The 57,671-nt window shown below is 31.3% G+C and carries 59 protein-coding genes and 2 pseudogenes (1 of these 61 cut by a window edge); 14 read left to right on the top strand and 47 right to left on the bottom strand.

Features of this window, described 5'->3' with window-relative positions; genetic code table 11:
• The 6 genes from HMPREF9943_RS05580 to HMPREF9943_RS10360 form a co-directional block, all read right to left on the bottom strand.
• On the bottom strand, positions 1-332 hold the start of the coding sequence (locus tag HMPREF9943_RS05580; RefSeq protein WP_004802915.1) for an acyl-CoA thioester hydrolase/BAAT C-terminal domain-containing protein. Its footprint begins 529 nt before the window's first position; 332 of the gene's 861 nt are visible here — the first part of the coding sequence; the start codon lies at positions 330-332; the stop codon falls past the left edge of the window.
• A gap of 662 nt (positions 333-994) precedes the next feature.
• Positions 995-1,219, bottom strand: a complete 225-nt coding sequence (locus HMPREF9943_RS10185) for a GNAT family N-acetyltransferase (protein WP_004802913.1) — start codon at positions 1,217-1,219, stop codon at positions 995-997.
• 269 nt (positions 1,220-1,488) lie between these two features.
• Positions 1,489-1,710: a DUF3784 domain-containing protein gene (locus tag HMPREF9943_RS05570; RefSeq protein ID WP_004802912.1), complete on the bottom strand. Its 222-nt coding sequence runs from the start codon at positions 1,708-1,710 to the stop codon at positions 1,489-1,491.
• 237 nt (positions 1,711-1,947) lie between these two features.
• Complete coding sequence (locus HMPREF9943_RS05565; protein WP_004802910.1) at positions 1,948-2,454, bottom strand: DUF2004 domain-containing protein; 507 nt, start codon at positions 2,452-2,454, stop codon at positions 1,948-1,950.
• Positions 2,455-2,469: 15 nt separating this feature from the next.
• Entirely contained in the window at positions 2,470-2,934 is a 465-nt protein-coding gene (locus HMPREF9943_RS05560; protein ID WP_004802909.1) for a hypothetical protein, read from the bottom strand.
• Between the two features lie 36 nt (positions 2,935-2,970).
• Positions 2,971-3,102 (bottom strand): hypothetical protein, encoded by a 132-nt coding sequence (locus HMPREF9943_RS10360; RefSeq protein WP_004802907.1) that lies wholly within the window; start codon positions 3,100-3,102, stop codon positions 2,971-2,973.
• A gap of 503 nt (positions 3,103-3,605) precedes the next feature.
• On the opposite strand from HMPREF9943_RS10360, the gene HMPREF9943_RS05550 reads away from it, so the two are divergent.
• Positions 3,606-5,672 carry an elongation factor G gene (locus HMPREF9943_RS05550; RefSeq protein ID WP_004802906.1) on the top strand — a complete coding sequence of 689 codons (2,067 nt, stop codon included), beginning with the start codon at positions 3,606-3,608 and terminating at the stop codon, positions 5,670-5,672.
• 32 nt (positions 5,673-5,704) lie between these two features.
• Here the strand turns inward: HMPREF9943_RS05550 and HMPREF9943_RS05545 are convergent, their stop codons facing one another.
• From HMPREF9943_RS05545 to HMPREF9943_RS05535, 3 genes are all read right to left on the bottom strand, one after another.
• Positions 5,705-6,772, bottom strand: coding sequence for an acyltransferase (locus HMPREF9943_RS05545; protein ID WP_004802904.1), 1,068 nt, complete (start codon positions 6,770-6,772; stop codon positions 5,705-5,707).
• 77 nt (positions 6,773-6,849) lie between these two features.
• Positions 6,850-7,503 carry an HAD family hydrolase gene (locus HMPREF9943_RS05540; RefSeq protein WP_004802902.1) on the bottom strand — a complete coding sequence of 218 codons (654 nt, stop codon included), beginning with the start codon at positions 7,501-7,503 and terminating at the stop codon, positions 6,850-6,852.
• On the bottom strand, positions 7,500-8,207 hold the full coding sequence (locus HMPREF9943_RS05535) for an acyl-[acyl-carrier-protein] thioesterase (protein ID WP_004802899.1): 708 nt from the start codon (positions 8,205-8,207) through the stop codon (positions 7,500-7,502). The genes HMPREF9943_RS05540 and HMPREF9943_RS05535 overlap by 4 nt, the downstream gene beginning before the upstream one ends.
• A gap of 60 nt (positions 8,208-8,267) precedes the next feature.
• Here HMPREF9943_RS05535 and HMPREF9943_RS05530 point away from each other — a divergent pair, with 60 nt between their 5' ends.
• Complete coding sequence (locus HMPREF9943_RS05530; protein WP_004802897.1) at positions 8,268-9,422, top strand: CapA family protein; 1,155 nt, start codon at positions 8,268-8,270, stop codon at positions 9,420-9,422.
• Positions 9,423-9,473: 51 nt separating this feature from the next.
• The gene (locus HMPREF9943_RS05525; RefSeq protein ID WP_004802895.1) at positions 9,474-9,968 is read left to right on the top strand and encodes a hypothetical protein; all 495 of its coding nucleotides are present in this window, start codon (positions 9,474-9,476) and stop codon (positions 9,966-9,968) included.
• Between the two features lie 46 nt (positions 9,969-10,014).
• Here the strand turns inward: HMPREF9943_RS05525 and HMPREF9943_RS05520 are convergent, their stop codons facing one another.
• From HMPREF9943_RS05520 to HMPREF9943_RS05440, 19 genes and pseudogenes are all read right to left on the bottom strand, one after another.
• Complete coding sequence (locus HMPREF9943_RS05520; protein ID WP_026624068.1) at positions 10,015-10,287, bottom strand: hypothetical protein; 273 nt, start codon at positions 10,285-10,287, stop codon at positions 10,015-10,017.
• Positions 10,288-10,557: 270 nt separating this feature from the next.
• Complete coding sequence (locus tag HMPREF9943_RS09705; protein ID WP_004802891.1) at positions 10,558-11,154, bottom strand: NUDIX hydrolase; 597 nt, start codon at positions 11,152-11,154, stop codon at positions 10,558-10,560.
• Between the two features lie 163 nt (positions 11,155-11,317).
• Positions 11,318-13,003: a phospho-sugar mutase gene (locus HMPREF9943_RS05510; protein WP_004802889.1), complete on the bottom strand. Its 1,686-nt coding sequence runs from the start codon at positions 13,001-13,003 to the stop codon at positions 11,318-11,320.
• An 82-nt stretch (positions 13,004-13,085) separates the two neighbouring features.
• On the bottom strand, positions 13,086-13,232 hold the full coding sequence (locus tag HMPREF9943_RS10290) for a hypothetical protein (protein ID WP_004802888.1): 147 nt from the start codon (positions 13,230-13,232) through the stop codon (positions 13,086-13,088).
• A 204-nt stretch (positions 13,233-13,436) separates the two neighbouring features.
• The gene (locus HMPREF9943_RS10285) at positions 13,437-13,625 is read right to left on the bottom strand and encodes a hypothetical protein (protein ID WP_004802885.1); all 189 of its coding nucleotides are present in this window, start codon (positions 13,623-13,625) and stop codon (positions 13,437-13,439) included.
• Positions 13,626-13,690: 65 nt separating this feature from the next.
• Positions 13,691-14,182 carry a Cys-tRNA(Pro) deacylase gene (gene ybaK, locus HMPREF9943_RS05500; protein WP_004802881.1) on the bottom strand — a complete coding sequence of 164 codons (492 nt, stop codon included), beginning with the start codon at positions 14,180-14,182 and terminating at the stop codon, positions 13,691-13,693.
• Positions 14,183-14,230: 48 nt separating this feature from the next.
• On the bottom strand, positions 14,231-14,497 hold the full coding sequence (locus tag HMPREF9943_RS05495; RefSeq protein WP_004802879.1) for a phosphocarrier protein HPr: 267 nt from the start codon (positions 14,495-14,497) through the stop codon (positions 14,231-14,233).
• A gap of 133 nt (positions 14,498-14,630) precedes the next feature.
• Positions 14,631-15,680, bottom strand: coding sequence for a class I SAM-dependent methyltransferase (locus HMPREF9943_RS05490; RefSeq protein ID WP_004802878.1), 1,050 nt, complete (start codon positions 15,678-15,680; stop codon positions 14,631-14,633).
• An 11-nt stretch (positions 15,681-15,691) separates the two neighbouring features.
• Entirely contained in the window at positions 15,692-18,958 is a 3,267-nt protein-coding gene (locus HMPREF9943_RS05485; protein ID WP_004802876.1) for an Ig-like domain-containing protein, read from the bottom strand.
• Positions 18,959-19,056: 98 nt separating this feature from the next.
• Complete coding sequence (locus HMPREF9943_RS10500) at positions 19,057-19,140, bottom strand: hypothetical protein (protein WP_482156156.1); 84 nt, start codon at positions 19,138-19,140, stop codon at positions 19,057-19,059.
• 168 nt (positions 19,141-19,308) lie between these two features.
• A complete protein-coding gene (locus HMPREF9943_RS05480) occupies positions 19,309-19,926 on the bottom strand; it encodes a DNA alkylation repair protein (protein WP_004802874.1) in 618 nt (205 codons plus the stop codon).
• 31 nt (positions 19,927-19,957) lie between these two features.
• On the bottom strand, positions 19,958-20,503 hold the full coding sequence (locus tag HMPREF9943_RS05475) for a hypothetical protein (protein WP_004802872.1): 546 nt from the start codon (positions 20,501-20,503) through the stop codon (positions 19,958-19,960).
• Between the two features lie 288 nt (positions 20,504-20,791).
• Positions 20,792-21,280, bottom strand: a complete 489-nt coding sequence (locus HMPREF9943_RS05465; RefSeq protein WP_004802869.1) for a hypothetical protein — start codon at positions 21,278-21,280, stop codon at positions 20,792-20,794.
• Between the two features lie 144 nt (positions 21,281-21,424).
• Positions 21,425-21,532 (bottom strand): annotated as a pseudogene (locus HMPREF9943_RS10495) (recombinase family protein); the annotation flags it as partial.
• Positions 21,533-21,630: 98 nt separating this feature from the next.
• Entirely contained in the window at positions 21,631-21,870 is a 240-nt protein-coding gene (locus HMPREF9943_RS05460) for a DUF6465 family protein (protein ID WP_423901112.1), read from the bottom strand.
• Between the two features lie 44 nt (positions 21,871-21,914).
• A complete protein-coding gene (locus HMPREF9943_RS05455) occupies positions 21,915-22,784 on the bottom strand; it encodes a hypothetical protein (RefSeq protein ID WP_004802866.1) in 870 nt (289 codons plus the stop codon).
• A gap of 30 nt (positions 22,785-22,814) precedes the next feature.
• Complete coding sequence (gene typA, locus HMPREF9943_RS05450) at positions 22,815-24,638, bottom strand: translational GTPase TypA (protein WP_004802864.1); 1,824 nt, start codon at positions 24,636-24,638, stop codon at positions 22,815-22,817.
• 347 nt (positions 24,639-24,985) lie between these two features.
• The gene (locus HMPREF9943_RS05445) at positions 24,986-25,705 is read right to left on the bottom strand and encodes a copper homeostasis protein CutC (RefSeq protein WP_004802863.1); all 720 of its coding nucleotides are present in this window, start codon (positions 25,703-25,705) and stop codon (positions 24,986-24,988) included.
• A 114-nt stretch (positions 25,706-25,819) separates the two neighbouring features.
• Positions 25,820-26,653: a DegV family protein gene (locus tag HMPREF9943_RS05440; RefSeq protein ID WP_004802861.1), complete on the bottom strand. Its 834-nt coding sequence runs from the start codon at positions 26,651-26,653 to the stop codon at positions 25,820-25,822.
• Positions 26,654-26,777: 124 nt separating this feature from the next.
• On the opposite strand from HMPREF9943_RS05440, the gene HMPREF9943_RS05435 reads away from it, so the two are divergent.
• Entirely contained in the window at positions 26,778-27,287 is a 510-nt protein-coding gene (locus tag HMPREF9943_RS05435; RefSeq protein ID WP_004802859.1) for a DUF1836 domain-containing protein, read from the top strand.
• Positions 27,288-27,444: 157 nt separating this feature from the next.
• On the opposite strand, the pseudogene HMPREF9943_RS09915 reads toward HMPREF9943_RS05435, so the two are convergent.
• The 11 genes and pseudogenes from HMPREF9943_RS09915 to HMPREF9943_RS05390 form a co-directional block, all read right to left on the bottom strand.
• A pseudogene (locus tag HMPREF9943_RS09915) lies at positions 27,445-27,606 on the bottom strand (family 1 glycosylhydrolase); the annotation flags it as partial.
• A 220-nt stretch (positions 27,607-27,826) separates the two neighbouring features.
• A complete protein-coding gene (locus tag HMPREF9943_RS05425) occupies positions 27,827-28,522 on the bottom strand; it encodes an N-acetylmannosamine-6-phosphate 2-epimerase (protein ID WP_004802855.1) in 696 nt (231 codons plus the stop codon).
• 466 nt (positions 28,523-28,988) lie between these two features.
• The gene (locus HMPREF9943_RS05420; protein ID WP_004802853.1) at positions 28,989-29,801 is read right to left on the bottom strand and encodes a hypothetical protein; all 813 of its coding nucleotides are present in this window, start codon (positions 29,799-29,801) and stop codon (positions 28,989-28,991) included.
• 10 nt (positions 29,802-29,811) lie between these two features.
• Positions 29,812-30,024, bottom strand: coding sequence for a hypothetical protein (locus HMPREF9943_RS05415; protein ID WP_144017199.1), 213 nt, complete (start codon positions 30,022-30,024; stop codon positions 29,812-29,814).
• A 74-nt stretch (positions 30,025-30,098) separates the two neighbouring features.
• The gene (locus tag HMPREF9943_RS10075) at positions 30,099-30,278 is read right to left on the bottom strand and encodes a hypothetical protein (RefSeq protein ID WP_004802849.1); all 180 of its coding nucleotides are present in this window, start codon (positions 30,276-30,278) and stop codon (positions 30,099-30,101) included.
• Positions 30,279-30,429: 151 nt separating this feature from the next.
• Complete coding sequence (locus HMPREF9943_RS10490; RefSeq protein ID WP_241431585.1) at positions 30,430-30,612, bottom strand: hypothetical protein; 183 nt, start codon at positions 30,610-30,612, stop codon at positions 30,430-30,432.
• Positions 30,613-30,982: 370 nt separating this feature from the next.
• Positions 30,983-31,453, bottom strand: a complete 471-nt coding sequence (locus HMPREF9943_RS05405; RefSeq protein WP_004802847.1) for a hypothetical protein — start codon at positions 31,451-31,453, stop codon at positions 30,983-30,985.
• A 197-nt stretch (positions 31,454-31,650) separates the two neighbouring features.
• Positions 31,651-31,767 (bottom strand): hypothetical protein, encoded by a 117-nt coding sequence (locus HMPREF9943_RS10470; RefSeq protein ID WP_081602234.1) that lies wholly within the window; start codon positions 31,765-31,767, stop codon positions 31,651-31,653.
• Positions 31,768-32,244: 477 nt separating this feature from the next.
• Positions 32,245-33,276, bottom strand: a complete 1,032-nt coding sequence (locus tag HMPREF9943_RS05400; protein WP_004802844.1) for a Gfo/Idh/MocA family oxidoreductase — start codon at positions 33,274-33,276, stop codon at positions 32,245-32,247.
• Positions 33,263-34,243 carry a Gfo/Idh/MocA family protein gene (locus HMPREF9943_RS05395; protein WP_004802842.1) on the bottom strand — a complete coding sequence of 327 codons (981 nt, stop codon included), beginning with the start codon at positions 34,241-34,243 and terminating at the stop codon, positions 33,263-33,265. The genes HMPREF9943_RS05400 and HMPREF9943_RS05395 overlap by 14 nt, the downstream gene beginning before the upstream one ends.
• Positions 34,240-34,632 (bottom strand): heme-binding protein, encoded by a 393-nt coding sequence (locus HMPREF9943_RS05390; protein ID WP_004802840.1) that lies wholly within the window; start codon positions 34,630-34,632, stop codon positions 34,240-34,242. Before HMPREF9943_RS05390 ends, HMPREF9943_RS05395 begins: the two co-directional genes overlap by 4 nt.
• 1,259 nt (positions 34,633-35,891) lie before the next feature.
• Here HMPREF9943_RS05390 and HMPREF9943_RS05385 point away from each other — a divergent pair.
• Positions 35,892-37,433: an L-lactate permease gene (locus HMPREF9943_RS05385; RefSeq protein WP_004802838.1), complete on the top strand. Its 1,542-nt coding sequence runs from the start codon at positions 35,892-35,894 to the stop codon at positions 37,431-37,433.
• Positions 37,434-37,458: 25 nt separating this feature from the next.
• Here HMPREF9943_RS05385 and HMPREF9943_RS05380 read toward each other — a convergent pair whose 3' ends face one another.
• The 3 genes from HMPREF9943_RS05380 to HMPREF9943_RS05370 all read right to left on the bottom strand — a co-directional run bounded on the left by HMPREF9943_RS05380 (position 37,459) and on the right by HMPREF9943_RS05370 (position 40,261).
• The gene (locus tag HMPREF9943_RS05380) at positions 37,459-38,391 is read right to left on the bottom strand and encodes a DUF1848 domain-containing protein (RefSeq protein WP_004802836.1); all 933 of its coding nucleotides are present in this window, start codon (positions 38,389-38,391) and stop codon (positions 37,459-37,461) included.
• A gap of 29 nt (positions 38,392-38,420) precedes the next feature.
• Positions 38,421-39,362 (bottom strand): NAD(P)H-binding protein, encoded by a 942-nt coding sequence (locus HMPREF9943_RS05375; RefSeq protein WP_004802834.1) that lies wholly within the window; start codon positions 39,360-39,362, stop codon positions 38,421-38,423.
• 401 nt (positions 39,363-39,763) lie between these two features.
• Entirely contained in the window at positions 39,764-40,261 is a 498-nt protein-coding gene (locus HMPREF9943_RS05370) for a methyltransferase family protein (protein WP_004802833.1), read from the bottom strand.
• Positions 40,262-40,573: 312 nt separating this feature from the next.
• Here HMPREF9943_RS05370 and HMPREF9943_RS05365 point away from each other — a divergent pair, with 312 nt between their 5' ends.
• The 7 genes from HMPREF9943_RS05365 to HMPREF9943_RS05335 all read left to right on the top strand — a co-directional run bounded on the left by HMPREF9943_RS05365 (position 40,574) and on the right by HMPREF9943_RS05335 (position 47,103).
• Positions 40,574-42,877, top strand: a complete 2,304-nt coding sequence (locus tag HMPREF9943_RS05365; protein ID WP_004802832.1) for a vWA domain-containing protein — start codon at positions 40,574-40,576, stop codon at positions 42,875-42,877.
• On the top strand, positions 42,870-43,082 hold the full coding sequence (locus HMPREF9943_RS05360) for a hypothetical protein (RefSeq protein ID WP_004802830.1): 213 nt from the start codon (positions 42,870-42,872) through the stop codon (positions 43,080-43,082). The genes HMPREF9943_RS05365 and HMPREF9943_RS05360 overlap by 8 nt, the downstream gene beginning before the upstream one ends.
• Position 43,083: 1 nt before the next feature.
• The gene (gene lepB / locus HMPREF9943_RS05355; protein ID WP_004802828.1) at positions 43,084-43,641 is read left to right on the top strand and encodes a signal peptidase I; all 558 of its coding nucleotides are present in this window, start codon (positions 43,084-43,086) and stop codon (positions 43,639-43,641) included.
• 19 nt (positions 43,642-43,660) lie between these two features.
• Complete coding sequence (locus HMPREF9943_RS05350) at positions 43,661-44,644, top strand: DUF7601 domain-containing protein (protein ID WP_004802825.1); 984 nt, start codon at positions 43,661-43,663, stop codon at positions 44,642-44,644.
• Between the two features lie 8 nt (positions 44,645-44,652).
• Positions 44,653-45,378 (top strand): class B sortase, encoded by a 726-nt coding sequence (gene srtB, locus HMPREF9943_RS05345; RefSeq protein ID WP_004802823.1) that lies wholly within the window; start codon positions 44,653-44,655, stop codon positions 45,376-45,378.
• Between the two features lie 9 nt (positions 45,379-45,387).
• Positions 45,388-46,005: a Spy0128 family protein gene (locus HMPREF9943_RS05340; RefSeq protein ID WP_004802820.1), complete on the top strand. Its 618-nt coding sequence runs from the start codon at positions 45,388-45,390 to the stop codon at positions 46,003-46,005.
• Positions 46,006-46,083: 78 nt separating this feature from the next.
• Positions 46,084-47,103, top strand: coding sequence for a LacI family DNA-binding transcriptional regulator (locus tag HMPREF9943_RS05335; protein WP_276324482.1), 1,020 nt, complete (start codon positions 46,084-46,086; stop codon positions 47,101-47,103).
• A gap of 187 nt (positions 47,104-47,290) precedes the next feature.
• Here HMPREF9943_RS05335 and HMPREF9943_RS05330 read toward each other — a convergent pair whose 3' ends face one another.
• From HMPREF9943_RS05330 to HMPREF9943_RS05310, 5 genes are read right to left on the bottom strand one after another with little or no spacing between them, the layout of a single operon-like run.
• Positions 47,291-49,162 carry a PTS sucrose transporter subunit IIABC gene (locus HMPREF9943_RS05330; RefSeq protein ID WP_004802815.1) on the bottom strand — a complete coding sequence of 624 codons (1,872 nt, stop codon included), beginning with the start codon at positions 49,160-49,162 and terminating at the stop codon, positions 47,291-47,293.
• Positions 49,143-50,000 carry a Cof-type HAD-IIB family hydrolase gene (locus tag HMPREF9943_RS05325; RefSeq protein ID WP_004802813.1) on the bottom strand — a complete coding sequence of 286 codons (858 nt, stop codon included), beginning with the start codon at positions 49,998-50,000 and terminating at the stop codon, positions 49,143-49,145. Before HMPREF9943_RS05325 ends, HMPREF9943_RS05330 begins: the two co-directional genes overlap by 20 nt.
• On the bottom strand, positions 49,993-51,855 hold the full coding sequence (locus tag HMPREF9943_RS05320) for an alpha-amylase family protein (RefSeq protein ID WP_004802811.1): 1,863 nt from the start codon (positions 51,853-51,855) through the stop codon (positions 49,993-49,995). The genes HMPREF9943_RS05325 and HMPREF9943_RS05320 overlap by 8 nt, the downstream gene beginning before the upstream one ends.
• Entirely contained in the window at positions 51,855-52,829 is a 975-nt protein-coding gene (locus HMPREF9943_RS05315) for a PfkB family carbohydrate kinase (RefSeq protein ID WP_004802808.1), read from the bottom strand. The genes HMPREF9943_RS05320 and HMPREF9943_RS05315 overlap by 1 nt, the downstream gene beginning before the upstream one ends.
• 10 nt (positions 52,830-52,839) lie before the next feature.
• Positions 52,840-53,361, bottom strand: a complete 522-nt coding sequence (locus tag HMPREF9943_RS05310; RefSeq protein ID WP_004802806.1) for a hypothetical protein — start codon at positions 53,359-53,361, stop codon at positions 52,840-52,842.
• 178 nt (positions 53,362-53,539) lie between these two features.
• Between HMPREF9943_RS05310 and HMPREF9943_RS05305 the strand changes: the two genes are divergently transcribed.
• Together HMPREF9943_RS05305 and HMPREF9943_RS05300 are read left to right on the top strand one after the other, a co-directional pair.
• Positions 53,540-54,877, top strand: coding sequence for an MATE family efflux transporter (locus tag HMPREF9943_RS05305; protein WP_004802804.1), 1,338 nt, complete (start codon positions 53,540-53,542; stop codon positions 54,875-54,877).
• A 74-nt stretch (positions 54,878-54,951) separates the two neighbouring features.
• Positions 54,952-57,618, top strand: coding sequence for a DEAD/DEAH box helicase family protein (locus HMPREF9943_RS05300; protein WP_004802801.1), 2,667 nt, complete (start codon positions 54,952-54,954; stop codon positions 57,616-57,618).
• Positions 57,619-57,671: the final 53 nt, after the last annotated feature.

Genomic DNA, 57,671 nt, shown 5'->3' with positions numbered 1-57,671 from the left:
GAAAACATGGATGCTGCCACCAATGCTATTTCACTTCCTTTTGATGTACCGTCAATTCCGATTTTCTTATAGCCTTTCTTCTTAAGCCACTCTATAGCATTTTCTATATATTCAACAGGAACTCTATCTAAAAAAGGCTGTGTCCCTTTTGTACCAAACAAAGCAAGTGCCAGTGCCGGAATTCCGTTCTGATTATAAAATGCTGCACATTGCCTTGTAATCTTCATTCCCCCATTAGAACCTGACATCACTATCAGCGCTTTATTCTTACTCCCATTTCCGGGAAACAGTATTCCTTCAAACCTGTCATCTTTTACACATGTTTTTATCATTAAACAACAACATCCCTTAATAAATAAAATATATCAATTAATTTTTAAATACAATAGAATTGTCTTTTCCATCTATCATATTTTACATTAACCCTCTTTTCTTTGTAAGTATAATCGGTGTTATTATAGCACAATTATTAAATTCAATCATTATCTGCCATAATTTTATTTTCTCTTGCTGGTATTAAAAGAAGCAGATCCTCACTCCGCTTCTTTTAATCATTCATATCTAATTTAATTTCTTCTGATTATACGGCACTCGTCATACAATTTTATAAACTATATCCGGATTCATACTGATTCTTCAAAATCTTCTCCATCTTTCAATTGATTTTCTATAGACATTTGATATTCTTGCCATATATCGTCTCCTTTGGCTTTGGATTATATTATTTTGCATCTGTCTAACAATTTTTTTCCTCTCTAAAGCCGGAAAACCGTTTATAAAGCAATTTTATATTACAAAACCATTTCCTTTAATATGATGCAGACTGCTTCTCATTGACTTCCATGATCCCCGGTAAAGCTTGTTTCATTTTATTCAGCCAAGAACTAACAAATAATTACCGAATAAAATAAGATCGGATATTCTGAAATAAATTCAAAAGCGATCTGGTCACCAAGTGAAAATCCCACTAAAAGTGCTTTTTCACCAAGGGCTTTTATAAAATCACTTCCATTTGTATTTCTTTCACAATCATACTCATTTTCTCATAAAATGCTTTGGCTCTCTCATTGCCTTTCCATACATTAAGCATAACATCATAACAGCCTTTTTCTTTCGCAAATGTAAGCACATGCTTATAAATTTTTGTTCCGATCTGCCGTCTCCGGACATTCTGATCAACACAAAGATCATCTATGAATAGTGTGCTAAATTGATACATATTAGTACTAAATGGCTATTCTAAAAAAGCACAGAAAACATATCCTATGACATCATCATTATCATCTACAGCAACAAAAACCGGTTTTGTATCATCATTAAATTTTTCTATCAGCTGATCACTTGTGTACTTTGTTGTTCCGGAAATATCCGGACAAATCCGGGAATGAATATCAAGAACCTCACTTAAGAGTTTCAGTACTTTTCCCGTATTTTTTCTTTACCCGTCTAATATTCATAATAATTTTCCTTTTTGCAGGAAGACTCTTATCAGTCGAATATTACCAAGGCCATTCCTGCAATCAAGATTGAAATACCTAAAACAAACTCTATAATCCCCACACGTCTTGCATAATTCTCATCTTTTCTTCCTGACTTAAAATCCTCCTCAAAGCCATTTATTAATGAATACTTTTTTTGAAAGAAAATAAGATAGCCAAATACTGAAGAAGTCAATCCAAGTCCAACAGCAAGTATTTTTAATAGCATCATCCTTTTACCTCCATAAATTCTAATCATCATTCAATAAGCTGAAAACTGTGCAGCCACTTGCCGGCTTCCGGCATTATCAACATATCACTAAATAATATCCCGACTATGATATTTTTTTAACATCTATATATGTATAAATAACAGTATTATATACTATCTGTCCTTTAATAAAGCATCTTATAACAGATAGCATATTCATGTTTTCTCTCCTACAAGTTAGGTATTGTTTTATTTAAATCAGCTTTCATGTGCTATAGCAGTTATCTGCTTCTCTAAATCGAAATAAATAACCATCAGTTCATCTGTCAGCTCCGGATTAAAACTTAAATCCATAACAAAAATCTGCCGCTGTGATTCACTGTCAACAAGACTGCCAAAACGTCTGATTTGTAAGAAATCCGCCATTTCTATAAATGAAATAGCAGATGGCTTGTCTATATCAAATAATCTTACTGCAATATCAGATTCTATTCCATCTCTATGAAACTCCATAAAATATAAAACAGTCTCGTAATATTTATTTTTCTTGTCTGCCAGTATCTTTTTTAAACAGTCTTTAGCTGTTTTTAATAATATATCTATTTCATCTATCATTGAAGCTACAATCCCCATCGCCTTATCATCTGAAGTCAGTTCTTCTTCAACATCAAAATAGAAAGACCAATTTGTCTCCTCCGGAGATAAGAAAATCTCTTCACCCTTCTCATATTTAATGGCCGGATATTTATGACTATTCAGATACACTTTAGTTTTCCTCTCTTATAAGCCTTTTTTGAAGAATTTCTTAAATTCTGAAACTTCAGAACCGGATTGAGTAATAGCTACCGAATATTTCGCTCCTTTAGCTATACCGGGCTCATACGTGACCGGTACAAACTGAAATGAAATTTCCGAGTTACCTGCCATACAATATCCCAGTGAAGATTTAATAGAACTTCCATTCTCTTTATTAAATATAAATGCCTCACCATATCCCGTTAAATCCGAATCAACAGGAATAACCACAACTTCCCCTTCTTTGTACCCTACAATAAAATTACTATGTTTTGTAATCTTAACAACAACAGCATTAGTAAAGTTTTCCATATGACAATAAATCAATTTATATTCATCACCATTAGGAACACAGTTATTAAATATTTCTCTCATTCTTGCTTTATTCTTTCTGTTTTCCTCATCAGTAGCTCCCAAAAAAGCTTTTTTAGCTAAATCCATAAGTCCCATTTCTATATTCTCCTTTATTTTTAATCTATATAAATTTTAATCATTGAACTGATATTTGTCCATATCAAAAAATAAGACATTAATATCTATAATATGCTTTTTTCTTTCATCGGTTAAATTCTCAATAAATATATACCATTCATAGGGATATCCGCCAACAAATCCCATTTTTTCTATCCTGCCTGATAGAGACTTTTAATCCATAAATACAGTTTATTATTACCTCAAAGCCTCATTAGGCCAGAACCTGATTTTTATATATAATATCTATATTTTTCATTTACAGTCACCTGAATAAACTATATTATTATTCATCTGATTCTCCTACATAAAAATGATAATAACTCAAAGTCTATTATATTTTTTAATAATTTATCGCTGATATTAGAGCCATCTATTTTAACTTAATTCTATTATTATCTATTTACCATTTAATTAATCAAAAAAGAAACTTATTTTAAGATTCTACTTTAAAGAATGCTGATATAATCCGTTATTCTTTCCTGCAGCAGCTGCTTTTTTATTATTATTTTATAAAATATTTCTTTATCAGAATATTATTATTAAGTTTCCATAAATGATATTAAATTTTAATGGTAGCGTTTTCTTTTGTTTTAATATGTGATAAAATAGCATCATGAAGTCTTTTTTAAATAAAGGAGCGTGATTATATGAGAGACTATCACTCTACTGAATTAGGCAATGTCGCAGTCCTCGGACACTCTGGAAGCGGGAAAACCAGCGTCATTGAAGCTATGGCTTATCGCTGTGGAAGGATAAGCCGTGTAGGAAATGTTAAGGACGGAAATACTATTTCCGACTATGATGATGAAGAAATCAGGAGACAATCTTCCATTTCTCTTACTGTTATTCCTCTAGAATGGAATAATATTAAGATAAATCTTCTGGATACACCCGGCGCATTTGATTTTCAGGGTGAAACAGAAGCTGCTTTGCATGTTTCTGAAAGTGCCGTCATTGTTGTTCCGGCTACAAAAGGATTAACAACCGGAACAAAACAAGCTATGTATAAAGCACATGATAAAGCACGGATAATCTATATTAACAATATTGATTATCCAAATAATAGCTATCATGAAAAACTGAAAGAACTGCAAGAAACTTATGGTCGTGTCATTGCACCTATTCAGGTGCCGATGATGGAAGGCACAAAAATGATTGGCTATGTTAATGTGGCTAAAATGGAAGGACGTTTATTTAAGGATGGTATGACTCATCCATGTCCTATTCCTGAAGATATGATGAATGAAATTAAACCTGTAAAGGATATGATTGATGAAGCTGTAGCCAATACAAGTGATGAGTTATTAGAAAAATATTTAGCTGAAGAGCCTTTTACTAAAGAAGAAATATCACTGGCATTAAGACAAGGTGTTATGAGTCATTCTTTAATTCCTGTTTTATGTGGTACAGATACAATAGGTATTAGTATTTTATTAAATTCTATTGTTTCTTTCTTCCCGGCTGCCGGTGATACTTATAATTCTTATATTGCTTATAATACTCAAAGCGGTGATGAAGATATTATTGGCTTTAATGAAGATCTTCCTGCAAGCCTGTTTGTCTTTAAGACAATTGCTGACCCTTTTGTAGGTCATATATCTATCTTTAAAGTATTAACAGGTCATTTATCAGCTAATATGTCTTTAATAAATCGCCGTAATGGACGTGAAGAGCATCCAAGTAAGCTTTATACTATATTTGGTAAATCATTGGATGAAGTGTCCGTTTTACATGCCGGTGATATTGGAGCAGTCATGAAACTTGATGATACACGTACAAATGATGTCTTATCTGTTCCTAATTATCCAATAACTATTGATCCGATTAAGTTTAGTCAGTCTTATTATGGACAGGCTATTAAGCCGGTTGGAAAAGCTAATGAAGAGAAAATTTCAGAAGCTTTGGGACGTTTATTAGAAGAGGATCCAACATTAAGATTTGAAACAAATGCTGAAACAGGACAGCAATGTTTATATGGTATCGGTGATATTCATTTATCTTCTGTAGTATCCAGATTAAAGAATAAGTTTAAAATTGATGTTGCCTTAGAAGAAATCATTATTCCTTATCGTGAAACTATTCAGGGAGAAGTCACTCATAGAACAAAATATAAGAAACAATCAGGCGGTCATGGACAATATGGAGATGTAGAGATTAAATTTGAACCATCTCATGATTATTCAAAGCCTTATATCTTTGAAGAACAGGTTTTTGGAGGCGCAGTTCCTAAAAGCTATTTCCCGGCTGTAGAAAAAGGATTAATCGAAGCTACAAAACATGGTGTTTTGGCTTCATACCCTGTACTGGGATTAAAAGCGACTCTTTTAGATGGAAGCTATCATTCAGTAGATTCGAGCGAACAAGCTTTTAAAACAGCTACTATTATGTGTTTCAAAGAAGCACTTGTAAAAGCTAAGCCTGTATTATTAGAACCATATGTTACTATTCATACATACTGTGAAGAAACTTATTTAGGTGATATCATGAGTTATTTCAATAAGCATCGTTCACGTGTTATCGGACAGGAAATACTTAATGACGGATTAATGAAAATAACTGCTGAAGCACCTCAGGTAGAAATTATGAAATATGCGGTCGATTTACGTTCTATTACTCAAGGACAGGGCTATTATGATCAAAAATTCTTGGATTATGAATATATGGATAAAACTTTAGAAAAGAGAGTCATTGAAGCTCATAAAAAAGAAGATTAAGAGGAGGGACAAATTGTCCCTCCTCTTTTTTATTATAGTGCTGTTAATTTTGAAAGCACCGATACTTTATTTACAATCCATGTCATCATCAGACAAAAAATAATAGTTATGCCATAAATAATAAAACGATGATTGATCATCAGTTCCGGACGTAGTGCTTTGATTACATTCACCAGCAACTTATGATAGATATAGAATACAAAAGTATTTTTACCAATATAAACTAAAAGCTTGGATGCAACATTACTATCAGCCTTAAAATCCGAGGTAATCGCAAACCATCCTAACATGATAAAAAAAGTACAGATAGTCCCGTAATTAAAAGTCTGATTATAGACTTTTAAATCATGAAAACTTATAAATAAACCATATCCCCAGGCTGTCAGCCATGCTAAAATACCTGTTATAATAATAAGTTTCTTTCTTTTGATAATCTCATCATAATAATGATAAACCATTCCTCCAAAACAAAAGAATAGAATATATGGTTCTCTTATAAAAGCAAATCTTTTAATCATTTGAATCATTTCAAAATAAGAAGGTGCATCATCATAAATATAAATAATATTTCCTAATAAATCTAATGTATTAAGCCCAATATTGACAATAAAAAGCATTATAAAAAAGTATTGAAACAAACGAAAATCATTCTTATAAACATACCATAAAATAGGAAAAATCAGATATACGCCAAAGAGCCATTGCAGAAACCATAATCCCCCTGTATAGGTACTTTTTCCTCCTGTTTCAAAAATATAGACAAAAAAATCAGAGATACCGGTTGATGACCATGCATTTCTTACACTAATTCCAACAATCGTATAAACAACTGCCCAAAATAAGAATATACCAAATAATTTTGCACATTTCTTTAGATGCTTATCTAAATCAAAAGATGATTTCCTTAACATAAGAAATCCATTAATAGTAACAAAAATAGGAACTCCCTCTGAAAGAAGCCTTCCCCCATATTGAAACATTCTAGTAATGGATCTATGCTCTATGAAATTAATATGCCATAGTGGTATATGCAAAGAAATAACCATCAAAATGGCGATTGCTTTCATTAGATCCAAACCATCATATCTTTTCTTTTCCATCCTATTAATCAATCCTTTCTAATATAATATATAGTCAATAAGTTACAATATCAAAAAAGAAAATATCAGTAAAGATATTACCGATATTTATTTATCTTTGCAATCTCTTTAATAATATCAAAATGGGTATCAAAAATATGATAAATCTGATTATCAAAGTCATATTCCGGTGTTTTTAAGACTAATACCTCTAATCCTGCATTCATTGCTGATTGAATGCCATAAATAGAATCCTCTACAACCAGAATATTCGCTTTTGGAATATTTAACAATCTTACTGTATCTAGGTATATCTGAGGATCCGGTTTTGCTTTTTTTACCAATTCACCGGACATAATGACCTTAAAATATTCTTCTAGATGAAGCTCTTTAATCATTCTATGAATATCTTTTAATGGGGATGAGGAAGCTAAACTAATAAGAATACCTTTTTCTTTTAAATAATTTAATAATTCATAAATACCCGGTTTTATATGATGATCATATTGAATAGGATGATCATTGATATAATCTGTACGTATCTGTCTAAGCTCTTCTTTATTCTTTTTAATATAATGAGATAATATTTCTAATTCATAATCATCACTGCATCCGGTAATGTTGTTTTTATCCTGATCTGTAATAGTATCACCATGATCTTTAATAATATTTGATAATACTTCTATCCAATACCAGCTGCTGTCAACTATAACACCATCCATATCAAATATAACTGCTTCTATTTTATTCATATCTTTGTAATCCTCATTTCTGTAATAAAGCATACTTCCTGATCATACTTTCCTTCAATATGAAAGAAATCATGATCCCTACACATATATAAATCTAAAAAAGATTGCGGAGGAAGCTCTTTTTTATAATTAATAGATATCTTACTAATAAAATGATCATTAAATAATGGAAAAGGAATAAGGTCACATGCTAATCTTATATATCTGGTATTATTAAAGTGCCCATTAATATCAACATCACTATATAGAACCTGATGAGACTTTACATATTCTACATCATCTAATGGAAAGAGTGTTTCCGGTTCAAATTCCATAGGTATACTATCAGGTACTTGAATACCTGCCTGCATAGGTTTTATAATCTTTCTTTTTTCTAAATCCATTAGTGTCCATATACTGGCACATTCGCCAATAATATGATTCTCTTTTTTTATCTCATAATACCTGGGAAAAATAACATGTGACGGTTTTCTAATATGTGTTGTTAAAGTAATCAGATCATCATAATAAATTGGCTGAGCAAGCTTTAAAGTTTGCTTAGAAACGACCCAACCATAATGCATCAACATATTCTGATTATAAATATTTGTTTTATAGGCATCGTAGGTAGCAATTTCCCCGAATCTAATAAAAAAATATTCATTTCTTACTTTTCCTTTATAATCACAATCACATAATTCTATTCTTTTCTCTTCTTGAAACATATTTTACCCTCTTTTTTAGCAATTATACAATTATATAATTATTTATGCTATAATAAATCTATGAAAAAAATAATAATACTTATACTTGTAATTGCAATTGCTTTTATGTCCTATCTCAATCTTACAAAGCCAAAAGAAACTCCTGTGATTAAGAAAAAGGAGGAGACATCAGAAGTTTCTTTTATTGCGGTGGGAGATAATCTTATTCATTCGCCTATTTATCGTGAAGCAGATAAAAATGAAGGTGTCTCAGGTGATGGAAAGTATAATTTTAATTATGCTTATAAACAGGTTAAACCTTATATTAAAGCTGCAGATTTATCTTTTATTAATCAGGAGACAGTATTAGGAGGAGGCAAGCCAAAAAACTATCCTAACTTTAATACTCCTAATTCAATGGCTGATGCTCTTGCTGATACCGGCTTTGATGTTGTCAATGGTTGTAATAATCATTCTATGGACATGGGACTTGCCGGCTTAAAACACTCTATTGAAGTCTTTAAAAAACATGCTGATAAGCTTACTTATATTGGTGTCTATGAAAATAAAGAAGCATATAATCATATTCCTGTGATTAATAAAAAAGGTATTAAAATTGCTTTTTTATCTTATACTTATGGTCTTAATGGACGTTCTCCGTATGGTGCAGTTAAGCTGTTTGATAAAGAACTTATCACTAAAGAAGTAAAAGAAGCAAAAAAACAAGCTGATTTTGTAGTTGTTAGTGCACACTGGGGTACTGAATATCATCATCAGATTAATTCTATGCAAAAAGAATATAGCGGGTTATTTACCAGTCTGGATGTTGATCTTGTGATTGGTGCTCATCCTCATGTTATTCAAAAAATGGAATATCAGACCAATACAAATGGTCATCGTACTCTTATTGCTTATTCTCTTGGTAATTTTATTTCTTGCCAGAATACTTTAAGTACTTCACTTGGCGGGATGCTCTCATGTTCTTTTAACAAGCAAGGAAATAAATGTTCTATTAAGAATATTTCTTTTATTCCTATTGTAAACCATATGGAATCCGGTCATAAGAAACCATTCAGCAATCTTTGTCATATTCAGCCTTATGCTTTAAAAGATTATACAGAAGCTCTTGCAAAAAAACATACTTTAAATGGTTATAAGAATATTACGGTTACTAAAGAACATTTCAAGAACCTTACCGATAAAGTAATGGGTAATAACTTTAAAATTCAATACTAGTCAACTGACTTATTTCATTGTATAATATTGTTTATCGAAAGGAAGATTGTGATGAAAAAAACATTTGGAATAGTATTTGCTTTTATATTAGGTATTATGTTTATATATCTCACTTATACAATTCTCAATATTCTTGTAACTTTAATACGAGAAAAAAAGAAAGATAAAACATTGATATTTTGTTTTTCTTTAAAAGGTAAAATCTTCTATATTGTGATAACAGTACTTTACTTTGTTATGATTGGCTTAGGTGTTTATATGTTTATTAATGGCTTAAAAAACAATGACGTGTTAGTCTGGTTAAATGGGATAGTATTACCAACTTTATATACATTATTATTTTCTATGCAGCTTGCTAATATTGTATTAATAGGTAAAAAGCATATGATGGTTGGTCGTTTAGCTATTGATTATCGTAAGATGAAAAAAGTAGATTTTAATTATCATAATGAGATGACTTTTGTTTTTTCACAGCATAATTATAAGTTCTCTACAAGGTGGCTTGATATTCCTATCTTAAGAAGAGCAATTACACGGAGAAGCTAGTGGACATATGTCCACTTTTTATTTTACATAAAAAGGATTAAAATATTTAATCCTCTTTTTCAAATAGCCTTCTCTGACATTCCGGACAGACTGTTAAATCACTTGTATTCTTTAAAGGCAGATAACGATGACAATGTGGGCATCTCCAAAAACTTAAAGCCATCACAAAATATATACCTATTGAAATAATCATTAATCCACAGACCATATAAACAGCTGCTTTTATTTTTATAAAGTATAAAACACAAGCTATAATACTTAATATGATAAGAACAGACTTTTCTAAAGACATATATTTCTTTACTGTTTTTAATTTCATTTTTCTCACCGCAATAAGTATACCAAAGATAGACTTAAAAGAATACCCCATTTAAGAAAATATATATTCATAAATAAAAATTTGATATGATTAATCAAAAAAGAAAACTGACAGTTTTAGTCTATAAGTAAGATAAGTATTAATTAATAACTCCAATATTATGTGTTTATATAAATATCTACTTCATAGAGATGCATATTTCATATATCCTCATTATGCTATAAGATGATCATTTTAACCTACTTCTTTTTTATTTTTGAATTAATACCATTATAAACTTATCTCTTCATAAATAATATGAATATCATGATTAAAATAATCAACAGTTTTAAATATCACTGATTTGATACCTAAATTCATTAAATATACTCTCATTTCTAAACTATCATTTAATTCATTAGAAATCAGTCCATTCCGAGTTTCTACATCCACAAATATCCTAAACATATGATCTTGAAATGTCTTATTACTAACGGTATGAGTAAAAGAGAGGCTAGGTATATGGCCTATTATTGAATCTTTATAGCCGGATGGCATATCTAAAGTCTTAACATCTTCCATATTTATCCATTCCAGAATCCCGCCATCCTGATCATATAATGTATGAGGCATAAATAATATATCACAATCAATAGGAATTATTAAATTAGCTTTATTTCCTATTATATAAAACCATGGTTCTTTTATTTTATTGACTTTAATACTCATACCTGATTCTTCTTTAAATTCTTGCACTACTCTATCATTTAAAGAACTATCTGTATATTCTAATTTGCCACCTAATAGCTCATATTCTGATCTCTCATTTTTTCTTAATAAACACTTGCCATTCTTCTTAATGATACCTTTTACTGATACTTTAAACATAAGGTACCTCCCCCTTTATTTTCAATAATTCTTTTCAAACACTAATACAGGCATTTCATTTTTAATCGTAATAATACTCAAGTTCCATTCTCCTTATATTTAGGTGACTATAAACGGAATAACACTGCTTTAAGATTAAAGCAGTGTTATTTATTAGCTTATATTATTCACCGATAATTTTCATCATATCTTTCTGGAATACTTCTGTTTTATCAGCTGCATCTTTAGCATCATTACCTTTGATTGAGAAATAGAACTTACACTTTGGTTCTGTTCCTGATGGTCTTGCTGCAATCCAGCTACCATCTTCTAAGTAATACTTTAATACATTAGATTGTGGAAGATCAATAACAGTTCCATCACTTCTTGTACTGTTTCCATAATCCTCAGCTAAAGTTACTTTAAAACCGCCAATAGATGATGGTGCATCTTTTCTTAAATTATCCATGATTTCAGCAATTCTCTTTGCTCCTTCTACACCAGTCTTAGATAAAGCAATCTGAGATTCCTTAAATGTTCCATGTTTTGCATATAAATCATTTAATACATCAATCAAGTCTTTTCCCTGTTTCTTATAATAATTACCACATTCAGCGGCTAATAAAACAGCCTGTACTGCATCTTTATCTCTGACAAAGTCTTTAACAACACAGCCATAAGATTCTTCATAACCGAAGATAAACTGTTTTTCTCCTGTTTTCTCATATTTTCTAATCTTATCACCGATAAACTTAAATCCTGTTAAAGTCTTTTCAACATCCACACCATAGCTTCTTGCCACCAGTTCACCTAAGTCAGATGTAACAATTGTATTATACATAACAGCATTATCAGGAAGTTTACCTTGTGCTTTTAACTGAGATAAAATATATTCAAGATATACAGCAGCACTCTGATTACCGGACATTAATACATATTCACCATTATGTTTAGCTACAACACCTAATCTATCTCCATCAGGATCAGTAATCGCAATAACATCCGCATCTGTTTTCTTAGCTAATTTAATTGATTCAATATATGAAGAATCAACTTCCGGATTTGGTGATAAAGTATTTGTATAATCAGGATCAGGTGCACATTGAGATAATACCGGTATAACATCATATCCCAATTCTTTTAAAACAATACGAACAGGCCAATTGTCAGCACCATGCTGAGGAGAATAAACGATCTTAAAATCTTTTTTATCTAAGCCTGAATTGATTTCACAAGTCTTTACAGCATCATAATAAGCTCTGTCCACTTCTTCTCCTACCCAGTTAATATAATCATAAGCCTCATCATCACTAGGCACTTTTACTTCTAATTCATTCTCCACTTCATTAACATATTGTGTTACCTGATCAGCCCATTCAGGAATAAGCTGACAGCCGGTATCATCATAAACTTTATAGCCATTATATTCAGCAGGATTATGAGAAGCAGTGATCATAATACCACCTGCACATTTAAAATATCTAACTGCAAATGATAATTCAGGAGTAGGCTTTAAGCATTCCATCAGATAAGTCTTAATACCAAATCCTGCTAATACTTTAGCTGATTCATTCGCAAAGATATAAGACATATGCCTGTTATCATACGAAATAGCAACTCCTCTATTTGCTCCATCAGGTTGCTGTAAAATCCATTTAGCATAACCGACATTGGCTTTCCTGATCATATAGATATTTAATCTATTTGTTCCGGCACCAAGAAGTCCACGCATTCCGGCAGTACCAAATTCAATGTTTTTATAAAAAGCATCTTCTTTGGTACTTTCGTCCATACTCATTAATTCAGTTTTAAGAGATTTATCTAATCCCTCAAAATTTAACCATTTTTCATAATTCTGTTTATAATCCATATATGTCACCTCTTACCTAAAAGTATATCAAATTTTTTTCTATAATGATACAAAAAATCAGTCTTTTATAATTTTATTCTTCCTATGATTTTATCAGAGTATCTACCGGTTCTACTGTCTTTAATATTTTATTTCCGGTCATTACAGGACTATAATAATGATTAATCACATAAACAAATTCACTTTTATAAGGACTATGAATAATCTCCTGATGATTAAGATAATGCATTTCTAAATGATCCGCTTTCCAATAATCAGATATAATACTATAACCTTTTTCCCCCTAGAAAACAGCTTCATTTTTAATGAAACATTCATTGAAATTGTAGAAGAAACAAGTATATGATTGTTTATTTTAATATTAAAATTACATATTTCATCAACACTTGATGAAGACTTTAAACATACTCACGGAATATCCATTTGAGGATCATCAAACAAATACATTAAGTATTCTAAAGTATAGGAGGCACTGCCATATACTGCTCCTCCTTGCTTTACAGTGATCTTTATTAAATCGTCCGGGAAATTCCACTTTTAATTCAATATAATGAATATCTCCCATACTATTCTGATCAATAAGCTCTTTAAGCTTGATTGTTAAAAGACTGATCATCTCCATAATCACTTTCCTTAATTCCTGCTATAAATCTAAGAACAATAGATAGAAATGACAATATGCTATATCTAATCTTCTTCATTTCTAGTGACCTCACCACATATTCCTTCTACATAGTCAAGAATCTCCAATGCACTAACAACCATCTGATAGCCTCTTTTTCCGGCACTTAAGGCAATAGGACGATCTTTAAGAATAGATGAATCAAAATAGATAGGAAATTTCTTTTTCATTCCTATCGGACTGCATCCTCCTCTCATATATCCTGTTATCTTTAATAGATCTTTCATTGGTATCATTTCAACCTTCTTATGATGAGATAGTAAAGCCAATTTCTTTAAATCTATTATTTTTAAAACCGGTATACAACAAACCAGATATTCTTTTTTATCACTTACCAGTACCAGTGTTTTATAGATATCTTCAGCTTTCATATCTACCTGATTAATAATATGACTTCCTGATAAATGATCCTCATCATATTGATATTCTATAATCTTATAAAAAATATGATCTCTATCTAATAATCTTAATGCATTTGTTTTAATACTCTTACTCATTTGTTTCTCCTAATAAAAAAAGGAGATTCCTCCCCTTTGATATTCTTATTATTCTGCAACTTTCTGTTCAAGAACAACTTTTTCAATTGAAGCAATAGCGTCTTTTTCATCTTCACCTTCAGCAGTAATTTCTACTTCCGCTTTAGTTGGAACACCTAAAGACATAACACCCATAATTGACTTTAAATTAACTTCTTTACCATTGTAAATAAGCTTGATGTTACTAGCAAATTTACTTGCCTGATTAACTAAAATTGTTGCAGGTCTTGCATGTAAGCCAACCGGGTCAGCTACTACAAAAGAATATTTTTCCATTAGTCTTTCCTCCTTAAATATAAAAACATTATAGCACAATTCTTATACATTTCCATACTTTAGCCTTAATTTTTTAAACGCTTTCACTTGTAAAACAGAAAAAACAAGCTTGAATAGAGTTTATTTTCTATTCTCACTTGTTTCTGGCAACTACAATGAATCGATAAGTTGTCATCTTAAAGAAACCATTTTCTTTAATTTCATTAAATGCTTTTGTATAGAAATTAACAAATTTCTTAACATCACCGGCAACTTCAGGAGCCGCTGTTTTAAAATAAGTACGAATCTGATTAAGATTTCTAAACCGAATAAAACCAAAGTCTTCATGTGATTCTTCTATTTTAAATCCTGCATCAGATAAAGTATTCTGGCAGCTTGTTACATCCCATATACCGGTTAAAGAAAGAGGCATATATAAAGAAAGAAATTCTTTCAGATTCTCTGTACCATTCTGATTAACTATAAAATAACCTCCCGGTCTTAATACACGTGCTACTTCATTCTTATCATAATTAGAATACTGATTCATAACTAAATCAATACGATCATCTTTAAAAGGCATTTGATTGCTTGGTGTCAATGTTGTGACACGAACAGGTAAATCACCTAGATTATCTTGTACTTCTGATATTTCAGCATAAGGCTCAACATCATATGTTAAAGCAGGGTAATCTTTAAATTTTTTTACAAATTCTCCTTTATCAATAGATAGAAAAGCCATATGATCCGTAGGCTTTAAATACTTCTTAGTAATAGAGATTTCATCATAAGAAGGAAAAGAAAGCTCAAACCGGTCATCATCTTCTCTACTTACTGATAAAGCATCAAGTTCACTTAAAATTTCTCTTGTATTTTCTATCTCTTTTTTACATCTGATTTTACCATATCTTAAAATCAGAAACTGAACAATCGCATCTGAAATGACACCTAAAGCAATAAATGCAAATAGATAAGCAAACCAAGTAAGCCCTGAAACTTCATTTTTTCCATTAAATAAATAAACTAATCCACATAAAAAAGCTATCATACCTGTACGAGTATAGCTATAAGGCTTATCAAGCTGCATAAAGAATGCACTATTATTTGTCTGCTTAGCCCTGTTTCTTGATAGTTCAAAAAAGAAGACCTGCATTAAAAATAGGATCATTACCAAACTTAAAAGCATACTAATAAGTGTTAACATTGTATTTCTCATTATTTTATCTTTTCTCCATTCATTGTATAATTTACCAAATTTGCTCTAAAATAACCATCTTTTAATTCTATCGTGCCTTCAATATCAAAGATCACTTTATAAGAAGACATATCATATAAGTAAGATCTTCCATTTTTATTTAAGGTCAAATAAATCTTATCATGATATTTTATCATAGAATTTTGATTTAAATCAGTAAAAGTATTATCTAATACTTGTTTCCCATCCTTATCATAAACTTTAAAAATACCTGACTTATCAAAAACGGCATAATACTGATTGCCAAGATATTTTATCTGTCCGATATCACCTTTAATAATCTCTTCTCCATGAGTATCTATCAAACTATATGTTTTATTCTTATTTAAAACAATAGCTCTTTGATTTTCATCAAAAGCATCTGCTTCTAAATATATCTTATCAAAAGCTTTCTTTCCTTCTATATTATAATAAGCAAAACCTTTATTCTTTATATATCCCGGGAAAACTTCAGCATGTAAGTAAGCAATATCCGGATAAAGCTGAATATCTTTTAATGGTATTCTTTTCCCTTTACTAACAATATAATGAGGTCCATAAACAACATTTTCATTTCTTTCAATATATAAAGAAGCATCTCTATAATAAGAATTAACAGTAACTAAATGAAGATAATCATCAAAGATCATATGTGCATCGCCATTTGTCAGTAAGATATGGTTATCAGTGATAGAAGCATGCGTAATAGATGCTTCAATAGAAATAGATTTTTTCTTCTCTAAATCAAAATAAACAAGATTTTGATTTTCTTTATCATACAAGACAATATATCTATCATTAGAAGTCATCATCTGATAATTACCTTCCGTTTTAATAGATAATTCAGAATATTTTCTTCCATCCATATAATAAGCTTGAATATGATCAGCAAAGACTAAAGCAACCTGTTTACTATCCTTGCTGACAAGAACATCGCAAACTTCATCTGTTCCTTTATAAAGAACTGTATCTTGATCATAATAAACATAAGAAATACCTTTTTCTATTATAACAGGTAATGAAGTAAGCTTAATACCTACATTATCACCGGCTTTCTTAAACACTTTTCCATTATTCTTATAGATAATAACACCTTTTCTATAAACCGGATTATTTCTCGTATGAATAATTTTATTCCGATCCCTTTTAACTGTAAGATAACAGATATAAACTTTCTTTCCAACAGTAACCTGTATTTCTGTCTTCCCGGAAGAATTTGCTTTAATAAGACCCTTCTCATCAACAGAGGCAACTCTTTCATCAAGTGATGAATAAACAACAGTCTTGTTGTAGGTGTTATCTGCTTTTAACTGATGTGTCTGTCCTTTCGTTAAAGTAAGTGCTGTATCAGATAAAACAACTTTCTTGTCCTCAACAATAACATTACAATAATATTCTCTATCTCCTATACTGGCAATAATAACTGTCTTTCCACTACTTACTCCATTAATAGTTCCATTCTTTACATCTGCAACAGTCTTATTCTGACTCTGCCAACTTATTTCTCTATTACCGGCATTTTCAAGTTTTATAGAAGCATGTTCACCGGTATAAATAGAAAGATTTTCACTACTCAGTTTCATGATTTTCCTCTTAACTTTTACTTTACAGCGATAAACATTGTTTTCTACCGTTACTTTAATATATGCGGTTCCCTTTTTTAAAGCTTTCATCTGACCATTATTATCAATACTTACAATATCAGGATTCATACTTTCATATTGAATATTTATTCCCTCTATTCTATTTTTAACAGAAAGATTTGTCTGATCATCTTCTGTTAAAATCATCTTATAAGAAGATAAGCCATAAGTTCTCTCTTTAACACTCAAATAACATTTATAGATCTTATGATTTGCTTTAGCACTTATCACAGTATCACCGGCAGATAAAGCTGTTACTACACCTTTATTATCTACAGAAGCAATCTTTTCATGACTTGATGACCACTGAATATCATCATGACTATTTTGAAGCGATAATGAAAATGTATCTTTTTCCATAAGTAATAAATCTTCTTTGTTTAAAGAGATCTTTTTTTCCTTTACAGTCACCTGACAAGTCAATGTCTGATCATCTACAACAGCAGTTATAACTGCTGTTCCTGTCTGTAATGCTTCAATAGTACCTTGATTGACACTTATCACCTTATTATTTGATGAAGACCATGTAACCTGACTGTTCGCCTTGATATGATTAATCTTCAAGGTTTTTTTATCATCTTTATAAAGAGTCAGTTTTTGATCACTTAATGACAAAACTCTTTTTTCTACGGTTACCTGACATTTTAATGTCTGAGACATTAAAGAAGCAGAAATGGTTGATGTACCGGGCTTTAAGCCGGTAATTCTACCTTGTTGATCAACACTGGCAACATCATTATGACTGGATGACCATTTAATATTAGCATCTTCTCTTTTATTATTAATAACTATCGTTTCACTATCATCAGTTAATAAAGTTAAACGCTTCTTATTAAAAGAAACTTTCTTTTCATTGACGGTAACATGACATTTTAATGTATCATTCCCAACTGAAACAATAATATCAGTACTTCCTTTTTGTAATGCTTTTACTTTTCCATTCTCTACCGATACAATATTCTGATCACTAACAGACCATTTAACTTCTCTATTCCCTTTATCACTAATATTTAAATCACTTTCATCATTCACATATAAATTTAATTCAGTTTTATTTAATATCGGTTTTAAAGGTTCTACAGTAATTTGACAAGAAGTATAATATCCTTCCCTACTTGCTTTAATAATAGCTGTTCCTTTGCCTACAGCTGTTACTTTACCATCTTTATCAACTGTTACAGCCTTAGTATTGCTGGAAGAATAGGCTGCTTGCTGCTGATCATTTAATTCCAATTGCTTGGTATTCTCTTCTTTTAAAATGACTTGTGTTTCCTTAAACGTAAAAGACTGTTTCCGGAAACTGCTAGCAGTTATCAAAGCATATGAGCCATTTAAATAAGAATACATACCCGCTTGAATAATATTCTTTCCTTTATCATTAATGAATCCCTGCTTATTATCAGTATTGGTTACTATATAGCCTGCTTCATTTACTCTCTGATAATCTTTATAGGTATAGTCTGTATATTTCTTTCCATTTGTATCTGCCAATGCATAAAGATTATTCTTATCCATGACCATCATTCTATCACTATTTGTTTTATTTAATGTACATCCTGATAGAAAGAATAGACACATAAGTATTAAGGGTAGCTGCTTTTTCATACAAGACCTCCTTTGCTTTCTGATTATAACATATCTTATAATAAAATAAAGACTAGAAGCACCTGTAACAATCTCTATCAGGGACTTTCTAATCATTTTTATTTCTCTGTTTCTCGCAGTATTATCCGTTTTAATTTATCTTCCATTATTTCAATTACCTTTTCATTAAAATGAACAACAATACAGATTTTGAGTCAAATAAGATTGGATAGTTTTCATTATTTGAATCAACTAAAAAAGTACTTGATTCCTAATAGTTAATCTCCTTTCCTCCTTTAGACAAAGAAAAAGCAGTAAAGCTTTTTTGATTTACTGTTTTGTAAGTTGTTATCTTATTGTTTTTTTATAAGTTATTTAATAAGTTTACTTGCCACTTTGTGCACTTGATTTATTTCTTTGCTTTCCAACTTCCAGTTGCAGAGTTCAGCTTTAATTAACTCTGGAAATTTTTTACTAATATCTCTTAAAGCATTCCCTACCGATTTTCTAACATATTCACTCGTATCTTCTTTTAATGCAGCAATTCGTCTGATAGCTTCATTCGGATTATCTTTGAAATATGGTCTACTTGTCCATATTCTAAGTCCCTCTGTAACTGCTCTCCTTGTATTAGGATTACTACTTTTTAACCATTCATCAATAATAGGAAGGGCATTTTCATAACCTATTTTCTTGCAAAATTCATCAAATGCCTTTGCTAATACTTCCTGAACTCTCCAATTATCATCTTTGGAAACTTCATCTCTCATAAATGCTAAAATATCATCTTGTTCTGATAAGTATCCAAAAAGAAATACACCGTACATTCTAACTTGATAGGTATTAGATTTAAATGCTAAAAATGCTAATTTTCTTATATATTCATTATCATTAGATTTATAATCGATTAAGGCTCTTTTCTCTTCCTCTTTAAAACCATTTTCTCTCAAAGAGAATTCTTTTTCTAAACTTGCAATATACTCTTTCAAATGAACTCACCCCATTCACAACCTCTAATTTTTAAGTCATTTTTTCTATATCAGCCTTTTGCAGTACTTGGAATTGTTCCATCTGTTGCATAAAAAATTCCAATTTTTTTCTATCCGTGATGATACTTGCATTTATCAGCTTATTTAGTTTCTTCTCATGGAAACCGTAAAAAACAGGATTCTTGATTTTTATGGTCAGCTTTGAACAATTAAACGGGCGTTTTTTGATTTTTATTTGTTCTATATCTGCGAGTTTAAATTTAAAAAGCAGTACACTATGCCCTCTGCTTCCATAGCTATAATATTTAACAACATTATTTTCATAAAGTTCTAATTTCACTGCATTTATGAAGAGATAATATCCCATAAAAAAAATAAGGATTGGAATGCAAACCAACACTGTTGCAATAATAAATTTATCTGCAAAATCACTTCCATAACTTTTAAGATAATTCAGTATCGAAATAATAATAAAAAATGAAGATATCAGAGATAAATAGCCTATCATATTAAATTTAGACTTATGAGGATATGTCAAAATAAGTTTTGGTTCATCTTGTAAAAAATCTAATTCCATAATTTATCCCTTTCTTGCTTATCATTTTATTTTATTTCAATTTCATCACACCATATTTTTACTCTACAGTATTCTTTTTTTTGCATATTCAAAGACCTTTGAATTTCTGATATAGCTAAATATATTTTCATTATCAGGTTTATATAGAACCTTAACATGTACTTGATAAAATTCTTCATCTTCATTAGGAAATTGTCTAACTAAGGAAAACACAAAAAACGGTTCATCTCCAATGCCGGTAAATGTTCCTGTTTATACTAAACTTAGTTTATTTTAAGTGTCACAATATTATTTGTAATTCATCATTTCATAATCAATCCGATATTTTTTTAATTCTTTTATAAAATTGTCATATAGTTTTTGCTCTTTACTTCTTGAGATATGTCCGATTCCAAAAGTATAGCTGAAAAATCTGTCTTTTAATTTTATAGATACCTTATAAGCACGATTACCTCTATATTTAGATGTCGATTTAATTGTAACAGCTTCTATTTTGTCTGTCTCAATAGGTCGTAAATGATTTGAAGTATATAATTTATCTCCTTCAAAAAAATAAATCGTTCCTCCTTTGCTGTGGAATTTTAAACTGAAAAGGACTCTTGTAAATATAATATAGGCAAAGACAAAATAAGCTAAAACTTCTATAGACAAAAATATATATGTATAAATTCCAAGATAATCATAAGACAATACTGAATAAGCTCTATAAAAAACTGTAAACAAAAATAATATAAAAATTAATCCTATCATTACATATATTCCAAATTTATTTTTCATTTTTTGTCCTCTTTTTAATCTAACTTTATAATAATATTATCATATTTGCTTTTAGATCACTATATTTTACTTTAACTAAAATAATAATTATGCCATACCTATTTAAAGAATTTTACGATAAAATACTTAAAGGAATAAAATTTTCTCGAGATTTTTCTTTTGATTAATGATAGAATTCCTCTCGCCTTGTAGTCCATCATCTCGGCTCAGCCTTTCATACAAGGCGGTTATTTTGTCATAGTTTCTCACGATTAGCTCCTTTCGCTTAAATTCTTCAATAAAAAAAATTAAGAAGAACATCTTTCACTAAAAAGTGATTCAATATTCTGCTTAATTCTATTGCTTCTATCCTATAAATGTAAAGGCGTATTATTGGTTCCAAATACCTTTCCATCTTTATCAACTGCAACATAGTAAATATCATTTTCACGAGGTTTATAATAAATATCAAGACTATCTATCGTCTGGAGTTTAATGCCTCTTGATTTTATATCTTCTTTAACACATTTTTCTATATCACTTGATAAAATATCATTACCTTCAAACTGTAATTCAATATTTGTTTTCATAGATAGTACCTCCTTTTTCAAATAGTAGCATAATATTCTTAAAAAAACAATTTTATCAATGATAATCAATATAATTTATATTGATTATCAAGCTTGTCCGATCTTTTCAAAAGTATAATTAGACTAATGAGTATAAAGACTATGGAAATACCCAGGTAAACGCTCATCGTCTTAATTAATTCAAAATCAGTAATCATTTCAGGAAGAATGGAAAATGCCTGAAAATAGGTAATATTAATTTTCATTGAATAAGAGAATACATCCATGATCTCTAAAGGAATCACAAATATTTGTGCAATAATCAGCATCATAACTGAAACCATAGTGATAAATAATACTGATAGATAATTAATATAAGGACTGAATTTCTTATAGCCATAATAACTCATAATCCCAAATAAGAAACCATCTAAGGTAATAATAAGACCAAAATCATGCAAGAATATCCATATTAATAAAGGAAGAATACAGAATAGAATACTTCCGAATAAGGCGAGATGATGACTCTTATGAGTTACGGGGCAATCTTTTTGATCATTAAATGTTTCTAAAGAAACAATTTCTATTTGATCATCCATTAAAGCTACCTTTACATCACCAATATTTCCTGATATATGACAGACATTCTTAATATTCTCCTGTTTTAAAAAAAGCTGAAGATCTTCAATGAGCTTTTTTAAAACATCACTAGTCATTTTTCTATAATTAAGAATAATACCGCATTCATTATGATCTGTATAGGTTCTTGTTACAAATGGACTTGTGATATAAAGCTTATCAAGATAGTCTTTAACCTGCTGATTAATAGTAATGCTTAACATCAAAGCAAGTTTTCTTCTATATAGACAGGCAATGACAGGGTAGTCACGATCATAGTAATAATAATTTTTTTTATCTGTTTTTTTGAATATTTGTGTAAGATCTTTTTTCTTCATATGATCACCTTATCAAAAAAGGGGAATTTATTACCCCTTTGTATTGTTTGCTCTAAATGCTCTTTTACGTTCTATTTCAGTAAGATATCTCTTTCTTAAACGAATGCTTTGTGGTGTAATTTCAACCAGTTCATCCTCATTGATATAATCAAGGCATGTTTCTAAATTCATCTGTTTAGGTCTTTTTAAAACAACTGTTGAATCTTTTGTTGATGAACGAGTATTCGTCATCTGTTTTCCTTTTGTTACATTAACAACTAAATCATTATCTTTAGCATGTTCTCCAACAATCATTCCTTCATAAACCTGTACACCGGGACCTACAAACATTACACCACGTGATTCAACACCACCCAATGAATATGCTGTTGTTTGTCCTGAATCAATGGATACCAAAGCTCCTAACTGTCTTTCTCCGACCGCTTCCCCTTCTAAAGGACGATATTCCAGGAAAGTATGATTAATAATACCATATCCTCTTGTTATTGTTAAGAAATTAGTCATAAAACCTATTAACCCTCTTGATGGAACAATATAATGAACAGATGTCATACCATCATTAGAATCCATATTTTCCATAACACCTCTTCTTAAGCCTAGTGATTCAATAACCGAACCAATACAATCATCAGGTGCTTCTATTTCTACATCCTCATAAGGTTCGCATTTAACACCATCAATTTCACGAATAATAACATGCGGTCTGGAAACCTGCATTTCATATCCTTCTCTTCTTAAAGTTTCAATTAAAATTGATAAATGCAATTCTCCTCGTCCAGAAACAATCCATTCTTCTGAATTGGGAATTCTTTCTACTCTCAATGATACATCTTTATTGGTTTCTCTTAGAAGTCTTTCTTCTAATTTAGTAGCTGTTACAAACTTACCTTCCTGACCGGCAAAAGGTGATGTATTTGTCCCAAACACCATCTGAATAGTTGGTTCATCTATATGTAATAAAGGTAAAGCTTCCTCATGAGATGGATCACAGACTGTTTCACCAACACCAATATCAGAAAGACCGGCAATTGCAACAATATCACCTGCTTGTGCAGCAGATACTTCAATACGATGTAAGCCTAAAAAAGAATAAAGCTTCTGAATTCTAAAAGTAGTCTTTGTTCCATCAGCTCTTAAGCAGGCTACATTCTGATTGAGCTTCATTGTTCCTCTCTGAATTCTTCCAATACCAATTCTTCCAACAAAATCATTATAATCTAATAAAGCAGGCTGGAATAATAAACTTCCTTCCTCATCAACAATAGGTGCAGGTATTTCATTTACAATCATATCAAATACACAATCCATGTTATGCTCTTGAGTACTAATATCAGGATCTAATGAACTTGTTCCATTTAATGCTGATACATAACAAGTAGGAAAATCAAGCTGATCATCATCAGCTCCCAGTTCCATGAATAATTCTAAAACTTCGTCCATTACTTCATCTATTCTAACCACCGGCCTATCTACCTTATTAATTACAACAATAGGCTTAACATGTGCTTCTAATGCTTTCTTTAAGACAAAACGCGTCTGTGGCATGGTTCCTTCATAAGCATCTACTACCAGTAAAACACCATCAACCATATTCATAATACGTTCTACTTCTCCACCAAAATCAGCATGACCCGGTGTATCCATAATATTAATCTTATTATCTTTATAATGAATAGCAGTTGTTTTAGACAGAATAGTTATTCCTCTTTCTCTCTCTAAATCATTACTATCCATAGCTCTTTCAGCTATCTCTTCATGTGCTTCTAAAGTTCCTGACTGTTTCAGTAACTGATCGACTAATGTTGTTTTACCATGGTCAACATGGGCAATAATTGCAACATTTCTTATTTCCATATTTGTGCACCTCTCTTTAACTTTGACATTATAGCAACAACAATCTCCTATTACAACAAAAAATTATCATAAATAAAGCATTAATAAACTATTTTTAATTGTGATATCTGTACTGTTATGAAATGAACTGCTAATCTCTTGAATACAAGGATATTCAAATTCTTGTAGATAGAAATATTTTATCACATGTTCAATAAAGTATGTTAGTACTGCTACAGTAAAGGAATAATTTTTTAACTAATTTTTAATATTTATAAATATATAAAGAACTCCTTATACAAAAATAGTCCCAGAAACCGTATTTCTAAAAGGACTATTATCTATATTCTTTATCTGATATCAATAAGCTAAGGAAGATAATTCATCATAGCTTTTACTTTACTGAAAGATACATGCTGATACTCATTCTTATGAACGCTAAAACTTACTGATGATCCTGATGTTGTTGGATCAAGACTATACTCTTTACATGAAGAATGAATATTTATAATTCCTGTCTCTTTCATAATATGTAAAACATTTTCATGTGTAATGCCGCATCCTGCTACAATTTCTATTTTATCTCCATAATTTTCCTGAAGATTCTTTAATGTTTCTATTCCGGCAAAAGCTGTAGGCTTCTGACCGCTGGTAAGTACTCTATCTATACCTAATTCATAAAGCATATGAATAGAATCAGTGTTCTCCATCACATCAAATGCTCTATGAAAAACAGCTATTTTATTATAACTATGGATTAATGTCACCATATTTCTAATACGCGTTACACTTAAATTCTTTTGTTCATCTAAAAAACCGAAAGCAATACCATCAGCTCCATGTTCCAATAATTCAGTTGCTTCTTCTATCATTTGCATATATTCATTCTCACTATAGAAAAAGCCTCCTTCTCGGCATCTAACCATACAGATAACTTCCATATCTGTATTTCTTTTAATCATATCTAATGTTGCAGTTGTTGGAGTCAATCCTCCTAATGGTAATGCACTATTCAATTCTATTCGTTTAGCTCCCGCCTGAGAAGCTGTTAATGCATCTTCATAACTGCCACAACAAACTTCTAACATCTTTAATCACCACTACTTTCCTTTTCCATTATATACCATAATGAATAGATTTTCCATGAATGGATTATATCTATTCTATCCCAAATAAGAAAAACGAAGAAGGATTTCTTCGTTTTATTTTCCTATCATCTGAATCGCAATGCAGCCAGGTCCCCCATGAGTAATAAATACCGGTGACAGTTCAATAATTTCTATTTCAGTATCCGGAAAGCTATCCTGAAGAATCTCTTTATAATAAGCTGCTTTAGCCGGTACTCCGGCATGAGTTACAGAAATCAAGCATGTCTCGTTAACTCCCATTTCTTTAAAACATTTAATCACTGATTTTAAAGCACCTTTCTCTGTTTTCTTGATTGTATATTTATCTAAACTTCTGCCATCTTTTGTGAGCTCTAAGACCGGAATAATTTTAAGCATACCACCGATCTTAGCGGCTAATGGAGATAATCTTCCACCTTTTTGCAAGAACTTAAAATCTATCGGAATTAAAAATGATTTTGTAAATTCCATCTTCTGATAAATAATATCTATTATTTCTTCCGTGCTGCATCCTTTATCTTTTAAAGACAAAGCAAGATTAACCAGATAGCGATGTGGTCCACATAATGTTTTCGTATTAATCACATGCATATGCTCATTTCCATCTATACTATTTCTCGCTGAAACAGTAGACTGGTAAGTCCCTGAAAGACCATCAGCCATATTCAAGATAATAACATCTTCACCTTCATATTTCTCTAATACTTCTATTGTTTCTCCAATAGGAGGTTGAGAAGACACAGGCATATGGCCTTGTTCAATTATTTCGATGAATTCTTCAGGCTGTATTTCCTCAAATTCTTTATATGTTTTATTATTAATGGTAACACTCAAAGATAAAATTTCTAAGCCTAAGGCTTCTCCTTCCTTGTGAGAATATAATGCACTTGTATCTGTCATTATTTTCATCTTCCACACCGTCCTTCTCTTTAAATTTATCATTTCTAATATAGCATGTCAAATGTTTTAGTTTTAAAAACTAGAACATTTGACTTCCTTGTTCTACTTTGTTAAAATGAAGAAGGTGATATAAATGGAAAAATTTAAAGATATACATATTTTACGCTGGGAAGAAATACCTGATTTTCCTCTTTATATTGATCAAGTGATCACACTTATTGAAAAGAGTCTTTCTTTTTTATCAGAAGAGAAGGGTGAAAAAATCATTACTTCTACAATGATTAATAATTATGTAAAAAACGGCATTGTAGAAGCACCTATCAAAAAAAGATATACAAGATCTCAGGTTGCTTATTTTATTGTAATATGTCTCTATAAACGTGTTTATTCATTAGATGAAATAGCACATATGATTCAGATTCAATTAGAAAATTCTAAACTGGAAACTGCCTATAATAACTTCTGTGATATCTTTGAAAATCTTTTAAAAAATGTTTATGAACAAAAAGATTTATTCAGTGATAAAAAGATTACTGATATTTTTCATAAAACAATTATCTCTGTTGTCTTTAAAGTTTATATTCAATCTTACCTACTAGAAAAATTCCCATCAGAAGAAAAATCTAAAAAGAAAAAATCATAACCACCGATTATGAGGAACCTCAAAAAGTTAATTTTTTTAGCGTAACAGTCTTATAACTGCTACGCTATTTTTACTCTGCCAGATCTTCCTTGCATACTTATTAATCTTACAATTAAAAACAAATGATAGTGAAGCCATTGCTTCACTATCATCTCTATTACTTATCTATTAAGTATTCCCCATTTGTTTCAATGATTTCCTTATAATGATAGTAAGATTTCTTGATTTTTCTTTCTAATGTTCCATGTCCATCATTAAATCTGTCAACATAGACAAAACCATATCTTTTCTTCATTTCCCCAGTGCCGGCAGAAACGATAGCTCCACCCATATTGACAAGCTCATTACACTGAATACCAAACCATTTATCCAAATAATTGCCTTTACCTAATAAAACACTATTTAATAAAGTAAAAATAGAACAGCCAATAATAATCGGCATAACTGTTACAAATGCATTCCTAATAGCTGAAAGATATCTGTTATCTGACATTTTTTGTGCAACAGGGAGCATCTTATCAGCTAATTTGTCCATTAATTCATTCATTCATTTTTCCCCTTTCTATCATATCTGTAAACCTTTTTGTAATAACCTGTGGTCTTGTAATAATAGATCCTACTACCACGCTATAACATCCTAAATCTAATACTCTTCTTGCTTTCTCAGGAGTATCAATATTTCCTTCAGCAATAACCGGATGACTTACATTCTTAATAATCTCTCTTATTATCTTAAAATCTTCTGCTTCTATTCTATCTTTATGACTTTGAGAAGTATAACCTACTAATGTTGTTCCAATAAAATCAAATCCCAGCTTATCAGCATTAATAGCCTCTTCAATAGTAGAACAGTCTGCCATAAATAACTGATTAGAATACTTTTCTCTAACCTGTTTAAAAAATATATCTAAAGGTATATTATTTGGCCTTAATGAAGATGTTGCATCCATAGCTATTATTTCACAGCCTGTTTTTACTAAATCATCTACTTCAGAAATGGTTGGTGTGATATAAACATCACTATCATCATAATCCTTTTTAATAATACCAATAATCGGAAGATTAACAGTTCTCTTTATTTCAGTTATATCGTCCACCGAATTAGCACGTATACCTTTTGCTCCTCCCATTTGTGCAGCCAATGCCATTTTTGACATAATAAACGAGGAGTATAAAGGTTCATCCTTTAAAGCCTGACAAGAAACAATCAGATGCTTTCTTATACTTTCTATCATTCTCTGTCTCCTTTCATGTATATCTTATAAAAATTTATTTTTTCTTTCAATAATTCACATATGTTCAGTATCTACTTTCAAAATTTATAAAGAAATATTAGTTTTATACAATAAAAATATGAAAGTGCTTTCATATAATCTTTAATCTATATTCAATTTTTCCGAATTCAATATTCTATTATTAAAATATAAGCCCAAGATTTTAAGTCTTCTTTTAAGATTGTATTCTGACATGAGACTAATAGTTCCTGATGAGTATTTCTAGCGTATATGGTAATTTAGGCTTCATTTCATAAAGAACTGTTCCCATAACATCGGACAGCTTTCCAGCGAACGTTTTGATATGTACCTTTTTATATTTATAGACGCTTTTTCTTTTGACATTTGAGCAAGAAAAACAGTAAAACGATTTGATTTACTGTTTCTCAATTTATTATATTCATTTAGACAAACCGGGATTTGTTGTTCAATTTACATAAGTTTCAAAATTTCTTATTAGATAGTAAGTATCCTTGAATCTAAGACTCGAAGTTTCTTTATTTCTTGTGATTTCATTATAAATATCTTCCAGTGTAGAAGCCGGTGATAGTGTTCCTAAAATATAATCTTCCAATTCAACTTGCCCTATTTTTTCTATTCTATCTAACAGAACTCCCAAATCTTTATGATTGAACCAACAATCTGTACTAAGGCAATATGACGTGTTTTGTTTAGTACACGCAATTTGACTGTTTAGGAAATCATCAATATTGGGTTTCTCTTTTTGTAATAAACGAGTGCAAGCTAAATTGTATTCTAACTTTCTCGGTCTTTCATCTACTGATGAAACAAAACAAACTCCATATTCATTATCAAACTTTATTACAAGAACATCTCCCTTATTAAAATAAGGTACTCGTTTTATCTTTCCTTTTGGAACTTTAATAGGTTTGAGATTTTTGCTCTGTAATTGTACAGCTAATTTATCTAAAACCTTTTGTCTTTGTTTCAATGCTTTACTGTCGATTTCAAGCCAAAATTCGTTAGCTCCTTTTGCAATTATTTCTAAGGCTTTATTTTTTATCTCATCAGGTAAATGTCCTATTTTCCATAAAGAATAGGCAAAAGAAGTCCAATAAATTTCTGCATAAAAATCATCGGTACAATAATTTTTTTCATCTGCCAGCATATCCGCTATAATTTTGTCGACACTTACTCCATCTTTATAGTTTTCTACAACACAGTTGTAAATATCATATCCATCATCACTATCTATAATTTTTACACCGTCTATTGCCATGAGAAACCTCCTATCCGTTCATCCCGTCATACTCCATTTCTTTCATCGTTTCGATAATCTCTTCAGCCGTATATTTGTATTCTGTTTTGTCTTCACAGCTAAGCGAAACATCAATTCCTTTTATTCTCGCTTGGTAACCACCCCTGTCATCATACTTAAATTTTCCTATACCGGAAATAGAAATTGTCTTTGGAAGTTTACCCTGTTCTTTCTTTTGATACATATCCTCCATTTTGAATTGAAATCCAATCATCCTAAGCCGATGGAGTAGCTCCAGAAATTGACTCGCATGCACTGCTAATTAGCGTCAGCAATTGGTTTCAAAGTACATTTCTTTAAATGGAAAATCATCCGGTAATGGTACCCTACAAATACTCTCTTACAATCATCTGAAATTTTTGAAACAATCAGACAGCCAATCTGATTATTACCATATATTATAACATACTTAAACCAAGTTTTATATGTATAATTCATTCCTCTTTACCTATGTTAGTTCCTTTTCTTGTTCCTATAACTGCTCTATACAAGTCTTAACTTTTTCTGCCTGTTCTACTTCCTCTCGTATCTTTAATATTTGATTGTAAAAGCTATTTTTCTCTTTCTTCATATTGGCAACTTCTGATTTCTATTTGGATATGTTTAAGGTCTTGTTTTCTTCTAAATGCTCTTGCAAATATTTCTTTGCACTTTCAAAGACTGCTTCTTTCTCATAAAGCCGTCTATCTCTCTTTTTTTCGTTCTTCCTGTTTTTGCTGGCTGATGAGTTTTTTCTTTTGTTTTGTAACTGCTTGATTTCTACTTCTGTCATTAAAGTTTTTCATCTATATTTTTCATTTTCTGCTTTTCCCTCTTTTTATTTTTGAGCAAAGAAAAAACAGTAAACCGATTTTGATATGTACCCTCTTTACTGGACAATCAGTAAGGAGGGTACATATCATTTGATTTACTGTTTTTCAAAGTTTTATAAATTTAATTAATATTTGTTATTTAATCTTTTTTCTTGTCTCTAATATCCTCTAAGGTGTGCCATTTTTCTGTATTATTTTTTTATCAAGTCCAAATAGTTTCTTAAATCCGGAGATTATCAAATCTATACTGCCTACCCAAATACGTGTAATAAAAAACCATATAGTACAGATAACTAAAAAAACGAATAAATATATTAACCGGTCCATAGCTTACTTACCTGAAAACTTCTTAAAAAATGTGTGAAACTTATCATATTCTTCAGGCTGATATACATAAGCAAGGAATTTTTCATCATTTTCTGCTAAAATTGCGAATTGAGTATATCCTGCCATCAATCCACCTTGATGATAAATCGTGTACATACCTGTTGCAATTTTTGCCTTTTTAATATTATCTTTTTTAAAAATTTCAGCTTCACTACAACCCTCAAGCTCCGGAGTTGTTTGCAGTAATACTATGCTCATATCAGATTCACGATAACCTATAATCAAGCTTGTATAGGTATATGTAGTTTTTCTGGCTATAATATAGCTGCTGTTTTTTATATTCAAGCCATATCCATAAACAATATTGTAAGAGTTTCCATTTTCCATAACTCCATTAAATAATTCTCTTAATCTGTTTTTGTTTGCGTCGGACTTTTGAGTATCCCATTCTTTCTTTTTTCCAAACCATCCCATAATACATTCCTCCTCTATATCAGAATTTCGCCTTATCAATTTTCAATATATGAAAGCGAAGTTAATTTTATATGAATTTATTATACCCTTTTTAAGGCATTTTTTCTACTGTCAGATTTCCTACTTGTTTTTAAGACTTTCATTGAAATAGATAGGAAAAGAACTGAAAAGGTAAATACAAAGTGATCTATTTTTCTTTATTCTTTCTTTTCAGATTGTACTACCTTTAACAGCTTATCTTGGAATGTATCCTTGCTGTTTGGGTCAAAATATATTTCTGTTACAAAAGTTTTTCTTCTAATCTTTTTTATCATAGTTCCGTTCGGCTTTGGGGGTGTAGCTCGTTCTTCATTGATCTGTATTTTTTCCTTTTTACTTGCACAAAAAAAGATTTCCTGTACTTAGGAAAACTCTTTTCATATTGCTTGATATTTTGTTTTAGGTTGTGTCTTGTAACTTCTTTCTTGCTCGGTATTCTTTGGAATATACCTTGTGATAAGCTCGTGATTTTTCTTTCTTTGCTTCTTCGATTTCTTCCCTCATCTGTCTCATTTCTTGTTCTGTCTTGCATACCATTCTAAGAATGCTTTTTGATTTACGATACTGTTACTTTCTCCATCATCCCCATCCTCAAAAGGCAGGAGTATAGTGCCGTGATTTTATTTGTGTCTCTATCATGACGCTATCCTCCTTTTTGTGTCTATATATCATACCTGTTCAGTTGATATTATGCTACCCGGCTAGTTTAGTATTTGTTCCGATTGCACTGAAATATGCACTTAATGTTTTTATTATTTACATTCCTTAATACCCTCTTCTAACATGGAGAGCTGTAATAATGTCTGTTCATGAGTGACAAGCTGAGGTTTCTTATTCACTAAAGTTTCATAAACAGCATCATAGTATCTTGCATAATCACCACGAACTGTTTTTATCTTTTCACTAATCAGTTCATGATATTCATTATAATAAGTCAATGTTCCATAATGTTCCTCTCTATCTTCTCCAAAATCAGAATGATCAGGCATATAAAATCTCTTTAAATCGTATTCCTGCCTATCTTCCGTTTCCTTAACAAACATTCCTTTCTTTCCATAGATAATAAATCTAGGTCTTGATTTTATTCTAAAATAAGAAGACTTTACAGATACTTTTAAAGCATTCAAATAATATAAATCAATATCAAAATAGTCATTCATCCGTCCTTCACCTAACAATTGTCTGACGTCATAATGAACTCTTTCAGGCTTCCCAAAATAAGAAATGACCTGATCTAAAGTATGACAGGCATGACCATATAAATAACCATGGTAAGGATCAAAATAATCTGTATTTTCAGGAATTGATGTACGATAGTAATCATAATGCATTTCTACTTCCAAAATGTCTCCTAATTTGCCTGATTCCATAACCCTCTGAGCAGTTAAGAAATCACTATCAAATCGTCTATTCTGATAACACTGAACCATAACTCCCTTTTCTTTTCCTAAAGCAAAAAGTTCTTCTGCCTGCAATACTGTATTCACAAAAGGTTTTTCACAAATAACATGCTTGCCATGTTCAATAGCCATTTTTGTGAATTCATAATGCTTAACCGGTGTTGTTACTATAATTAAATCAATAGCCGGATCTTTTAAAACACTATTTAAATCATCAGTATAGTTTACATCTTTTAAGCGATCCCATTTAATATGATTCAAATCCCTGGCCCACACCGATTTAATAATAAATTTATCTGACCTGTTTAGAATAAATGGTGAATGATAACGATGTGTACTTTTTCCTGCTCCAATAAAACCTACTGTTATCTTATTTGTCTGCATCAAATCTAATACCTCCTGTTTTTCGTGCTTGATTTAATACTTCACTGACAGTTTTTGATATTTCAAATAAATCATGTGCTTTCTGATAATCCTTTGTATCAATTATTCTAATAAATTCTTTAAATTCATAGCTCATGCCATGAGCTTTATTATCAAATGAGAAATCTTCAGTCTTTTCTTTGTTGTAAGTTATCTGATAATCTCTCATCCGTGATACCGGCATCCTAATAACAATATGACCTTTATCTCCCTGAATAGTGTTCATTAACGGTGCCTGACAGTCTTTAGCACCTACCAGTACTGCTTTAAAATGGGAATATTCTAGAATAAGAATACCACTTGTATCAATATTTCTTTCAATATTAGGATAATAAAAGACTTTATTCGGCTTACCGAATAAACCTACCGTAAAGTGAACATTATAAATATTAAGATCATAAAGTGCACCGCCCGATTTATGATAATCAAATGCAGGAAGTATCTTACCTTGTTTAAATGCATCATAACGTGAAGAATACTGCGAATAGTTCAACGAAAGAATTTTTATATCTCCTAATGTCTTGATTTTCTCTTTCAATGATAGATAAGCCGGCATTGCATGAACAGTAACAGCCTCTAATATAATTAGATGTTTATTATCAGCTAACTCTTCTAACTCTTTTAATTCTTCATATGTACTTGTAATTGGCTTTTCAATAATAAGATTCTTATTATGAAGCAATGCCTTTTTAGCAAACTGATAATGAAGAAAATTAGGAAGAGCTATATAAACAGTATCACACTCACCCTCTAAAAGCTGATCATAGTCTACGTAAACATCATTCAAGTGATATTCTCTCACAAGTTCTATAGCCTGATCATATGATGATTGTGTAGAAAAAATATCTACTCTCTCTAAATCTAAATCATGAATTGTATTCATTAAATCATGAACAATCATACCTGTTCCTAAAATCGCAAGTTTCATTTATTTTCCTCCATTTCTTTTAAAGCATCTACAATTAACTGATGATCCTGTGTATGTTCTAATCCGGAAACAATAAAAGTTCCACGATAAACTCCATCAATAATAATAGGATAACCACCTCCACACACTGCATAACGATGATCATCTAAGAGTTCCTTATAATCATAGGAATGATTAAATACATCTAATGAAGATCGATGTGTTCTCTCAACAGTTCTCTGTTTCCTATCTAGCCATTCATCTCCTTTCTTTCCTTCCATCATATACTGAAATACAACATCCCCATCTAATACAACTCTTATTCTTACCGGATTTAAGGCTTTCTTTTTAACTATTTCTATGACAGTTAAGCCAAACTGTAAAGCTATTTCATTAGTCATTGTTTTCATATTTAAAGATTATCATAGCAGTTAAAATATTTCATTCTTTTTTAAACTTTAGAAAATGAAGTACATAAATAATATCTATCTTTGATACATTATTATACTACGGAAAAACATCAATCTCTTTCTGAACTGTCTAACAGATATGATATATATTCCCCATATAGAATATTTAATATACATGAAGCAGATATTATATATAAGAATCGGCATGGAATAATAAGTATTTTTCAAATCTATTACCCACTTAATGACAATGTATTGTCTGAAATAAATAGTCAAGTAGATAGGCATTAACCGATCGTAAACAACACTAAAGCTATACAATCAAATAGTTCTCATAAATTTATATAGGTAAATTCCTGCTTTGATGAATGTTTTTTATGATCAAGCCACATTACAAACACAAAAAAACACAACAAGCAACAAAAACAAGCATTCACCACCGGTCTATGTATTGAAAACTGTCTTTAATAATAAATGCTAATTCGAAAAAACTTTTCCCATTATAAAGAAAAACAAAGCATATCAAGCTAAAAATTGTAGTCAATCCGGTAAAAAAGATGGAATACATTATTTTTAATTTAAATTTCCAAGATGCTTTATTTCCATCTTCTTTGAAAGAGCCTTTCCCTAACAAAAAATAGAATAAAATTCCGAGATTACAAATAATATGCCACTTAAGACAAGTACAATCAGCCGGCAAAGTAAAGAAATCTTAAATTTGTCCATATTCGCCATCTCTCCTAAATTATTCAATATATTTATCATCAAAAGAGAATACATCATTAGGTGCACAATCGAGCACTTTATATATTCTCTCTAAATTCTTAAGTATGACAGGCTTATTTGTGCCACAACATAAGTGGTTCCTGCCATTTTTATCATATCGGTTTTCTTTAATCCTTTTTTTACTTATTATATCCATAACGGTTTATAGTTTAATGCATAATAACCTTATCTTATTTGTAAATAAAATTTTCATTATTATACTATAATTATTGAATTCATCCAATATTTCATTAATCAGAAATTTAGTTTTATTATAGTATTACAATTAATGTGAAACAAAAAAAGGGGTACATATAACAATTCTGCATAATTGAAGTAACCACAAGCAAAAAATCTCTCTATGAACACTATAAAGCAAAGATATTATACTATTTATTAAATGAAATAAAAATATTTTCCTTTTATCATAGACATAATAGTAACTTCGTCATACAATGGCTAAAAAGATATAAGAAAATAAAAGGGGAAAAGATATGAATCTTATTATGTTTATACTTGCTCTATTACCTATTATATGGCTAATAGCTGCAATGTCTGTGTTAAAAATGCCCGGCTATAAAGCTTGTCTGATCGCCTTAGCTATTACTTTTATAGAAGCACTAGGACTCTGGCATATGCCGATTGCTGATGCCACAAGTGCTGCTGTTGAAGGTATCGCAAATGCCTTGTGGCCGATTATTATTGTAATTTTGGCAGCATTATTTGTTTATAATCTGACTTTAGAAACAAAAGCCATGGATTCTATTAAAGCTATGCTGGCTTCTGTTTCAACCGATAAGAGAGTCTTAATGCTCATTATTGCTTTTGGTTTTGGTAACTTTATGGAAGGTATGGCCGGGTTTGGAACAGCCGTTGCAATTCCGGCAGGTATTTTGGTAGGATTAGGATTTGATCCTTTATTATCAGTTGTCAGCTGTCTGGTTATTAATTCAACACCTACTGCTTTCGGTTCAGTTGGTGTTCCAACAAATACTATGGCTAATATTACCGGATTGAATGTTGTTGCTATCAGCGGTAAAGTTGCTTTAATTCAAATGGCTGTTCAGTTTATTATTCCATTTATTGCGGTTATCATTATCGGTAAAGGAACTAAAGCACTTAAAGGACTCATTCCTTTCATCTTAATTGCTGATTTATCATTTATTATCCCGGAATTTATTGCTGCCGGATTTATTGGTCCGGATTTAGCTGATATTCTAGGTGCTATTGTTTCAATGGCTGTCATGATTATAGCAGCTATGAAAATGAAGTTTAATAATGATGACTACAAGGTAAAGACATCTAAAGATAACTTACAAGGATTAACATTTATCAAAGCCTTAAAAGCATGGTCACCATTTATATTCATTTTCCTATTCTTATTATTATCTTCTACTCTAGTTCCGTTCATTCATGATCCGCTCGCCGGTATTCATTCAAAGATCCAGTTCTATACAGGTAAAAACCCTGCTACTCTTACCTTCTATTGGATCAATACACCCGGTGTCTTAATACTGCTGGCAGGATTTATTGGCGGTCTTATTCAAGGAATAAATATTCCTTCTATGTTTAAAGTATTAGGACATACCATCACTTCAAATATAAAAACAATCTTAACCATCTGCTCAGTATTAGCAGTTGCTAAGATCATGGGATATAGCGGTATGATTGGTGATATTGCTAAAGTATTAGTTGCTGTTACCGGTATTTTCTTCCCATTTATTTCACCATTAATCGGTACAATTGGAGGATTTGTAACAGGATCCGGTACTTCAACAACAGCTTTATTTGGTTCATTACAGGTTCAGACAGCTCAAGCTATTGGTGCTAACCGGGAATGGCTGGCAGCAGCCAATCTAATGGGTGCCGGATTAGGAAAAATGATATGTCCTCAAAGTATTGCAATTGGAACAGCAGCTGTCGGATTAGGAGGATCTGAAAGTCAGATCTTATCCAAGACTGTTAAATGGACTATTCTCTTTACCGTTATCGGAGGAATTGTCTGTTTCCTATTACCAATGACCGGACTTATTTAAGAAGCTTAACAGCTTCTTTTTTTTATTAATCAAATAAAGACATCTGATAGTCTATATAAGAAACTTGCTTTGCTTCTTTAATAATATCTTCTTTTCTTACATGACCAATCAATAAAGGAGAAAAAGGATCATGATTCTGATAATTCTTCTTAATGACAGCCCTATCCTCATTTGCATAACAGTATTTACATCCATGTAGACAAGTATTGTACATACCAATATCATTCCCTAAAAGACAAGAACATCCTGGTCTTGTCATTAAAGAAACAGGAGCCTTGAGCTTGATTCCTATAGCTTTTTCAATCGCAGCTTGGCTATAGCATCCGCCTGTATCAATATCTGAATCTTTTAAAAACCGATCATCCTCCAGACAGGTTTTTAACTTAATATGATATTGTCGGGATATTTTCATAAAAGCTTCCGCAAGCTTCTTTTTATCCTCATAAGAAACAGGTCTTACATCAGGAAAATTTCTGATTGTTTTCTTATATAAATCTATATAACTAAAAATACAGCATCCCACATAACCAGATAATCTCCGGCAAATACTTTCAAACATTTTGATATGATACTCTACAGTATACTTTTGATTAATTAAGATAGGATCATAACGCCAGCAGATAGCTTTTTTATCCACATACTCAGATAATTTTTTGATTGCATCTATAATTCTGTTTTTATTAGGTACAAATGGTTCTATGTCTTTTCCATAGCAAGTTAAAGTAATATGCCAAAACATACGATAAACTTTAAGATCATCCATATATTTAAGCATAGGAATAGGATTCTTAGTACAAAATGTAATAAGATCTATTAAATCAGGATTCAGTTTGTAAGAAATAATCATTTGAGGATTATATGGATTTCTAGTATAGACATATCCTGCTTTTATTCTTTGCATAAACCATTCACTAAAAAAAGCAGGAATGTCTGTTCTATTGCCGGTATTCAATATCATAGACTCACCCCCTGCTTTATTATATTTTTTTAATTATCTGTACTATTTCTTCTGCCTACCTGATAATCTTCCTGATGCTCAAACATATAGGAAACTGTTCTAGGTTGATCTCCTGTTAACCATTCAAATACTTTTGTATGAGTAGACATTTTCTCTAACCTAATTGCTCGTGCAAAAGTAACCATACCATCAGATGAATAAGGTGCTTTTGAATCTTCCTGAAATTTACCATCGGTATTTCTAGGAACACCAATAGCATCAAAGGCAGCATATGTTTCTTCTTCACTTACTTCATTTAATCCTATATGAAGTCCGGATGCCTTATTGCCTAAAGCAATAAACTCTTTTAAAGTCATTGATTCCGGACCATTAATATTCAATACTGAATAGAATAAGTCTTCTCTTGCGAGTGCATACATAGCAGCTTTAGCACAGTCTCTTCGAGAAATATAAGACATATGTCCATCTCCCTGACATGAGGTCATCATATGACCGGTATCTACAGCTGCAAAATAAGCAGTAATCATTGCTTCTGCATATTGTGAGTTTCTCAGAAAAACAAAATTAATATCTTTATTTGCGATATAATTTTCAGTCCAGGCATGATCTATTTTTTCAATAGAAGGGTTCTCCTCATCTTGAGCATTTACTAAAGACGTATAGACAATCTTTTTAACACCTGCCTTAATAGCTGCATCAACCGCATTCTTATGAGCAGCTCTTCTTTTCACTCCAACAAACGGTGCAGAAATAATTAGGATTGCATCTCCTCCCTTAAAAGCTTCAGTTAATGAATCAGGATGATTAAAGTTAGCTAATCGACAATCATAGCCTTTCTCCAACCAAGGTTCTCTTGCTTTTTCAAATGGAACTGTTAAGATCAGATCCTCTTTCTTTACCAGTTTCTCAATATGAGAAGCTACATAATATCCAAAATTTCCATCTACTCCATTAATAATTAATTTAGACATATTATATCCTCCAGTTATAAATACTATATCACTAATTTTTTTAAACAAAAAACAATATTATCTGTTTAAATTAATTAAAGCAATAATCATTTTATGGATATAAAAGCCTGCTCCTATTACTATAAAAATAATCATCAATCTTAAAAGATTATACCTGTATTTCATATTTATCACCTTTTATCTATAAGAGTATAAAAAAAGAATATAAGTGACAATTATCATACTTTTAAATATTATTAATTCTAAGTTAACTTCATTCTTTGTTGGCTTATCTCATAAAATGAATATACTGATTTATTAGCTGCCAGTTAAAAAACTTTCAAACATATTTACATAAAACTATATACGGTCTGTTTCTAAAACAAAGTTACCAAGCAAAATACCGATCATATTATCTCCTTTCATCTATTTCTAGGAAGCCATGGGATACATCGATTCACATGTTCACAGTATTCCTCATATTCTTTCCCATATAATTCCTTTAGCCACTTCTCTTCTGTACATATCATAAGAATTGTAAGAATTAACCAGAATATAAATGGGAATATTAAAAGCCATAGATCTTTTCCAAAGAAAAGAATACCTATACAAACAAATGTTATTGCGGTATAAACCGGATTTCTTACCCAGGCATATATTCCTGTGGTAAGAAGCTTATTTTTTTTGATACTATTGTCCAGCTTATCTATTAAGACAGCTCTTATCCATATATATATCCCCAGCATAATCAATAAAGTTCCTATCACAATAAATAGAGTATCCAAATATTGAGGAATGCCAATATAAAGAATCCTGTTCCCAGATAAAATAACAGATATTGCCGACATCAGTATTATGATACTGCCATAAAGCGGTCCTACTCCATATATCGGAAGATGCTTTTGATCATTCTTTTTCATACTGATACCTCCATTTATATTTTAATTATAACAAACTTATGTTAAAAACAGAAGAATTGCTTATTCATTAATTATCATTTATTAATTTATTATATAATTTACTAAAAAAACAAATATATTATATTAATATATGTTTTTACAACAAAAAATATTTTTTTATTAAATTTTATTGAATTACTTGTTTTTAAAACATATTATATTTTTATAAGTAAGATTAATCGTTTCAAGCGATTTAGAAAGGAGGAATTAACAAAAAAAAAACTTAACAGAAGTATTATTAATTGCTTGAGAAAATTCAGAAAGGAGGACATGATGAAAAGCAAAAGTAAGATAAGAAAAACATTGTCACTATTATTTAGCTTTGCTTTATGTTTTAGTCTTATTGGTAAGCAGGTAAAAGCTAAAGATCCTGCTGTACCTAGTGCCGGCACGCTGACGGAAGCTGAAAAACAGAAAATTAAGAATAAGAATCTTATGCCGGGAAAAACAGCTGTCTTTAAAGATGCAAATCCGGTTAGCGGTATGGTAAATACTTGGGATATCTCACTGTATATGACTGCCAGAGATGTCAAAGAAACATCTGATGTTGTTCTCGTGATTGATAAGTCCGGCAGTATGAAAGAGAACTCAAGAATGGCTAAAGCTATAGCTGCTGCCAATAAGTTTGTTGATATAGTATTGCCTGATGGTAATTCCGGTAATACTAGAGTATCTCTTGTTTCTTTTGAAAGTAATGTTTCTGTTGATCAGGCTTTAACATCCAATGGTTCAGTATTAAAGCAGAAGATTAGCAGCTTGTCAGCAAATGGAGGAACGTATACTCAGGGAGGCTTATATGAAGCTAGAAAGATTCTAAATAATTCTCACGCTGATCATAAATATATTGTTTTACTATCAGATGGTGAGCCTACTTTTAGTACATCTATAAATGCTAATATTAATAATTATGATCTTAAGAATGTTAATGTAGAGTACGCATATGCACAAAATAGTAACAATAGTATACGAATAGGTGATCATTCCGGCTACGCTTATATCTCACATCAGAATGAAGGAAATGCCCATGATTTAACTCCCGACAGTTATCGTTATGGTACAAGAACAGGTTTCGGTGCAGGTTCTTATTCTACTGAATCTAGCGGCAGTCATCCGGTTCATAAAAGATATTATGATCCTAATAGCGGCTTCAATCATTCGGAAAAAGGCTATCTTGTCTTAGAAAGTCATGCCAATTCAACAATCAATGAATCAGGATTTGCTAAAAAAGATAAGAAGATGCAGGTTTATTCTATCGGCTTGCAGGTATCTAATGGCAGCAATGGAGATTATGTCTTAGGAAAGGTTGCCAGTTCAAGTTCTACTTATGAGCGTAATAAGACACCGGAACAGCTTGAAACCGTTTTTACAGGTATTGCCGGAAAGATACTAAGTGCTATGAAAAATGTAAAAGTTTCAGATCCTATGGGTACAGGTTTTGAGATTCCTATTGGTGAAGTTTCCAATATTCATATATCTCAAGGTACTCAGTCTTATGCAAATAAGAAAATCAGCTGGGATACCGGAACTTTAGAGAAAACAGCTGAAATTGACGGTATTACATACCGCTTTGCCAAGATGACTTATAGAATTAATATTAATGATGATATTCTGGCTCTTATTAATAAAGATCAGCCAATAGTCCAGAATAAAACCTATAAAACTAACGGCAAGACAGATGTCAGTTATAAAGACGTTAACGGTACAGATAAAATACTTTCATCGGATAAGGGTGACTTTGATATTCCGGCTGTTGATCCGATACTTCTGATAGTAGAGAAGAAACTTATTGATAAAAACGGAAAAGAGAAAACGGCTGCTCAGGACAATAATAAGGTTTACAATATTCATGTTACTAGTGATAGAGGATATGATATAACTTATAAACTTAAAGCAGGTGAAAGAAAGGTAATGACTAATCTTCGTTTAGAGGATACTTATAGTGTTACTGAAGATAATTATGATTTCAAATTATATGAATCTACTATCAAAGTTTATGATAATGAAATAGAGATTCACAAAGCTTCTGATCAAAATACCTTTAAAATCAGACAAGGAGATCCTGATAGTCCGGTCTTAGTTACAAACAGAGAAAAGCCCGGATTAAGAATTTCTAAAACCGTTACCGGCAATATGGGAGATGCCTCTAAAGATTTCACTATTAATATTACTTTAAAAGATAAAAACAATAAACCGATTACCGGATCTTATCAATATAGCGGATCTAAGTCAGGCACGCTTACATTTAATGCTCAAGGTCAGTCATCAATAAGTCTTAGGGATGGTCAAAACATTTATATTGAGAAACTCCCTATTGGAACAAAGTATATAGTAAAAGAAGATCAGTCAGTTGAAGATGATGGCTATATTATTTCTTATAATGGAAGTGATAAAGATGGTGTATTATCTATAACTGACAAGGATAAAACAGGCGATGATTCTATAGAAATCATCAACAATAAAGAAATTCTTACACCTACAGGTGTAAAATCAGATAGTCGTAGCTATATTATTTTATTAGGTACAGGTGTATTAATGATTGTTCTTATGTCCATGAGAAGGAAAAAGATAAATGATTAAAGGTGATTTAGAAAATATTTCTAATTATTTAAAAGATCTCAAGTTTAAAAAGAAACTTATTAATGGAATAGATGAAGAAGATGTCTGGCATAAGCTTGATTTATTAGAAAAAGAATATGAGAAAGCTTATCAAAGCCTCCTTGACAAGAGTAACGCATTGCTCGAAGAAAAAGACGCAACAATCGAAAGATTATTAAAGAAATAAGATGACAAAAGTAAAAGAAATAGATAATACTCCTTTAGGTATTATCAGACAAAGAAGAATAAGGTTAAGAAATATCGGCGATATAAAGTCTTTTCTCATTAAGCTTATTCTCTTGATAATAATTCTAAGCACGCTCTTTGGATATATTTTTGGAATTGAAACAATGAAAAACAATGATATGTTTCCTAAAATAGGTGTTGGAGATTTATTATTCTATTATCGCCTTGATAAGAAATATAGCAGTTCAAACGTTGTTGTATTTACTAAAAATAATACTCAATATGTCGGCAGAATTGTTGCTAAGAGCGGTGATAAATTGAGCTTTAGCAAAGATCAGCGTCTTATTGTTAATGACAGTATTGTAACTGAAAATAATATCTTCTATAAAACCGGTATCTATAAAAGCGATGTTCGATATCCTTTGACATTAAAAAAAGATCAATATTTTATACTATGTGACTATCGTGAAGGTTCAAGAGATAGCAGATATTTTGGACCGGTTAATAAAGCTGAAATTAAAGGAAAGGTTATTACAGTTGTTAGAAGAACAAATATTTAGAAAGAATGGGGATAAAATTATGAAGAATAAAGTTTTTAAATCAATGATTGCTGCCGGTATGATATTCTCTATGGCAGCTCCTATAATGAATGTAAGTGCAGCACAAGATGTTCCAAAGAATGTTACAATAAAAAAAGTAATCGAAAAAGAAGCTAGAGATTTTGCTCCTAATACTACTTTTACGTTCCAGGTGGAGCCCGGAATAGCTTCAAATGACGGTAAGATTTATGCCGGTCCGGCTGGCGGTGTAACATTTACTGATAATGAAATCAAGTCAGTTCCTAAAGCTGATGATATTGGTAAAACTACTTTAAATCTTACTGATACTGCAACATTAAAGATTAATGAAAGTGTATTTACAAAACCGGGCAGATACAGATATAAAATTACAGAAGTTAATTCCGGCTATGAAGGCATAAAATATGATACTTCTTCTAAACATTTTGATGTATTTGTTGATACTAGTAAACATGCTTATAGCTATGCTTTTGTTAATGATAACAATACTAAGGATGAAGGTATTTTCACAAATACTTATAAAAGAGGAATTGATGGTGTTAATGAATTGACTGTTAAGAAATCTGTTAAAGGTAATATTGCCGATTATTCCAAAAAGTTTAAGTTTACTATCAGAATAGATGGTGCAGAAGGTGAAATGTATGCAATCTATCAAGGCAATGAAAAGAAGGGCGAGGTACAATCAAAATCTTCAACTACATTCGAATTAGCGGATAATGAATCATTCACAATTACCGGTTTATCTAAATCTGATAAATATACTATCACTGAAGATGATTATTCGAGTGATGGCTATACTACAACAGATAGAGTGAATACCGGTACTGTAGTTAATCAAAACAAAGAAATCACAGTTATTAATGAGAAGAATTCAGATATTCCTACAGGTATTATTATGACTTATCTTCCATATATATTATTAGCGGCTGCTGCCGGAGTAATCTTTGCAGTATTTAATAAGAGAAGAGATCGCTCTGAATTATAAAATTCAACATGGATAGTATTGCTAAATGGGCACGCAGAGGCGATGCTTTTATAAGACATATTTCTTTATTGCTGGCATTGTGTATGCTGCTTTATGGAACATATTCTTTATATGATAACTACAGTATTAATAAAAGTGCCTTTGCTTCTGAAAGATTATTACAATATAAACCTACAGATGATCATAAAGAGACTTTAGAAGGACTTATTAATATCAATTCTGATGTTATTGCATGGCTAACAGTTGATAAGACTCATATTGATTATCCGATTGTGAAATGTAAAAATAATCTGGAATACATTAATAAGAATGTTTATGGTAACTTTCAATTATCCGGAGCAATATTTCTTAACTCTTTAAATAAACCTGATTTTTCTGATCCTTATAATGTTGTTTTTGGCCATCATATGGAAAATGGTGCTATGTTTGGTGATATTACTGAATTTACAGATAAGTCTTACTTTAACAGTCACAAGACCGGTACTTTATTTCTAAAGAATAAGACAAAGTATAATATTCAGTTCTTCGCCTGTATACAATGTGATGCTGCCAATGTACTTATTTATAATACAACTAAAGGATCTATAAATCAGAGATTAAATTATATTAAAAAGCACAGTATTCAATATCAGAATATTAATATTAATAATAATGATAAAGTTATTGCTCTATCTACCTGTCAGGATGCAGTAACAAATGGAAGAATACTGTTATTTGGTAAAATGATAAGATAGGAGGGAAACATGAAAAGAAAACTGCATTTATTAAGTATGTTTATTCTCTCAGTCACTCTATTAAGCACAGGGTTTATTTCCAACGTTCATGCACTTGGTGATCTTAATATAAGTCCTAAAATACCGGTTAGTGTTAGTGTTAAAGGAGAGAATGCTCCATCGATTACTACCACTGTTACTTTAAAAGCTGTTAATCATGCACCATTGCCTTCTGATAATTCTTTAACTTTTAATAATATTAAAGAAGAAACGAAGACATTCGGTTCTATAAATTTTACGAAGCCAGGCGATTATCAGTATATTATTTCGCAGACAGCTGAAAATAAGCCTTATTTCACACTTGATAAGAGAGTATATATTGTTACTATAAGAGTGATGAATGATGGCAAGGGCGGTTTTGTTTATCAGTATTTTGGACATAATCAGAATGATCCAAATGAAAAATCTGATAAGTTTATCTTTACTCATACCTATAAGCCTCCATTCATTCCTAATACTCCTCCGTCATCTCCTAAGATTAATACCGGAGACAGTAGTCATATTTACGGATGGTTTTTACTGGCAATAAGTGCTTTATATATTATCTATCAGCTTCATAGCGGCCATAAGAAAAAAAGCTGCTGTTAATAGAATGATTTGATTAAAGATGCCGGATATCCGGCATCTTTTAATACCCAAGAAATTATGATATAATCAAAAAAAGAGGTGAGAGTAGTGGCTGAATCTAAACTGACAATGCTTGATATTGCAAAAATGGCCGGTGTAGGAAAAAGTACTGTTTCCAGATATTTTAATGGCGGTTATATAAAAAAAGAAACTGCTGAGAAAATAAAAGCAGTTATTGATAAATATCATTATGAGCCTAATGTAATTGCTCAAATGCTTAAGGCAAAGAAAACAAACGTTATTGGAATTATTACACCTGCTCTCGATTCTATCACATCTTCCAGAATGATTATGAGTATGGATGAATATTTAAGAAATGAAGGATATATGTCTTATATCGTTAATACAAATCATGATGAATTAAGAGAATTAAAGTCTATTCAGAATTTCTCCAAACTTAATGTAGATGGCATTATCTTACTGGCAACTCATTTAACCATGGCTCATCAGAAATTATTTGCTGATCTTAATATTCCAGTAGTCTTATTAGGTCAAAGCTATAAAAATAATATATCTATTATTTATGATGATTATAATGCGGGATATGATATTGGTAAATATGTTGCTGATCATGGTCATAAAAATATTCTTGTTGTAGGTGTTAATAGTAAAGATGAAGCTGTTGGTGTTATTAGAAAACAGGGAATATATGACGCTTTAAATGATATGAAAATAGATGATATTCAGTTTGTTGAATCAACATTCTCTTTTGACTATACTGTTTCTAAAATATCACACTATTTAGATAAACATCAGCTCCCCACTGTTATTATTGCCAGTACTGATAATCAGGCATTAGCATGTTATAAGGTTCTTATATCAAGAGGATATAAAGTACCTGATGATGTTTCTTTAATTGCTTTTGGCGGTTATGAAGCTTCTGAACTGATTACTCCTGATCTAACAACAATTCGTTTTGAAAATGAAGAAGCAGGATGCTGTGCCGCTAAAGCTGTTATTGATCTGGTAGAAGAAAAAGATGTAAATAATGAAATACGTATTGATTATGTCTTTATTGAAGGACATAGTGTTAAAAATATAAATAAAGATTATAAATAAGACGGATTCATGTACTGACCTCCATGAAACCGTCTTATTTATTAATGATACTTTCACATTCTATTCTGATTTCTTTAGAACCTTATCTTAAATCAATGAGAATTCTTTCAATTCAGTAAAAACTGTGATTACTGAAGTTACATAAAAATACCGGAGATAAATATCTCCGGTATCAAATATAATTTTCTTAAATTAATTTATTAACTGTCTTATAACTAGCACCGTTTGTAAGAACCACAATAACAACACTTGAATAACCGGCTTCTTCAATCTTATCTATATCAAATGTCAGAATTTTTTGTCCGGCTGTGACCTTATCTCCCTGCTTTACTAAGCATTCAAAGCCTTCCCCTTGCATATTCACAGTATCAACACCTACATGAATAAGAACTTCTAATCCATTTGTGCTTCTTAACCCAATAGCATGGAATGTTGGGAAAGTCATAATAACTTCTCCTTCAAATGGAGCAAAGACATTACCGTCTGACGGTTTAATACCTACACCAGGTCCCATATTTTCTGCTGCAAACATTGGATCAGGAATATCGCCGGCAGTAATAACTTCGCCATTAACAGGCTGAATAACTTCACCGTCCTCTGTATGAATAACAGCTTCTATAGGAGCAGTTATCGGCATCTCCAGTTTCTTTTCACGTTCAATATCATCAGGATTTTCTTTCCATACCATACTTGTTAAAACAAAAGCAATAGTTCCTGAAATAGCGAGTAAAATAGTATAAGTTATTGGATTATTAATTGTTAAATAGCCGGGAATACCGGTAACTCCATAAGCACCTGCTCCAAGTCCAACCCATGATCCGAACATAGCACCGACGGCTCCGCCAATCATACCGCAAATAAATGGCTTAGTGAATCGCATATTAACACCAAAAATTGCCGGTTCAGTAATACCTAAAGCTGCAGAAATTGATGATGGAATTGCAATTGCTTTTGTTCTTTTTGACTTAGCTTTAATACCTACTGCTAAACAAGCACCAAACTGTGCAAAGTTAGCTGCTGATGCAATTGGCATCCAGATATTTAAATTATTGAACTCTTTGCTTGCCAGCAATCCCGCTTCAATAACGTTATACATATGATGTAATCCCATTACAACAGTAACCGGGTAAATAGCTCCCATCACTAAAGCACCTATACCATAACCAATTGTAATCAGCCATCTTGCAGCAGCTAAAACATATGTTTCAGCTGTTGAGAAAAGAGGACCGATAATAGTAAATGTTAATAATAATGTAACAAATACTGTTGTTAATGGAGTGATAAATAAATCAAGCATTTCCGGCACATGTTTATGTAGCCATGATTCAATACGACACATTACCCAGACTGCAATCATAATCGGAATAACATGTCCCTGATATCCTAGAACATTAATCTGACCTAATGTATAGTTGCCAATCTTAATATGACCAAACAAATACCATACATTATATCCTTCCGCCGCACTCCAGCCATTCTTCAATGATGAATGAATCATTGCTAAACCAACAACAGCACCTAAGAAAATATTACCGCCAAATACTCTGGCAGCACTGATTGCAACAATAACGGGTAAATAAGCAAATGCCGTATTCGCAACCATATCTAAGAATAAATACCAGTCAGTTTTTGAGAAACCCGGAACTGCCTTACCTAAAGCTTCTACAATACCCATTAATAAACCTGATGCAACGATTGCCGGCAAAATAGGTACAAATACATCACCTAAAGACTTAACCAGTCTTTTTGGTAATGACATATTCGCTGCTGCTGCCGCTTTTACATCATCCTTGGATGCAGCAGTTAATCCGGTAATAGATAAAAACTCATCATAAACCTTGTTGACTGTACCGGTTCCAATAATCAGCTGAAGCTGACCATTAGAAGTAAATACGCCTTTTACGCCTTCTACATTTTCCAGTGCTTTTTCGTCTACTTTACTACTGTCAACAATCGCAAGACGTAAACGAGTAGCACAGTGTGCAGCTGAAGCAATATTCTCTTTCCCACCTAAATGAGAATAAATATCTTCGGCACACTTACGATAATTTAATGCCATTTCCCTCTTCTCCTTCTATTAACTTTAATTTTTGAAATACTTTATATAATCCCTCTTCTTCTACTCCGGGAGCAATCACATCACTTATTTCTTTAAGTTTAGGACTGCCGTTTTCCATACATACGCTGATACCGACTGTTCGGATCATCTCTAAATCATTCATAGAATCACCAAACCCTATCGTATCCAAGATAGATATATTCAAGTATTTACAAACTCTTTGAATTGCCTGTCCCTTATCAAAAGCTCTATTAATAATATCGCCATTAAGACAGTTGTGAGCAGCTACATCCTGAATCGCAAAAACAAAATCTTTTTCCAGTAACTCTCTTGCTTCATTCAGCTGTTCACTTCTCTCACACATAACCACAACCTTATAAATAGGTCTTCCATCATATTCATGCATTGGGCGAATACCCAAATCATTACTTAAAGCTTTACGCCATCTTTCTATTTCACTATTGCCCTTACCTACACCTTTAAGCATTTCACCAAGATTTTCATCACCATAGGTAATATCTTTTGATTCAATGGTTCTAAATACACTATTCCTTTTGAGAACTTCCATAATCAGATCTCTCTGCTGATTCGTCATTGGATAATCATAAATAAGCTTATCTCCTATCTGAATAAGACCTCCTCCACATCCAATAATTCCATCAAAGCCATACTTTAATAATGGCTTCAGCATTCCAAAGTTTCTACCTGTACAAAGAAAGACTTTATGTCCATTTTCCTGTGCTTGTTTAATAGCTTTTAAGGCACTTTTAGGCGGTATGTTTTCTCCCGGCAGTGTCAATGTTCCATCTATATCTATAAACAAAAGTTTTTTATTCACTTTCAGTACCTTCTTTATATTCATGGAATAGCCATACAAAATCTTGGGCAGGAATATTCACCGCTTTAGCTTCTCTAGAGTCTCCGGTTAATAAGTCAATATAGTTTCCTTCTTCATTGATCCATGCTGTCTCATCATTTGCACTAAAATTAAACAATCCTATTAATACCTGACCCTTATAATATCTGCCAATGCCTAAAATATGATCATTATATGTTTCAATAACCCATGTATCTCCGTGACTATCAAAAACATCATATTTTTCACGAATTTTTCTAATCTGAGTTAATTGACTATACAGTTTGCCTTGTCTAGTACTTAGATCATGTCTTAAAGAAGCATGTTCCCAGTTCATATCTCCTCTATGTAAATATCTGCTGTCATCCCATTTTAATGGATTATCATGATAGCTCCAGTCATTAATCTGTCCTATTTCATCCCCTGAATAAAGTACAGGTATACCGCTTTGTGTAAACAAGAAAGCATGAAGCATCACATCATAGCGAATGGATCTCTCCAGCTTATTCTCATCTCTTTCAAAATCAGCCGCTTCTATTCCTACTAATGAAGCAGTCATGCCTACAAGTCTAGCATCTCCTAAACGTGGATCATCATTATAAAGTTCTCCTCGTGCATCACTGTTGTATCCTCTTCCTGTCAGATAATCATTTAAATATTTCTTATGAGATACTTCTTCAATACCAAACTGTTTTAAGAAATCATATTCTAATCCCCATCCAATATCATCATGACATCTTAGATAATTGAGGAATGTATACTGATTTGGTAAAGCAAAGACAGTTTCTAACTGATGCTTTAATAAATGGACATCTCTAGTTGCAACCGTATGCCATGTACTAGCCATTGTTGTCACATTATAAAGCATATGACATTCAGGTTTCTCTACTGTTCCAAAATAAGGAATAACCTTACTGGGATCCATAACTACCTCACCTAATAATAATGTTCCCGGACATACAATCTCAGTTGTCATTCTCATTAATCTTACCAATGAATGAACCTGAGGAAGATTTCGGCATGTTGTTCCTATCTCTTTCCAAATATAAGGAACAGCATCTAATCTAATAATATCTATTCCATGGTTACATAAATTAAGCATATTAGCAGTCATATCATTAAAAACAACCGGATTTGCATAATTTAAATCCCACTGATAGGGATAGAATGTTGTCATGACAATTTTATGTGTTTCTTCATTCCATGAGAAATTCCCGGGAGCTGTCTGTGGGAAAACCTGAGGTACAGTTTTTTCATATTCATTAGGAATATCCCAACTATCATAAAAGAAATAACGATCCTGATACTCTTTTTCTCCATTTCTTGCACGTCTTGCCCATTCATGATCTTCACTTGTATGATTCATAACAAAATCAAGACATACACTGATTCCATTATTATGACAGTCATTCGTAAGTTCTAACAAATCATTCATTGTTCCAAGTGCAGGCTGTACCTTTCCAAAATCACTAACAGCATAGCCGCCATCACTTCTTCCTATCGGAGTCTCCATAATAGGCATCAGATGCAAATAGTTAACACCGCATTCTTTAATATAATCTAAATGGTCTCTTACTCCCTGCAATGTTCCGGCAAAGGCATTTGTATACATCAGCATCCCCAACAATTCATGTCCCTGATACCATGAAGGATTCTTTTCTCTTTTCCTATCCATTTTCTTCAATAAGACTGATCTGTCATTATAATACTTAGCAAGCATTGAACAGAAATAATCAAAAGCATTTTCATCATGGAATAATTCTATATAAAGCCATTTCAGTTCATCATAGTGTTTGTTTAAGCGTTTCTCAAAGACTTTATCATATTTTATGCTCATTATTTAATCCCCTTATTAATAAAACGTAATACTTTATGCTTTTCCGGCATAACCCTTAAAGCACCCTTTTTAATAGCCACTAAAGAAGCTGCTCCATTCGCAAACCTTAACATTTCTTTTAAGCTTTCTTCATCAAGGTTATCAATGCCCTTCTCTAATACAGTATTAATTATTGAACCGCAGAATGTATCACCACAACCGGTTGTTTCAATAGGACCATCATGCAAGAAAGCATGATGTTCAACTTTGAAATCTTTATAATAGGCTCTGCTGCCATCACTGCCCATTGATAAGCATAAGAGTTTAATCTGAGGATAATGTTCTCTTAAATACTTAACGCCTTCATCAAAATCATCTTTTCCTGTAAACCAGATAATCTCATTATCAGATATTTTTAAAATATCACATTGCTTTAAGCCATATTCTATCTGTTTATGTGCTTCATCAAGATTGCCCCATAACGGTTCTCTTAGATTAGGATCAAAACTAATTAAAAGATTATTCTCTTTGGCAAGCCTAAGTGCCTTTTTAGTAGCACTTCTTACCGGCTCATCAGTTAAAGATAACGATCCGAAATGAAACATACGACTGTTTTTAATAATGTCTTCATCTACTTCCTCTTCTGTTAAAGAGATATCAGCCCCCGGATTACGATAGAAAGAAAAATCTCGATCACCTGTTTCAGTTTTTGTTACAATAGCTAAAGTTGTATGAATTTGATCATCAAATTTTAATCCTTTTGTCTCAATACCTTGCTCTTTGATTGCTTTTTCAAGCTGATGACCAAAACCGTCATTACCTACTTTTCCAATAAAAGCCGTTTTCTTATCCAATTTTGTAAGCATCGACAATACATTACAGACAGCTCCCCCCGGATTCGCTTCTAATAAAGGATTACCTTGCTCAGATATGCCACTTTGTGTAAAATCAATCAGCAGTTCCCCTAAAGCTGTTACATCATATTTCTTTTCCATTATAATCCTCCTATTTCCTCTTTTTATTTGCTGACAAACGAATGATCTTTTCTTCATTTGTAAAACATCTTGGTATACGTACCTGATTAATATAATAATGTATCTTAACATCATCTGATTCATCAGTTAAATGTATCTTACCTAAAATAGTCAGATAGGCATTCTCAATCTTTAATTCCTTAATACTTTGAACCTGATAAGTTAATATATGCGGTTCTGCTGACTTTAATGTCAGCATCTTTCTTTTTTCTAAACGATAAAAGATACAATTCTGATCAATCCATTGCTGCTGATTTTTAGCTAATCTTTTTCTATCAAAATAAAGAAAGCCTGATACTCCGATACTAATTAATAATAATGTCATACAAACAGCCAATACACCGATATAACTTTGTGCTACTGCCCATCCAAATAATGAAGGATAATAAATTAACTGTAAAAATAAAAGAGCTATTCCAAATCCCCAATACATCCCTTTGAAATATAAACTCCCATAGTGTTTTTTAAATATCTTTTTATCAAACTTCATCATATTTTTTCTCCTAAATGGAAACGGTTCCTTTTCATTTTTATATTACTATTCCATACTATTAATGTCAACAAAAAATGGTATCGGTTTCATTATTTTTTTAAATACACATAGAAATATTTCTTTTTTTCATATTTAGAAAACACTTTTAATAGATATTGAATTGGAGTATCTTATAGATATGGATACAAATAAAACTAATTTAATGACCGGCAGTATCTGGAAATCTATTTTGATTTTTTCTTTACCGCTGCTGGCAGGTAATTTATTTCAACAATTATATAACACTGTAGATTCCTATGTTGTTGGAAATTATGTTAATGCGAATGCACTAGCGGCTGTCGGACAATCTACGCCTATTATTAATATGCTGGTAGGTTTTTTCATGGGGCTGGCAACCGGAGCAGGAGTAGTGATTTCACAGTTCTATGGAGCACATATGATTCATAAAATGAAGAAAACGATTCATACCTCAATAATACTAACTTTCTTATTAAGTATCTTCTTCACAGTAATCGGCATCTTCATTTCAAAGCCTATTCTCATTATGATAGGTTCTCCTAAAGAAGTTCTTCCCCTTGCAACCGCTTATCTTCAAATCTTCTTTAGCGGAATGACTTTTACCTTATTTTATAATATGGGATCAGGTATTTTAAGGGCTATCGGTGATTCTAAGAACCCTCTTATCTATCTGATTATCTCCAGTCTGGTTAATATTGTTTTAGACTTCTTTTTTGTGCTTTACTGCCATATGGGAGTATCCGGAGTAGGTATTGCTACTGTTATCGCTCAGGGAGTTTCTGCCATACTGGTCATGATAAAACTTCTTACGACCAAAGAAGATTATGCTGTTTGTATTAAACAACTTCATTTAGATTATCATCTTCTTAAGAAAATTATTGCAATAGGTATTCCCGCCGCTTTACAGAATTCTATCGTCTCCTTCTCAAATGTTGTTGTACAGTCCTATATCAGTTCATTTGGAGCAACAGCGGTAGCCGGCTATGCTACAACAGTTAAGCTTGATGGATTCTTACAGCTTCCTATTCAAAGCTTTGCTTTAGCTATTACTACTTTTGTCGGGCAAAATTATGGTGCTAAACAATATGATCGTGTAAAGAAAGGCTTATATGTAACTCTTGGTATGGGGCTTTTTATTACAGGAATAGGCATTGTTGTATTATTAACACAAGGAAAATTTCTGCTTGGCTTATTTACTGATGATAAGCAGGTTATTCAGTCAGGATATCTTATGATTCAAGTCTTTATGGCAGGCTATATTGTCTTACCTATTTCTAATACAATTGCCGGTGCTTTAAGAGGTGTAGGCTTGTCAAAAGTGCCTATGTATATATTAGTACTATGCTACGTTATACTAAGACAAATTTATTTGTTTGTCTTTACAAAGTTTAACAGTTCATTAGCCGCCGTTTATGCGGGATGGCCTATTACCTGGGCAATATGTACAGTTATACTGGTTATTTATGCAAAGAAAGCAAATTGGATTTCTAGAGATTAAACTGGCTAATAAGTCAGTTTTTATTGTTATATTTATTTTTTACACTATAATAATCTAATAAAAAGAGGTATATAATGAATAATATTTATGATGGATTTCTAAATTTTAAAGGAACATTCAGACCATATCAGAGAAGAATACTTGATTATTCTAATGAATATTTAAAAGATAATAAAATACATATAGTCGCTGCTCCGGGATCCGGTAAAACAACACTGGGCATAGAACTTATTAGACGACTCGGTAAACGAGCTTTAATTGTTTCACCACGTATTGTGATTCGAGATCAATGGATTCAAAGAGTAAAAGATGCCTTCTTAATTAATGATGGTATTTCTTTATCCTCTTCATTAATAGACTGCGGTGATATAACTTCTATTACTTATCAGACACTTTTTAGTGCTATGACACATTTTAAAGGAACAGAAAAAGATGATAATAATACTGATGATACTTCAGAAGAAGAAACCGTTGATTACAGTCATTTTGATCTTATCCAAAACATTAAAGAACACCATATTGAAGTAATCTGTCTGGATGAATGTCATCATCTTCATAAAGAATGGTGGAAAGCACTGGAAAGCTTTATGAATAGTCTTGGAAAAGAAAATCTTACTATTATTTCTTTAACGGCTACTCCTCCTTATGATTCTATCGAAGGTGAATGGATAAAGTATACAAATATGTGTGGTGAAGTCGATCAGGAAATTAGTATTCCTGAACTTGTTAAGGAAGGAAATCTTTGTCCTCATCAAGACTATGTTCTTTTTAGCTATCCGACAAAAGAAGAAAAGAAAATGATTAAAGAGCATTGTAAAAAAATACTAGATATCTTTAGTTTTTTAATGAATGAACCGATTCTGACAGAGATTGTTTCTAATCATAGAGGTATTAATGATTATGAGCATTATTATGAAAGTATGTTATCGGATCCGATGTATCTTTCTTCTTTACTTATTTATCTGAATTCTCATCATATTTCTTTTGATAAAAGATGGAAAAAACTTCTTTCTATTAAATCTTTTCCTCCTATGACTATTCCATTCATGGAAAAGCTTCTCCAATCATTTTTATTTGATGATCCAAAATCTTATCAATGTGAAGAGAGTTATAGAAATTCTTTGATTATTTTCTTAAAAAAGCATCATCTCATCAACAAAAGAAAAATTGTTCTTTCACAAGATGATCATATATTATCCTTACTTAGTACAAGTATGAGTAAACTTCCTAATATTACTAAGATTTGTCAAAGTGAATATTCAAGCAGACAAGATTCTTTACGTATGCTGATACTTACTGACTATATAAAAAAAGAATATATAAATTATATTGGTACTAAAGAAGCCTTTAATGATATTGGGGTTATTCCTATTTTTGAAACATTAAGAAGAACATTAGATAAACATTGTCAATTAGCTATTCTTTGTGGAAGCTTAACCGTTATTCCGGGTAATAGTATTAACAGATTTAAAGAATTAATTAATGATAAGAGCTATCATATTTCACTATTCTATGAGAGTTATTATCAGATAACTGTTAATTCAAAGAATAGTGAAATTGTTTCATTAATTACTCAATTATTTGAAGAAGGTTATTTTCAAATAATGGTTGGTACTAAATCATTGCTTGGTGAAGGCTATGATTCCCCTTGTATTAATTCATTAATCATGGTCAGTTTTGTTGGTTCTTATGTTTTAGGTAATCAAATGCGAGGACGTGCTATTCGTACTTATTCTAAAGATCCGGATAAAACCGCAAATATCTGGCATCTTGTCTGTGTTGATAATGCTGATGAATCTAAGAAATTAGAACTGTTAGGTATTCATAATTCTCCTTCCCATGAAGACTATGCTTTATTACAGCGTAAATTTAAAGCATTTTTAGGAGTCAGCTATGATGGATTAACTATTGAAAATGGTATTTCAAGGTTATCTATCTTTCAGCCTTTAACCCCAAAAAATATTGACAAAACAAATAAATTAATGCTTTCTTTATCCAAAGAAAGATTAGAACTTAAGAAAAAATGGAAACAGGCTTTAATATCTCACGATGAAACAGTTATTGAATTTCAAAAAGAGAAGGAAAGCATTAAAACAAAAACTTATTTTACTGATTTAATTGCCGGTATCATTATTAATACTTTTCTAATAATAATTAATGTACTTATTAATATAATTCACTTTTCTTTTCTTAGAAACAATCTTAATCAATTAATTATAATTGGAGCTTTATTATTAAATATATGTCTTCTTGGATTTTTTACTATCAGAATCTATTTAAGACTTTCTCCGGGACATTATATAAAATCAATTGGACAGGCTATTTATGATGCTTTAAAAGAAAAACAGGAAATTACTACTATTTCAAGAATTGTTACTGAACAGGATCGTATCTATCAGAGTATCTATTTAAAACAAGGTTCTTTAAGAGAAAAAGAATTATTTGCGAAATGTATTGATGAATTTTTAGGTCCTATAGAAAATCAAAGATATCTTCTTTACTATAAAAAAGGTGCTTTCAGATATTTTGTTGTTCCGTCAATTTTTGAAAAAAATAAGCAAGATGCTGAATTATTCTTAAATCATCTCAAAAGACATCTTGGACCCGTATCCCTAGTATATACAAGAAATATAAAAGGACGAAAAATTCTTTTAAAAGCCAGAAGTTATTCATATGGAAATAACCTTCAAAGGCTTAACAAAGAAAATAAAGAAGATTGCATACTACAAAAGTTTAAGTAGATGCAATCTTCTTTTATTAATCCAAGTCCTCTCCGTTAGACTCTATTACTTTC

This window comes from Eggerthia catenaformis OT 569 = DSM 20559 (genome assembly GCF_000340375.1).
GTDB lineage: Bacteria > Bacillota_I > Bacilli_A > Erysipelotrichales > Coprobacillaceae > Eggerthia > Eggerthia catenaformis.
The sequence above is the reverse complement of the archived record's forward strand: the minus strand, read 5'-3'. Positions and strand labels throughout refer to the sequence as shown.

Excerpts from the sequence above, each read along its gene's own strand:
- HMPREF9943_RS05395 (WP_004802842.1), bottom strand. The coding sequence starts at position 34,243 with ATGAAACTTGCGATTTTAGGAACAGGTATGATTGTTCATGATTTAATG.
- HMPREF9943_RS05420 (WP_004802853.1), bottom strand. The coding sequence starts at position 29,801 with ATGGCAATAGACGGTGTAAAAATTATAGATAGTGATGATGGATATGAT.
- HMPREF9943_RS05570 (WP_004802912.1), bottom strand. The coding sequence starts at position 1,710 with ATGATGCTATTAAAAATACTTGCTGTTGGACTTGGATTGACTTCTTCA.
- HMPREF9943_RS10360 (WP_004802907.1), bottom strand. The coding sequence starts at position 3,102 with ATGGGATTTGTTGGCGGATATCCCTATGAATGGTATATATTTATTGAG.
- HMPREF9943_RS05305 (WP_004802804.1), top strand. The coding sequence starts at position 53,540 with ATGGATACAAATAAAACTAATTTAATGACCGGCAGTATCTGGAAATCT.
- ybaK (WP_004802881.1), bottom strand. The coding sequence starts at position 14,182 with ATGAGTAAGAGTATTAAAACAAATGCATTAAGATTATTAGATAGAGAT.
- HMPREF9943_RS05310 (WP_004802806.1), bottom strand. The coding sequence starts at position 53,361 with ATGATGAAGTTTGATAAAAAGATATTTAAAAAACACTATGGGAGTTTA.
- HMPREF9943_RS05350 (WP_004802825.1), top strand. The coding sequence starts at position 43,661 with ATGAAGAATAAAGTTTTTAAATCAATGATTGCTGCCGGTATGATATTC.
- HMPREF9943_RS05405 (WP_004802847.1), bottom strand. The coding sequence starts at position 31,453 with ATGGGATGGTTTGGAAAAAAGAAAGAATGGGATACTCAAAAGTCCGAC.
- HMPREF9943_RS05330 (WP_004802815.1), bottom strand. The coding sequence starts at position 49,162 with ATGGCATTAAATTATCGTAAGTGTGCCGAAGATATTTATTCTCATTTA.
- HMPREF9943_RS05340 (WP_004802820.1), top strand. The coding sequence starts at position 45,388 with ATGAAAAGAAAACTGCATTTATTAAGTATGTTTATTCTCTCAGTCACT.
- HMPREF9943_RS05320 (WP_004802811.1), bottom strand. The coding sequence starts at position 51,855 with ATGAGCATAAAATATGATAAAGTCTTTGAGAAACGCTTAAACAAACAC.
- HMPREF9943_RS09705 (WP_004802891.1), bottom strand. The coding sequence starts at position 11,154 with ATGTTTAAAGTATCAGTAAAAGGTATCATTAAGAAGAATGGCAAGTGT.
- HMPREF9943_RS05490 (WP_004802878.1), bottom strand. The coding sequence starts at position 15,680 with ATGTTAACACTTATTAGTATGCTTTTAAGTTTGGTAATGATCCTATTT.
- HMPREF9943_RS05525 (WP_004802895.1), top strand. The coding sequence starts at position 9,474 with ATGAAAAAAACATTTGGAATAGTATTTGCTTTTATATTAGGTATTATG.
- HMPREF9943_RS10490 (WP_241431585.1), bottom strand. The coding sequence starts at position 30,612 with ATGACAGAAGTAGAAATCAAGCAGTTACAAAACAAAAGAAAAAACTCA.
- HMPREF9943_RS05550 (WP_004802906.1), top strand. The coding sequence starts at position 3,606 with ATGAGAGACTATCACTCTACTGAATTAGGCAATGTCGCAGTCCTCGGA.
- HMPREF9943_RS05370 (WP_004802833.1), bottom strand. The coding sequence starts at position 40,261 with ATGAAAAAGAATGATCAAAAGCATCTTCCGATATATGGAGTAGGACCG.
- HMPREF9943_RS05445 (WP_004802863.1), bottom strand. The coding sequence starts at position 25,705 with ATGTTAGAAGTTTGTTGTGGCAGTTATGAAGATGCATTAACAGCTTCT.
- HMPREF9943_RS05455 (WP_004802866.1), bottom strand. The coding sequence starts at position 22,784 with ATGAAGAAAAAAGATCTTACACAAATATTCAAAAAAACAGATAAAAAA.
- HMPREF9943_RS05520 (WP_026624068.1), bottom strand. The coding sequence starts at position 10,287 with ATGAAATTAAAAACAGTAAAGAAATATATGTCTTTAGAAAAGTCTGTT.
- HMPREF9943_RS05530 (WP_004802897.1), top strand. The coding sequence starts at position 8,268 with ATGAAAAAAATAATAATACTTATACTTGTAATTGCAATTGCTTTTATG.
- HMPREF9943_RS05365 (WP_004802832.1), top strand. The coding sequence starts at position 40,574 with ATGAAAAGCAAAAGTAAGATAAGAAAAACATTGTCACTATTATTTAGC.
- HMPREF9943_RS05440 (WP_004802861.1), bottom strand. The coding sequence starts at position 26,653 with ATGAAAATAATGACAGATACAAGTGCATTATATTCTCACAAGGAAGGA.
- HMPREF9943_RS05540 (WP_004802902.1), bottom strand. The coding sequence starts at position 7,503 with ATGAATAAAATAGAAGCAGTTATATTTGATATGGATGGTGTTATAGTT.
- HMPREF9943_RS05300 (WP_004802801.1), top strand. The coding sequence starts at position 54,952 with ATGAATAATATTTATGATGGATTTCTAAATTTTAAAGGAACATTCAGA.
- HMPREF9943_RS05535 (WP_004802899.1), bottom strand. The coding sequence starts at position 8,207 with ATGTTTCAAGAAGAGAAAAGAATAGAATTATGTGATTGTGATTATAAA.
- HMPREF9943_RS05380 (WP_004802836.1), bottom strand. The coding sequence starts at position 38,391 with ATGATATTGAATACCGGCAATAGAACAGACATTCCTGCTTTTTTTAGT.
- HMPREF9943_RS10285 (WP_004802885.1), bottom strand. The coding sequence starts at position 13,625 with ATGGAGATGATCAGTCTTTTAACAATCAAGCTTAAAGAGCTTATTGAT.
- HMPREF9943_RS05315 (WP_004802808.1), bottom strand. The coding sequence starts at position 52,829 with ATGGAAAAGAAATATGATGTAACAGCTTTAGGGGAACTGCTGATTGAT.
- HMPREF9943_RS05375 (WP_004802834.1), bottom strand. The coding sequence starts at position 39,362 with ATGTCTAAATTAATTATTAATGGAGTAGATGGAAATTTTGGATATTAT.
- HMPREF9943_RS05400 (WP_004802844.1), bottom strand. The coding sequence starts at position 33,276 with ATGCAGACAAATAAGATAACAGTAGGTTTTATTGGAGCAGGAAAAAGT.
- HMPREF9943_RS05560 (WP_004802909.1), bottom strand. The coding sequence starts at position 2,934 with ATGGGACTTATGGATTTAGCTAAAAAAGCTTTTTTGGGAGCTACTGAT.
- HMPREF9943_RS05510 (WP_004802889.1), bottom strand. The coding sequence starts at position 13,003 with ATGGATTATAAACAGAATTATGAAAAATGGTTAAATTTTGAGGGATTA.
- HMPREF9943_RS05485 (WP_004802876.1), bottom strand. The coding sequence starts at position 18,958 with ATGAAAAAGCAGCTACCCTTAATACTTATGTGTCTATTCTTTCTATCA.
- HMPREF9943_RS05545 (WP_004802904.1), bottom strand. The coding sequence starts at position 6,772 with ATGGAAAAGAAAAGATATGATGGTTTGGATCTAATGAAAGCAATCGCC.
- lepB (WP_004802828.1), top strand. The coding sequence starts at position 43,084 with ATGACAAAAGTAAAAGAAATAGATAATACTCCTTTAGGTATTATCAGA.
- HMPREF9943_RS10290 (WP_004802888.1), bottom strand. The coding sequence starts at position 13,232 with ATGCATTATCTTAATCATCAGGAGATTATTCATAGTCCTTATAAAAGT.
- HMPREF9943_RS05360 (WP_004802830.1), top strand. The coding sequence starts at position 42,870 with ATGATTAAAGGTGATTTAGAAAATATTTCTAATTATTTAAAAGATCTC.
- HMPREF9943_RS05415 (WP_144017199.1), bottom strand. The coding sequence starts at position 30,024 with ATGTATCAAAAGAAAGAACAGGGTAAACTTCCAAAGACAATTTCTATT.
- HMPREF9943_RS05475 (WP_004802872.1), bottom strand. The coding sequence starts at position 20,503 with ATGGAATTAGATTTTTTACAAGATGAACCAAAACTTATTTTGACATAT.
- HMPREF9943_RS10075 (WP_004802849.1), bottom strand. The coding sequence starts at position 30,278 with ATGAATTATACATATAAAACTTGGTTTAAGTATGTTATAATATATGGT.
- HMPREF9943_RS05390 (WP_004802840.1), bottom strand. The coding sequence starts at position 34,632 with ATGAAAACAATGACTAATGAAATAGCTTTACAGTTTGGCTTAACTGTC.
- typA (WP_004802864.1), bottom strand. The coding sequence starts at position 24,638 with ATGGAAATAAGAAATGTTGCAATTATTGCCCATGTTGACCATGGTAAA.
- srtB (WP_004802823.1), top strand. The coding sequence starts at position 44,653 with ATGGATAGTATTGCTAAATGGGCACGCAGAGGCGATGCTTTTATAAGA.
- HMPREF9943_RS05385 (WP_004802838.1), top strand. The coding sequence starts at position 35,892 with ATGAATCTTATTATGTTTATACTTGCTCTATTACCTATTATATGGCTA.
- HMPREF9943_RS10470 (WP_081602234.1), bottom strand. The coding sequence starts at position 31,767 with ATGATAAAAAAGATTAGAAGAAAAACTTTTGTAACAGAAATATATTTT.
- HMPREF9943_RS05495 (WP_004802879.1), bottom strand. The coding sequence starts at position 14,497 with ATGGAAAAATATTCTTTTGTAGTAGCTGACCCGGTTGGCTTACATGCA.
- HMPREF9943_RS05435 (WP_004802859.1), top strand. The coding sequence starts at position 26,778 with ATGGAAAAATTTAAAGATATACATATTTTACGCTGGGAAGAAATACCT.
- HMPREF9943_RS10185 (WP_004802913.1), bottom strand. The coding sequence starts at position 1,219 with ATGTATCAATTTAGCACACTATTCATAGATGATCTTTGTGTTGATCAG.
- HMPREF9943_RS05465 (WP_004802869.1), bottom strand. The coding sequence starts at position 21,280 with ATGAAAAATAAATTTGGAATATATGTAATGATAGGATTAATTTTTATA.
- HMPREF9943_RS05425 (WP_004802855.1), bottom strand. The coding sequence starts at position 28,522 with ATGATAGAAAGTATAAGAAAGCATCTGATTGTTTCTTGTCAGGCTTTA.